Here is a 55,596-nt window from a genome sequence, read left to right as displayed (position 1 = left end):
TGGCGGCGTCCATCGCGCCGTCCGTGCGGCCGGCGCCGATCAGCGAGTGCAGTTCGTCGATGAACAGGATGATGCGGCCCGCCGCCTGCTGCACCTCCGCCAGGACGGCCTTCAGCCGCTCCTCGAAGTCGCCGCGGAACTTGGCACCGGCCAGCAGGGCGGTGAGGTCGAGCGCGAGCACGCGCCGGTCCTTCAGCCCCTCCGGCACGTCGCCGGAGGCCAGCCGCTGGGCCAGCCCTTCCACCACGGCGGTCTTGCCCACGCCGGGCTCGCCGATCAGGACGGGGTTGTTCTTGGTGCGCCGGGCCAGGACCTGGATGGTCCGCCGGATCTCGTCGTCGCGCCCGATCACCGGGTCGAGACGGCCCTGGCGCGCCTCTTCCGTCAGGTCGCGGGCGTATTTGGCGAGCGCCTCGCCCATCTGGGAATCCTCCTGCCGGTCGGCGGGGCGGTTCTTGCTCAGCGTCTCGACGCCTTCGACCAGCACCGCGGGATCGACACCGGCGCGGTGGAACAGCGCGCGGGTGCTGCCGCCCTGGGCAGCCAGCGATTCGAGAAGCCGTTCGGGGGAGACGAACTTGTCGCCGGCGCCCCGGGCCGCTTCGACCGCGTTTTGAAGCACGCTGGCGAGCGCCGGGGACATGAAGATCGGGTGCGGCCCTTCGCCATCCACACGGGTCTGGCGGTCGAGGGTTTCCTCAGCGGCGGTCTTCAAAAGCTCGGGATCGCCGCCGGCATCGCGGATCAGCTTGGCGGGCACGCCGTCGGCGTCCTCGACCAGGGCCTTCACGAGATGTTCGGGGACGAGCTGTTGGTGGCGTCCGGCGAGAGCCGCCAGTTGCGCAGCCTGGATGACGCCGCGCGCACGGTCGGTGAACAGACCGAAGTCCATCAGGCACTCCGTTCGTTATGGTTCCCGCCCTTTGCGAAGGCGCGGGAAGACGGCCTGTGTGGCCCGCACCATGCGCGGCCCCGGTCGCCTCAAGGGAACAGATGGGCAGGGGTATCGCCGCGATCAAGACGGCCGGCAAGACGGTGGGGCAAGGCTGTTCTGCGCCAGAAGTGTCCCACTATATGAACAATGATTTATTTATTTGACACACTCTGTACGCCTTCATAAAGTGGTGGCAACTGATATGCCAGATATCGAACAAGAACGCGGGAGGGGGGATATGGCCGGCATCGGAGCAAATCCGCTCGATGCACAAGCGTCGCCGGAGAAGCCGCAGGCGTCCGGAACCCAGACGCTGATGCGCGGCCTCGCCCTCCTGGAATGCGTGGCGGCGGGCATCGGTGACGTGAAGGGCATCGCCGCCCGGCTGGGCACGCCGCGCAGCACCACCCACCGGATGCTCAACAGCCTGACCCAGGACGGCTATCTGCATCACGTGCCCTACAAGGGCTATCTGCTGGGGCCGAAGCTGATCGCGCTCGGCATGCGCGCGCTGGAGCAGCGCCCGCTGGTCGCCATCGCCCGCCCGCACATCGAGGAGCTGGCCCGCCAGACCGGCGACACCGTCCATCTCGGCGTCGTCGAGGGGGCGGAGGTCTTCTACCTCGACAAAATTCCGAACACGCGCGGGCTGGAGATGCGGTCGCGCATCGGCCTGCGCATGCCGCTGGCCTCCACGGGGCTGGGCAAGGCGCTTCTCCTCGGCCTGCCGCGCGAGCGCTGGCCGGAGCTGTACGACCACGCGCTCCGCCTGACCGCGGCGGCGCCGGAACGGCCCCCGCTGGCGCCCTGGCCGGAGTTCGAATCCCGGCTGGCCGCCTATGTGGATCGCGGCTGGTCCTTCGACCTTGAAGAAAACGAAATCGGCATCCGCTGCGTCGGCGCGCCGATCCGTGACGTCCGCAATCAGGTGGTCGCCGCCATCAGCGTGGCGAGCGCCGTGCCCTACATGCCGGACGAACGGATGGAGGAGCTTGGACCGGTCGTCCGGGCCGTCGCCGACGCGATTTCAAAGGATTTGGGATGGAAACGGGACGAACGGGCGTCGGGGCATCGCTGATCGCCCTCGACTGGGGAACGTCGAGCCTGCGCGGCTTCCTGATGGGCGGCGACGGGCGGGTGCTGGACCAGCGCGCCAACGCGCATGGCATCCAGAACCTGCCGGTGCCCGGCATTGCCGGCTTCGAGCAGGCCTTCGCTGACCTGTGCGGCGGCTGGATGGCCGCCCATCCGGGGTTGCCGATCGTGGCCGGCGGCATGGTCGGCAGCGCCCAGGGCTGGCGCGAGGCTCCCTATGTCCGCTGCCCCGCCGATACGACGACCCTGGCCTCGCAGGCCATCGCCGTGGAGAGCGCGTCGGGAGCCCGCATCCTGATCGCGCCGGGCGTCCTCTACGACCCGCCGAGCGGCCCGCCGGACATCCTGCGCGGCGAGGAGATCCAGATCGCCGGCGTGCTGGCCGATCGTTCCGACTGGGGCCGCGACGCCTGCATGGTGCTGCCCGGCACCCATTCAAAATGGGTGGAGATCGTGGGCGGGCGCATGATCCGCTTCTCCACCTACATGACCGGCGAGACCTTCGCCGTGCTCTGCAAGCACTCGATCCTCGGCCGGCTGATGCCGGCGGACGCCGCCCCGGCGGAGGCCGAGTCCGACGCCGCTTTCGCCGAAGGCGTGCGGGCGGCGCAGGCCAGCGGGCCGGGCGACTTCACGCACCAGATCTTCGCCGCGCGCACGCTCGGCATCACCCGCCGCATGCCGGCGGAGCTTCTGAAGGACTACCTGTCCGGTTTGCTGATCGGGCACGAGCTGGTCTCCGGCCTCGGCCACATGCGCAACGAGCTGCACGACGGCCGTCCGCTGCTGCTGATCGGCGAGGGCGCGCTCTGCCGCCGCTACGTGCGCGGCCTGGAGCTGCTGGGCGTCGAGCCCACCGACCGGCTTGAGAACACCGCCCCGCGTGGGCTTTTCCAGTTTGCCGTTGCCGCCGGCCTGATCGCGCCGGTGGGGGAGTGACGAACATGTCGGATGATTCCCTGAAGGCCCGCTTCGACGCCGCCTTTTCCGCCCTGCCGCTGGTCGCCATCCTGCGCGGCCTGACCCCCGCGGAGGCGGAAGGCGTCGCGCAGACGCTCTACGACAGCGGCTTCCGCATGATCGAGGTGCCGCTGAACTCGCCCGATCCGTTCGACAGTATCGCCGCCGTCCGCCGGCTGCTGCCGCGCGACGCGCTGGTCGGCGCCGGCACGGTCCTGGCGGTGGAGCAGGTGGCCCGGCTCAAGGAAATCGGGGCCGATCTGGTCGTCATGCCGCACGCCGACACCGCGGTGATCCGCGCCGCCAAGGCCGCGGGGTTGGTCAGCCTGCCCGGAATCGCCACTCCGACGGAAGCTTTCGCAGCGCTGTCAGCCGGGGCCGACGCCCTGAAGATCTTCCCGGCGGAGCTGGTCGGCCCGCGCGTCATCAAGGCGATGCGCGCGATCCTGCCCGCCGGCACCCGCCTGCTGCCCGTGGGCGGCATCGCCCCGGACACCATGGCGCCGTTCCTGGAGGCCGGCGTGGCCGGCTTCGGGCTGGGGTCCGCGCTCTATGCGCCGGGCCTGTCCGCCACAGAGGTCGGCGAGCGGGCGAACGCCTTCGTCGCCGCGTGGCGGCGCCTCAACCCGCGCTGACCGATCCTCGGCATCAGCGGACCATCCCGCGGCCGGTCGCAGAACGCGCCGCGAACCTTTTCCTCCCCCTCCTCACCACAAGCAAAGTTCCAGGGAGAACGCTCATGAAGGGCTATCGTTTCGTCACCGGCGCCGTCGTCGGCGCGCTGACCTCCGCCACGATGATGGTGGCCGTCCAGGCCGCCGAGTATCCGACCAAGGCGATCGAGTTGATCGTTCCGTACGCGGCCGGCGGCGGCACCGATCTGGTGGCCCGCGCCTATGCGGACGCCGTGAACCGCCACCTGCCGCAGTCGGTGGGCGTGGTGAACAAGACCGGTGGCGGCGGTGCCGTCGGCCTGTCGGAGATCATGGCCGCCCGTCCGGACGGCTACCGCATCGGCATGGGCACCGTGGAGATCACCACCCTGCCGAACCTCGGCGTCGCCCGTTTCACGGCCGATGATTTCACCCCGATCGCCCGCCTGAACGCGGAACCGAGCGCCATCACGGTCAACGCCAACGCGCCGTGGAAGACCATCGAGGAGTTCCTGGCCCACGCCAAGGAGAATCCGGGCAAGGTGCGCATCGGCAACTCCGGCACCGGCGCCATCTGGCACCTCGCCGCCGAGGCCCTGGCGACCAAGTCGGGCCTGAAGTTCAGCCACATTCCGTACGATGGCGCCAACCCGGCGGTCACCGCGCTTCTCGGCAACCACATCGAGGCGGTCAGCGTCAGCCCGGCCGAGGTGTCCAGCCACATCGCCGCCGGCACGCTGCGCATCCTGGCCGTGATGGACGATCAGCGTTCCAAGGCGTTCCCGGACGCCCCGACGCTGAAGGAAAAGGGCATCGACGTGACGGTCGCCACCTGGCGCGGCATCGTCGTTCCGAAGAAGACCCCGGCGAACGTCGTCGAGACGCTGCGCGCCGCCTCCAAGAAGGCGGTCGAGGAGCAGGGCTTCCGCGATCAGCTCACCAAGATGAACCTCAGCTACGCCTATCTGGACGGCCCGGAGTACAAGGTGGCCATGGAGAAGGACGCTGAGATGTTCAAGGTTCTGATGAAGCAGATCGGCCTCGCCAAGTAAGCCGAAACACGTAAGCCACATCCCCGGCGTGTCCCCGGCGGCCTTCGGGCCGCCGGGCGTCCGAAGGAGATTCATTCATGAGCAACGCTCCCGCTCCGGGCGGCAAGGCAGGCCTGCGCCCGCAGGACCGCCTTGCCACGCTGGTCATCGCCGCCCTGGTCATGGCGGTCGCTGTGGCCGCCATCATCGTCGCGGGTGACTTCCCGCCGACCATGCTGGAAACCGACGTCGGCCCCGCCCGCTTCCCGATCATCTTCGCCGTCGCCCTTCTGGTGCTCTGCGCGATCCTGGTCTTCAACACGCTGCGGGCGCCCGCCGCTCCTCCGGACGATCCGGCGCAGGCCGAACCCAAGGCCAGCTACGGCACCGTGGCCGTCGGCATCGTCGCGACCGCCGCCTGCCTGTACGCCATGGAGTTCGTCGGCTACGCCATCGCGACGCCCATCTACCTGTTCGGCCTGATGTGGCTGATGGGACGGCGCAACCTGATCGCGAACGCCGCCATTGCCGCCGTGCTGACCGCGCTCATCTACGCCGCCTTCGCCGTGGCGCTCAGCGTGCCGCTTCCGGTCGGGAGTCTCTTCGAATGACCCGGCCCGATCCGACCGGCCGCAACACTCCGCTGACGGAGGGGTGAGATGTACGAACTCGATATGCTTCTTCACGGCGCGCAGGCGCTGTTCAACCAGCCGATGGCGCTGCTGCTCGCCCTGTTCGGCGTGACGCTGGGCATCATCATCGGTGCGCTGCCCGGCCTGACGGCGACGATGGGCGTGGCCATCCTGCTGCCCTTCACCTTCGGCATGGACCCCCTGTCGGGCCTGCTGATGATTTCCGGTGTCTTCTTTGGCGGCATCTACGGCGGGTCGGTCACCGCCATCCTGCTGAAGATCCCCGGCACCCCCGCCGCGGCGGCCACCGCCATCGATGGATTCGAGCTGACCAAGAAGGGGCAGGCCGGCATCGCGCTGGGCACCGCCACCTTCTCGTCCTTCCTGGGCGGCACGGCCAGCGTGTTCGTGCTGATCTTCCTGGCTCCGGTGCTGGCCCGCTTCGCGCTGGAGTTCAGCGCGTCGGAGTCCTTCGCGCTGGCCGTCTTCGGCCTGTCGATCATCGCCAGCATCTCGGGCGTGTCGGTCATCAAGGGCCTGATCTCCGGCTTCCTCGGCCTGCTGCTGGCGACGGTCGGACTCGACCCGATGGGCGGTTTCCCGCGCTACACCGGCGGCTACACCGAGCTGTTCAACGTGCCCTTCATCCCGGTGATGATCGGGCTGTTCGCCGCCGCCGAAGCCTTCAAGTCGCTGGAGGACCCGCAGGTCCGCGCCGGCATGGCCGCGGCGCTGGACCGCATCATTCCGCCCTGGTACGTGTTCCGCCGCCAGCTGGGCAACATCGCCCGCTCTTCGGGCCTCGGCATCATCATCGGCATGATCCCCGGCGCCGGCGCCGACATCGCCGCCTTCGTCGCCTACAACGAGGCCAAGCGCTTCAGCAAGACGCCGGAGAACTACGGCAAAGGCGAACTGGGCGCCGTCGCCGCCTGCGAGTCCGGCGCCAACGGCTGCACCGGCGGCGCGCTGCTGACCATGCTGACGCTGGGCATCCCCGGCGACGCGGTGACCGCTGTGATGCTCGGCGCCCTGACGCTCCAGGGGCTCCAGCCCGGCCCGCTGCTGTTCAAGGACCACGCCGACCTGGTCTTCACGCTGTTTGCCGGCATGCTGGTCTGCTACGTGATGATGCTGGTGGTGGGGCTCGGCTCTCTGCGCTTCATGGGTCGCATCCTGCAGATGCCGAAGTCGGTGCTGACGCCGGCCATCCTGGCGCTGTGCATCGTCGGCACCTACGCCATCAACAACAGCATATTCGACATCTGGATCATGCTGGCCGCCGGTGTCGTCGGCTACTTCATGCAGAAGTGGGATTTCCCGGCCTCGCCCGTCGTGCTCGCCCTCATCATGGGTCCGATGGCGGAGGCGAATTTCCGCCGCGCGCTGTCGCTGTCCAACGGCAGCTACGACTTCCTCTACACCCGCCCGATCACCGCGGCCCTTCTGGCGATCGCGATCGTGACGCTGATGCTTCCGCTGCTGCGCCGCCTGTGGGCGGAGCGCTCCGGCAGCGGCCCGTCGACGATCAACCCGGCCGCCGGGAGCAGCCGCATGGGGACCCCGGAATGACCGCCGTGACCCGGATCGGCCTGGAAGCCGTCTTCGATCCCGACCTGCGCAACGGCACCGGCGAGAACCCGGTCTGGGACGCCGAGCGGGGGCTGTGGACCTGGATCGACATCCCGGCGCGGACCATCCACCGGCTCGACCCCTCCAGCGGCGCCCACCGCCGCTGGACCCTGCCGGAGATGATCGGCAGCCTCGTCCTGCGTCCGGACGGCGGCGTGGTCTGCGCCTGCGAGACCGGCGTTTTCGACGTCGACCTGCCGAGCGAGGGCGGGGAAGCGGTGGTCACCGTCCTCGCCAGCCACCGCTTCCCCAAGGAGGGCATGCGCTTCAACGACGGGCGTTGCGACCGGCAGGGGCGGTTCTGGCTGTCCAGCATGGTCATGGACATCAGCAAGGGCGACGCCTCCGGCCTGTGGCACCGCTTCACGCGGGCCGACGGGCTGACCGAGACGGGAACCGGCGGCTACATCATCCCCAACGGCTCCGCCTTCAGCCCGGACGGACGCACCCTCTACGCGTCCGACAGCCACCGCGACGTGCGGATGGTCTGGGCCTGGGACTATGACACGGACGCCGGCACCGCCACCAACCGCCGCCCCTTCGTCGACATGCGGGCGATGGTCGGCCGTCCCGACGGCGCCGCGGTGGATGTGGACGGCTGCTATTGGATCTGCTGCCTGGACGAGGGCTGCATCAAGCGCTTCACCCCGAGCGGCGCGTTGGACCGCCGGATCGAAGTGCCGATGCGCAAGCCGACGATGTGCGCCTTCGGCGGGCCGGACCTGCGGACGATGCTGGTGACCTCGCTCAGCCGCGGGCCGGCGGACCTTGCCGAGGACCCGCATGGCGGGCGCGTCCTGATGTTCGATCCCGGCGCCCAGGGCCTGCCGGAACCCCGCCTGACTGTTTGAACCTTCTCCCCGGAGGGGGGAGGGAACGTCAAGACCAAGACACGAGAGGCAAGGAATGTTTGACGATCTCAAGGGCAAGCGCGTTCTCATCACCGGCTCCACGCAGGGCATCGGCCTTGCGGCGGTGGAGGCGTTCGCCCGCGCCGGTGCCAAGGTCGCCATGAACGGCCGCCGCACCCCGGCGGACCTGGAGGCCACGCTGGCCCGTCTGAACGGGCTGGGCGGCGAGGTCGTCTTCCTGCCCGCCGACGTGTCGGACAGCGCGGAGTGCGGCAAGCTCGTCGAGTCTTTCGTCGAGCGCTTCGGCGGCATCGACGTGCTCGTCAACAACGCGGGCGGTCTGGTCGGCCGCAAGCCGCTGCCGGAGATCGATGACGACTTCTTCGACGCGGTGACCGACCTGAACTCGCGCTCCGCCCTGATGGTGACCAAGCATGCCCTGCCGCACCTGAAGGCCGCCGCGGCGCAGAACGGCACCACCTCGTCGGTGATCCTGGTCGGTTCGGTCGCCGGCTACACCGGCGGCGGGCCGGGCGCCGGCCTGTATGGCGCGGCCAAGGCGTGGCTGCACAACATCCAGAAGAACTGGGTGGCCTTCCACACCAAGGACGGCATCCGCTTCAACATGGTGTCGCCGGGCACCTTCGACACGGCCTTCCACGCCGACAAGGACGAGGACACCAAGGCCCGCATCGGCTCCGGCTTTCCGATGGGCCGCTTCGGCCGTCCCGAGGAATGCGCCCCGACCTTCCTGTTCTTCGCGTCGCACGCCTGCAGCGGCTACATCACCGGTCAGGTTCTCGACGTGAACGGCGGCCAGTACATGCCGTAACGATTGGTGATTCCGTCCGCGTCCGCTTGCTCAGAGCGGGCGCGGCGGGATCGCGGCGGTGAAAGCCGCCGTCTTGAAGGCCGCCGTCTTGAAGGCCGCCGTCTTGGCGGCGATGGCCGGCAGGGTGGGGAAGGGCGCGCCGTCCTCGCACCGCAACTGCCGGGCCACCGCGTGCAGGGTGCCGTGATGACGGCGGCAGAGGATGCCGTCGGCGTCGCGGTCGTAAAGCCGGACGAACTGGACGGGCGACGCCCCGTCTTCCGCATGGACCTCCACCTCCACCAGATGGGTGCAGAAGGAGCAGGCGGTCAGCGGGTCCGTCGAGTCGAAAGCCACACCGGCCTCCAGGCAGCGCCGCGCGAAGGCTTCCAGAAGCACCGACGCGCTGTCCACCGTCTCCAGCCCGCGCAGGGCGCGCACGACGTCACGCATATGGTCGACGTCCGGCAGGATCAGCCCGGCGGCGGAATGGCGGTCGTGGATCACCAGCTTCATCATGATGCGCGCGCCGTCTCGAAGTGGGCGTCCCGGTGGTTGGTCGTGGCGCTCGCGGCGTAGCCGGGCCGGCTCGACCACACCCGCTGGCGGATGCGGATCTGCGTCCGGCAGTCCGCCGAGCAGTAGAGCGGGGCGGGTCCGCGGCCGGAGGCGCGGGTGAACGGGCGCCCGCAGCAGGCGCAATGCAGCTTGGGCGTGGAAAGGGTCTGTATCATACGGGCGTGTGTCGGCGTCGGCATGGCTGGATTCACGAGGCATTTCCAAAGTTGGACGGACTATACGGGTGGTCTGTGACAGTTTGACGGGTGGGGGCGGACTACCACTTTTTCGCGCCCCAGCCGCCGCTCGCGGACACGGAAACGCCCTTGGACGCCGGCCGGTTCCCCGGCGCGATATGGCGTCTGGTAATTTCCGTCGATGCGTAAAATGCAGTTGTCCTTCCGGCAGGAAATGAGTCGCAAAGAGAGTTGTTCTGGCGCTGGGCACCGATAAATTGTCTTTGACGATAAAAAATCGCGTTGTAAGGTCCCTTTGGGCGGGCGAGGGTGTTTCTGCAGGCTGGTGATGCGCTGGTTGTGGCCGGCGCCGCCAACCGGGGAAGTGCCGGATCGTCCTCTTCCGCCGCAAGAGGAAGGGGCGGACATGGGAGCACCGACGAAGGCGACGATTCTCATCGTGGATGACACCGCCGACAACCTGTCGCTGCTGAGCAGCCACCTGAAATCCATTTACGCGGTCAAAACCGTGAACAACGGCGATGCGGCGCTGCGCATCGCCTTTTCCGACCAGCCGCCGGATCTGATCCTGCTCGACGTCATGATGCCGAGCATGGACGGATATGAGGTGTGCCGCCGCCTGAAGGCCGATCCGCGAACCCGCGACGTTCCGGTGATTTTCCTCACCGCCCGCACCTCGGTGGAGGACGAGAAGTTCGGGCTGGACCTGGGTGCCGTCGACTACATCAGCAAACCGATCAGCCCCCCCATCGTCCTGGCGCGGGTGAAGAACCACCTGTCTCTGAAGGCCACCGCCGACTCGCTGCGGGCCACCGTCGAGGAGGTGCGCGCCGCCCACAGCCGGCTGGAGGAGACGCAGCAGCACCTGATCCAGACGGAGAAGATGGCGGCGCTGGGCCTGCTGGTGTCCGGCGTCGCGCACGAGATCAACACGCCGATCGGCGTGGCGCTGACCGCGGTGTCCCATCTCTCCGGTCTGGTCGAATCGCTGGCCTCGCAGTTCCAGAGCGGGGCGATCCGCAAGTCCGACCTTGCCCGCTTCCTGGAGAACGCGCGGGAAGGGACGTTGCTGGTGACCACCAACATCGTGCGCACCGCCAACCTGATCCAGAGCTTCAAGCAGGTCGTGGTGGACCGTGCCGGATCGGAGCGGCGGGTGTTCGATCTCAAGGACTATCTTTCCGACGCGCTGTTCGGGCTGGACCCGCATCTGCGCGAGGCCGGGCATAGCCTCATGGTGTCCTGCCCCGCCGGCCTGACCATCGACAGCCATCCCGGCCCGCTGTCGGAGGTGCTGTCCATTCTGATCCGCAACGCCGTGGCCCACGCCTTCCGGCCGGGGCAGAGCGGGCGCGTGACCCTGTCGGTCATGCCGCGGGACGAGGATTGGGTGGAACTGCGCCTGTCCGACGATGGCAGGGGGATCGATCCGGAGCATCTGCCCAAGCTGTTCGATCCCTTCTTCACCACCCGCCGGGGCATCGAATTTCCGGGGCTGGGGCTCTACATCGCCTTCAACCTCGTTCATCAGGTCCTTCAGGGGACGATCGACGTGGAAAGCCTGTCCGGCGGCGGCGCCAGCTTCGTCATCCGCATGCCGCGGCGCGTGTCCGCCCTGGCCGAAGCGTCCGCCTGAGGCCAACTCGCCAGGGCGCGGCTCGCGCGGATGACCGCGGTCAGGGCACCGGGATAAGCGCGGCCACCCGCCGCAGCACCGCCGGAGGATCGACCGGCTTGGCGATGTAATCCACCGCCCCCAGGGCGAATCCGCGCTCCCGGTCGGCCTCGTCGGCCCGGCCCGTCAGGAAGATCACCGGGATGCTCCGGGTTCCCGGCGCTTCCTTCAGGGCGGCGCAGACCTCGTAGCCATCCATCTCCGGCATCACCACGTCCAACAGGATCAGGTCGGGCGCCGGAACCGCCGCGGCGATTTCCAGCGCCTTGCGCCCGTTGTTGGCCACCTTGACCTTGTAGCTCTCCTTCAGCAAGCCGCTCAGCAGCTTGAGGTTGTCCGGCGTGTCGTCGACGATGAGGATCGTGGGCTTCGGCGCCGCGGGAAGCGATGCGGGCGATGCGATGTCCATGGGAAACTTCCGATATGGGGGAGCCGGCGAGGCCGGCGTCGGTTCAGGCTTGGGCGGTTATGCCGCGGTCGGTCAGGGCCGCGTCCAGGGCGGCGGCGGCCTCGTCGAAGTCGAAATTGCGGATCTGGCCGGCGATGGTCTCGAACCGGTTCGGGAAGGCGGCGCGCAGAAGGTCGGCGTTCGCGGCCAGCGCTTCCTCCGCGTCGGGGTCGCTGTCGAGCAGAAGCTGGCGGAGCCGATCGCACAAAGCGTGGAGTTCGACCGCATCCACCGCGGCGGGCTGGGCGGTGGACGGCGCGGTGTCGCCTGTTGGAGCCAACGCCGCTTCCAGATGGGCAAGAAGGGCGCCCAGCGGCGGCTCCAACGCGGCCAACCGCTCGTCGATCTCCGGGCGTGGCCGGGCGTCGCGGATGACCGTCTCCAGATCGGTGGCGGCATCCTGGACGGGGTGGGCGCCGATGTTGCCGGCGGTTCCCTTCAGCGTGTGGGCGTGACGCTCCGCCGCGGCGAGGTCACCGGCGTCCAGCGCGCCGCGGATGGCGGTCACCACCTCGCGCTGACCGGCGGCGAACTTGCGCAGCAGGTCGAGGTAGAGACGTTTCTTGCCCAGCACCCGCGACAGGCCGGTGACGGTGTCCAACCCGGGAACACCGGCCGGCAGGTCGCCCTCGTCGTCCGCAACGGGCGTGGGGAGGGGAGCGGGGGCGTCGGCGCCGAGCCCCGGGCGGGGCACGATCCAGGTCAGCAGGGTGGTCCACAGCGCATCCGGGTCGATGGGCTTGGCCAGATAATCGTTCATGCCGGCGTCCAGGCAACGCTCGCGGTCGGCCTGCATGGCGTTTGCGGTCATCGCGACGATGGGCAAATCGGCGAAGCCCAGCCGGCGGATTTCCAGGGTCGCGGCGACGCCGTCCATGACCGGCATCTGCATGTCCATCAGCACGAGGTCGTAGTGGGCCGCCTGCACCATGTCCACGGCGATGGCGCCGTTCTCCGCGACCTCCACCGCCAGCCCGGCATCGCCCAGCAGTTCGCAGGCCACCTGCTGGTTCAGGTCGTTGTCCTCGGCCAGCAGGATGCGGGCGCCGCGCAGGCCCGACAGGTCGGCGGTGGACGCGGCGGCCGGCACCGGAAGAGCGTCCGCGGCCTGTTCGTCGGCGCCCAGGACCCGCATGATGCCGTCGAACAGCGCCGACGGGTTGACCGGCTTGAACAGCACCTCTTCGATGGCCGTGTTCTCGGCGCCTTTCAGCACCTCTTCCCGGCCATAGGAGGTGACCATGATGTGGTGGGGGGCTTGGTCCAGCTCCAGCGCGGCGAGACCGGCAGAGGTCTCCAAGCCGTCCATGCCCGGCATCTGCCAATCCAGAAGAACGACACGGAAGGGCCGGCCCTCGCGCGCCGCGAACCGGGCCGCCTGGATGGCGGCGGGGCCGGAGTCCACGGCTTCGGCGGTGAAGGACATGGCCGAGAGCATGTCGGTCAGCACGACGCGGGCGTTCTCGTTGTCGTCAACCACCAGACAGCGCAGGCCGCGCAGGTCGGGCCGCGGCAGCAGCACGCGGCGCGGCTTGTCGCGGCCCAGCCGGGCGGTGAACCAGAAGCAGGAGCCGCGGCCCGGCGCGCTGTCCACCCCGACCGACCCGCCCATCAGTTCCGCCAGCCGCTTGGAGATCGCCAAGCCCAGGCCGGTTCCGCCATACTTGCGGGTGGTCGAGGCGTCGGCCTGCTGGAAGCTCTGGAAAAGCTGATGTTTCTGTTCGTCGCTCAGACCAATTCCGGTGTCGCGCACCTCGAAGCGGACGAGCAACTCGCTCCCGGCCTCCTCCTCCAGCCGGACGATGATAGCGATCTCGCCGCGCTCGGTGAACTTGACCGCGTTGTTGGCATAGTTGACCAGGATCTGCCCGATGCGCAGCGGATCGCCGATCAGGTCGCTGGGGACGGTCTGGGCGACGTCGAAGATCAGCTCCAGCCCCTTGGCCGCGGCCTTTTCCGCGATGAGATCGGCCAGCGTGCCCAGCACCTTGTCGAGGTGGAAGCCGGTGCGCTCGACGCTCAGCTTCCCGGCCTCGATCTTGGAGAAGTCCAGGATGTCGTTGATGATGCCAAGCAGATGCTGGCCGGACTGGCTGATCTTGAGGACGTAGTCGCGCTGGCGCGGCGTCAGGTCGGTCTTCAGAGCCAGATGCGACAGGCCGATCACCGCGTTCATCGGGGTGCGGATCTCGTGGCTCATGTTGGCGAGGAAACTGGCCTTCGCCTGGGACGCCGCCTCCGCCCGGTCGCGGGTCAGGCGCAGCTCCTCGGCCTGGGTGCCCAGCCGGACGACGGCGTTCAGGATGCTGTCCAGCTCCTGCGTGCGGGCGCCGGGAAGCCGGATGTCGCGCTCGCCCTCGCCGATGCGACGCAGGCCGTCGGCGGCGGACAGCAGCGGCCGCACCACATGGCGGCGGATCAGCAGCCCGGCGGCGATGAAGATCGCCAGAACCGCGACGAAGGCGAACTGGATGACCTGCGACACCAGACGGGTGCGCTCCTGGATCTGGCCCAGGCGTCCGGCCGTCAGTTCGGTCACGTCGACGAGCAGCCGGTCACCGACCGTGTTCAACTCCACCAGGGTCTGCGCCCATGTCTCGGCGAGGCGTTCCTCCTCGGCGGACGGGGCGGTGTCGCCGGCGGGGACGTTCTCCGACCGTCGCGCCTTTGCCGAGGAGACCTGCCGGATGACCGAATAGGCGTCCGTCACCTGCCGCTTCAGGGAGGGATCGAACTGGAAGGTCGGGTGGAAGGCCAGCGCCTGAGCGGCCAACAGGGCCTCGCGACGGCGGCGCGGGTCGTCGGCGGAAAGGACGATCGCCCCCGACTGCTTCAGCCGCTCCAAATTTACGACGGCGCGCTGGCGTTCCAGGATCAGCGGCACCATGCGGTCCTGGCTGTCGGCGGCCAGCCGTTCCATCTTGCCCTGTTCCGCGACGATCCCGAGGAAGAGCAGACCGATCAGCGCCAGCAGGACCGCGCCACCGGTGAGAATCGCCGGCTGCAGCCGTACGCGGGGATGCCTGCGGTCGCGGGCGGAGGCCATGGCCAGTTCCGGATCAGTAAATGTCGAAGGGGAAATAATTGCGGTTGATCCGCTGGTAGGTGCCGTCGTTGCGCAAGGCCGTCAGGGCCCGGTCCACCGATGCCTTCAACGCGTGCTGGCCGGGCGGAAAGATGATGTGCACGGTTCCGCCCAGCCCGTCCTCGGACATCGGGGTGCCGATGGTCTCGAAACCCTCGCCGGCGTCGGACAGGAGGAAATGCACCACATTCAGAGTCGGGCCGATGGCCATCTCGCTCTTGCCGTTGCGTATGGCGTTCCACAGGTCGTCGAGCGTGGAAACGGGCACCAGATTGGCCTGCAGCGACGGATCGGCGTCGGCCAGACGGACCAAGAGCGCGTGCTGACGCGAGCCACGGATGGCGGCGATGCGCCGGCTGCGGATCGCCTCCTCCAGGCTCAGTTCCGGCATGCCCCGGTGCCCGACCAGACTGGTGCTGGACCGCCAATAGGGAATCGAGAACAGAAGCCGCTGCTCCCGGTCCGGCGTGCGCAGCACGTTGCCGAAGCCGATGTCGTAGCGGCCCGCGGCGACATCGTCGATGATCTGCTTGAATGGCGCCGCGTCGAAGCTGCACACCGCACCCAACGAGCGGCACAGCTCACGCCCGAAATCGATGTTGAAGCCAACCAGCAGGCCGTCGGCGTCGCGGTCGCTGAAGGGCGGGGAATGGTCGATGACCACGATGCGCAGGAACGGTCGGTCGGTCGGGGGCGGCGCGTCCGCCCGGACCGGCTGCGGCAGCGCAAGGCCGGTCAGCAGGGCCATGACGGCCAACAGGGCGTGTGCGGTGGCGAAGCGCATGTGGAAACCCATCGCGGCCTCAGTACATCCGGAAGGGCAGGAAGCGGGAACTGATGGCGTCGTACCGCCCATCCGCGAGGATCGCGCGCAGGGCCATGTTGACGCGGTCGCGCAGTTCCTCGCGTCCCAACGGCAGGGCGATGGCGGATTCGCCACCCAGCCCGCTTTCGGTCAGCGGGTCGCCCACGACCTCCAGTGCCTCCCCCTCCGCGCTGGTCAGCAGATGGACGGTGACGGCGGTCGGGGCCAGCGCCAAGTCGACCTGGCCGTCGAGAACGGCGCGCAGCGCCTCCGCCTGATCGTCGTAGATCACGACCGTGCCGCCGATGTTCTTCGCGGTCAGATAGTCGTACTGCTTCGACCCGCGGGTGACGGAGATGCGCTTCCCCGACAGATCCGGCGCCACGCCCGGGGCCCATTCGCCGGCCCGCCCGATGTAGCTGGAGCTGGACCGCTTGTGACGGTCGGTGAAAAGGTATTTCTTCATCCGCTCCGGAGTCTTCAGAATGCTGGCGACCGCGAAGTCGGCGGCGTTGCGGTCGAGCAGGTCCAGCACCTCCGGGAACTGCAGGGCGGTGATCTCGCAGCGGATGCCCATGGTGTCGCAGAGCGCGCGGGCGATCTCCACTTCGAAGCCGGTCAGCTTGCCCTGGTCGTCCACCATGGCGTAGGGCGCCATCTTCCAGGTCAGCACCCGATAGACCTCGTCCGCGTGGGCGGAGAGCGCCGCCGGAACACAGAGCAAAATGGCAAGCCACAAGGTCGCGACGGTGCGGAACGGCATCAGACGGTGCATGGGCTGCCTCGGCAAAGCGGAAAGGCGGAACGCGGTGCCCGTTCAGCGTTTCGGCGCCGTGAACAGGCCGCATATCAATTGAATTTTTGCGCTTCTGCCGGACCATTTTCCGGCTTCGACGGCACAATACCATCGAAGACGGACAGGTCAAGCCGATCATTAAACCTAAAAGTTGTTAAACTCCTGGAACACAATACAGCGGTGATGCCGGGTGCATCGTTTTCCTCGGCCGGCTCAACTTCCGGTTATGTCCACCCCGGCGTCGTCGGTGGCGCGGGCGATGCCGGCCATGTTGTCGCTGATGGTCGTGATGGCGTCGGCGGTGACCTGCATCTGGGCCGAGATGTCGCGGACGACGGTGCTCTGCTCCTCCGTGGCGGACGCGATGGCGGCGGAGATGCCGTTCAGCTTGCGGATCGTGCCGCCGATCGAGCTGATGGCGCGGGCGGCGGGATCCGGTGGCCCCCTGCACCTGGGCGATCTGCGAGGTGATCTGCTCCGTCGCCTTGGCCGCCTGGGTCGCCAGTGCCTTCACCTCGGACGCGACCACCGCGATGCCTGCAACTATGGATTCCAAATTAACTGGTCGCAGGGGAGTGATTTAAGTAGTCATACTCTTATCGTTTGCCGCGTTGGTGATATGCGGCAGAGGCATGCATCGACTCACGGGCCTTTTGTGAACAGTTTGACCCTGATCGATTTAATTTCGGGAGCGTCAGGAGGGCGGAAATTACCAGGAAAGCCGTCGATTATCTGTCGGTTGCCTGTGTCAATTTTGAGACGTACCGTCACTTCCCTGGAAAAGTCTCGGCGCCGGATCGCTTCATTGCAATGCCCGACAGCGAATCCGAATGGTTGAAAAGGAAACTGTCTCGATGTAGTTTCCTAGGAAACTCAAGGAGGCATGTTGGCCGAATCGAAGATCAGCCCGCTCGACGCGCATCTCGGCTATTGGCTGCGCTTCGTGTCGAATCATGTGTCCCATGCCTTCGCCGCGAAGCTGGCGGGGCGGGGGGTGACCGTCGCCGAGTGGGTCGTGCTGCGCGATGTTTATGACCGCGACGGCGTGGCGCCCAGCCTGCTGGCCGACCGGCTGGGCATGACGCGGGGAGCGATCTCCAAACTGGCCGACCGCCTCGCCGCCAAGGGTCTGCTCACCCAGTCCGTCGATCCGCAAGACCGGCGTTACCAGACTCTGGCGCTCACCTCGGAAGGCCGGGCGCTGGTGCCGGATCTGTCCGCCTTGGCCGACCGCAACGATCTCGACTTCTTCGGGCACCTGGCCCCCGTCGAGCGGGCGCGGATCGAGGACACATTGAAGGGCATCGTCCGCCGGATGGGGCTGCGCTCCATTCCGATCGATTGACCGCGACGCTGACACGCAGAACGGAGAAACGTTCATGGACGCCCGAATCACAGCCATCCTGCGGGAGTGCAGCCGGGCTTCGGACGAGGAGCGCACCACCTTTCCCGAGGTCGTCGCGGCGCTGGCCGCGGCGGGGGTGGAGCGCTACCACACCGATCTCGTGCGGGCGGAGACGACCTACTATTTCCCGGACGGGATGACGGAGCGGGTGAAAACCCAATCGTCCCTCCAGCCGCCGGCCATGGACTTCCTGGCGGAAGGCGTGGAATCCGCCGTCCGCGCCATCCAGGCCGGAACGATCCGCTACGGTGGCTTCCGCGAGCGGGTGCGGCGGGCCGGCTGCGCCGGTTGGGCGGTCAGCATCGTGGGCCGGCGGGTCGTCTACTATGGCCGCAGCGGCGACAGCCACACCGAGTGGTTTCCCGGCGCCCGCTGACGACGCATTGCCGTTCCCGCCGTCACCAGCCCAGGCGGCGGGACAGCACGGGGCCGAGGTCGCCGCGCCATTCCTTCAATTCGGCCTCCGCGCGCTCGACGGCCCGCTGGTCGCGGTAGCGCTTGAGCGCGCGGTTCGCGTCGCCGCGCGCCTCCATGGCGGCCAGCCGCTTCGCCACTTCCGGCTCCGACGCCACGGCCTGCCGCCAACGTTCCAGCCGCACCTCCGCCACCGCGTCCACGATGGGCTGCAGCGCCGGCATACGGCCCAGTTTCTTCACGCCGGGCGCCAGCCGGGCCGCGGCGGCGGCGGCGGCCTCCTTGGGGATGCGAGGGAAGGCCCGCTGCACCGCCTTGGTCAGCGCGTCCTTGATGTCATCGCCGCGCTGCTTCGCCTCGGCGCCCCGGCTCAGCCGCGCGGCGGCGCGCGCCTGTTTCTTGGCGTGCCAGGACAGAATGCCGTCCGCGATCTCGCGCGCGTCGGCGTCGAGCCAGACGACGCTCCCCGCCCCGTCCGCGAGCAGGGCCTTCGCTTCGTCGGGAAGCTCCGGGTCGACAGCGGAGGCCGTTCCGGCAAGACCCAGCGCCTTCAGCGACCGCAGCGAGCGCGCCCGCCCTTCGTCGCCGGCCAGCAAAACGGATTCCGCCAGCGTTCCGCCATCCAGCAAGCTGTGCAGAAGCTCCAGGTCACCGTGTGTCCAGCGGCGGGCGGCGGTCAGCCGTTCCACCCGCAGGCGCAGCAGGTCGCGCACCGCCGGGCGGGGGGCGGCCGGAACGCAGCTTTCCACACGCCACACGCCGCTCTCGAACCGGGCGACCGCCCATTGCGCGCCATTCTCGACGGGTTGGTCGGTGGGGAAGGCGCCATCCAGGTTCCAATGGTCGCTGGCCCGCAGGCAACCTTCCGGCGGTGCCTGCCACGGCGTTCCCGGCTTGGAATAGAAGCTGGAGGCCACCGGGCTGCGCAGGACGAAGCGCCAGCCCGCGACCTCGGCGGCGAGGCTGTCGGGCATGGCGGCCGGGCGGGGCGAGTCACCCAGCTTCAAGAGGGGTTCGGGGGCATCCTGGCTGGGCTGAGAGGATTCGGGCGACGGGTGTTCAGACGGCATGACGGCTCCTTCCGGCGGCACTCTAGCACAGGGTCGAGCGGCACCCTGCAACTTTGCAGCAATGTGTCCGCTTGTCACTTTGCTAAGGCCGACGGCTAATTTTCTAAAGGCACCATCGCCATCTTCCTATCCAATTATTGCGTTCAACATCACACCCCCCGCAGCCTTATCGATTGAATAGCCTTTGATCGAAGTCAAGGAGCGGCGTCAAAATCTGCATTTGAGTTGATGAATGCTGCCGGTCCTCAGGGAATGTTTCATGCGATTCTTATCGATCAAGGTTGTGCTGCCGGCGATTGTCGGTGGGCTCGCTCTTCTTGGGATTTTCATGGCGGGCGACGCGGCGTTCACAGCCCTTCGCGGCGTCGAGGCGGCTTCGGCCTACCGGAACGTCAATCAAGTGGCCAACGGATTGGTCGTCGCCGCCGGTGAGTACGCCCTCGAACGGGGCGTCACCAACGGCGCGCTGAACGGCTCGGCCTCTCTCCCCGCCGACCGGCGCGCCCGCCTGCAACAGCGCCGGGACGCAGCCGACGCCGCGCTGCGCAGCGCGCTGGAGGATCTGCGCGCCGTGCCTGAAACGGCTCCGCATGGTCCGCGCCTCGGCGAGGTGGAGGCCTCGTTGACCGCCTTCCGGGGCTACCGGCGCGGGGTGGACGAAGCGTTGGCCCGCGACGCCGACGCACGGTCGCCGGACGTGGTGTCGGGCTTCAGCGGCACCATCACCGCTCACATCGAACGGATCGGCGCCTTGCGTCTGCTTCTGGAAGCGGTCGCTCCGCCGCCGAAGACGGCGACGCTGCAACTTGTCCAATTGCGCGGCTACGCGGCGGACATGGCCGAACACGCCGGGCGGGAGCGTGGGCTGTTCAGCGCGCTCGTCGCCAGCCGTCGGCCGGTCGCTTCCGCACAGGCCGAAGCCCTGGCGAAATCCCGCGGACGGCTGGAACAGGCGTGGGACGGCATCCGCGCGCTGCGCACCCGGCCGGACATCACGCCCGATCTGGCGCGGGCCATCGATGGGGTCGAGGCCGCTTACTTCCACGCTTTCGCCGAGACCCGGCAGGCGATGCTGAAGGGTGGCGCGGATGGCCGGTATCCGTTGACCACCGACGAATGGATGAGCCGGGCGACCGTGGGCATCGATTCCATCCTCATGATGGCCGGCACGGCGGGCGCCGCCATCGACACGGCAGTCGCGGAGTCCGCGGAGGAGGCGCGGATCGACCTGCTCGTCAGTCTCTCCGTCTTGACGCTCAGCCTGCTTCTGGGTGTGGGGGGATCGCTGCTGGTGATCCGGCGGATCGTCCGCCCGCTGACGGCGATGACCGGGGTCATGCGGCAACTGGCCGACGGCGACCTGGGGGTGGCCATTCCCGGCACTGGGCGGCGCGACGAGATCGGAGCCATGGCGCAGGCCGTCGAGGTCTTCCAGGAGCATGCGGTCGCGCGCGAGCGGCTGGAGGCGGAGCAACGGCGCGAACAGGAGATGCGCGAGCGGCGAGCGGCCGCGCTGGACCGGCTGACCCGAGGCTTCGAAGCCAAGGTGAGCGGGCTGGTCGGCACACTGTCGTCCGCCGCGACGGAGATGGAGGCGACCGCCGGTTCCATGTCCACGGCGGCTCAGCAGACCGACCAACAGTCCTTTGCCGTGGCCACCGCGTCCGAACAGGCCTCCACGAACGTGCAGACCGTGGCGGCGGCGACCGAACAACTCACCGCGTCCATTCGGGAGATCGGCAACCGCGCCATCCAGTCGCAGGCCATCGCGACACGGGCCGTCGAAGACGCCCGGCGGACGGACGAGACGGTGCGGCTGATGGCCGGCTGCGCGCAGCGCATCGGCGAGGTGGTCGGGCTGATCCAGGCGATCTCCAGCCAGACCAACCTGCTGGCGCTCAACGCCACCATCGAGGCCGCCCGCGCCGGCGATGCCGGCAAGGGATTCGCCGTCGTGGCGCACGAGGTGAAGACGCTGGCGAGCCAGACCGCGCACGCAACCGACGACATCGCGGCCCAGATCGCCCAGGTGCAGGCCGTCACGCGCGACGCCGTCTCGGCGATCCAGGACATCGCCGCCGTGATCGGCGAAGTGAACGAGATCGCCACGGCCATCGCCGCCGCGGTGGAGGAGCAGGGCGCCGCCACCCAGGAAATCACGCGCAACGTCCAGCAGGCGGCCGTCGGCACGCAGGAGGTCGCCTCCAACATTGCCGGCGTGCGTCAGGCGGCCAACGACACCGGGACGGCGGCGACCCATGTGCTGAGCGCGGCTCAGGAGCTGTCGCAGCAGGCGGAGCGGCTGACCGGCGAGGTCGGCGACTTCCTCGCCGGCGTCCGCAGCGCCTGACCGTACCGATTGTCCGGGCCGTGCCCAGCGTTCGGACGGTGCTCAGTGGTGGGCGGACTCGTCTCCGGCGCCGTCCTGACCGAAGCTGTGCAGGATGCGGGCGAAGCTGGTGGCTCCGGCGCTGCGCATGGGAACGAAGGGCTTGCCCATGCGGCGGCATAGCCCCTTTACCCGCAGGCAGGCGTCGTGACTGACGCAATCGACGGGACAGACCACGACGTCGGCGCGCTCCACCAGCCCTTCCAGGCAGCGGGTCGTCTGCTCGAACCCGCCGTCGTGGTGCAGCAGGCAGCCGTTGCGCGTCTCCACCGCCGCCCGCAGATGGGGCAGGCTCTTGGTCCGTCCGCCCACATAGAGGATGGCCCGCCCGCCGAGGTCGGTCGGGGCGTTCGTATCGGCGGCGGCAGCGCGGCGGAGTTGCGTGGCCGGCGCGTCGAGCAGGCGGCGCAGCCGCTCCACCTCGGCCTCGGCGTGGCGGGCGCGCATGCGCTCGCTGGCGACGCGGCGGTGCAGGGCGTCCATGGTGCGCAGCAGCCGCGCTTGGCCCGGCGCCCGTCCCGAAGCGGCCTTCGGGACGTTGGGCGTTTCCGGAGCCGCGGGGGCGGCCCGCTGGGTGGCGAGCTGCGCTTCCAGCTCCCGGATGCGGGCGTCCTTCTCGGCGACGCGTTCGGCGGCGGCACGCTCCTGCTTCGCCAGCCGGGCGGTCAGCTCCTCGCAGCGCCGGGCCAGATCACGGTTCTCACGCAATTGGCGGCGGTTCTCACCGCCCATGATGTGGGAGAGCATGTGCACGTCGGCGAAGGCGCGCACCCGAACCGCGTCGGGCATGGCGCCGTGGCTCAGCACGCCCCAGTAGGCGGCGGCGACGTCGCCCGAGGCCACCGCGGCGGTCCACAGCGCCATCCAGCCCTCTTCGGTCGTCTCGCGGGCGAAGCGCTTCACCGCGGCGGCGAAGGTCTCGTCCAGCCGCTTGTGCATCAGCCGGGCTTCCGGCCCGTCCTCCGCGGCCTTCTCCACGAAATACCGGTGAATGTCGTAGGGGCGGGCGTCCGCCGTGGGGACCAGCTTCAGCCGTCGGCACAGCCACGCCACATCCTCCGACGACAGGCAGGTGCCCACGATCGAGCAATGGTATTCCGTGGGAATCGTCCACAGCTTCCGGCGCTTGGCCTGTCCCAGAACGCAGGAAGGCACGGTCTTCCGACAACGCTCACACATCGTCTCCGCCCCCGAGTGGTTTCGGCTGTTGAGTCTCCGGTTCCGTCCGGAGCCAAGCGGGGCCGTGGAGCGGAACATGCCCCACTAATAATGCGATTCATTCGCATTTGCAAATGAAGAGCGAAGCGGGTTCGCTTCCGGGGAGGCGGCTCAGGCCGGCAGAACGCGCTCGATCGTCAGCCGGCGCGTGGTTCCGTCCGCGTCGCTGTACGGCATGTGAGCCCCTTCTCGCAGGCCGAGCAAGGCCACCCCCAGAGGGGACGCGACGGTGATCTGGTCGTCCTTGGGCGATTGGTCCGGGTAGACCAGTTCCCCCCATTCGGGCGGCATGCCGTCGTCGCGGCGAAACAGGAACCGGCTGCCCATGCGTACGATCGTCCGGGGGAGGTCGCATTCCGGGCGGACGATCGCCCGGTCCAACTCCCGCGACAGGAACGCCGAGACCTCCGGGGCCTGCACGGCCAGCCGGTCCATTGCCCGCAGCAGGCGGCCGTAATCCATGCGTCCGATCCAGATCAGCGGCCGGTCGGTTCCCTCGGTCATCGATGCGTCCTCGACTGCGCGGCGGTGGTGTTTCAAACCCGGAGGAACTCTCGCCCACGGGCATTGTCCGCGGCCATCCGTATGATTACGGAGCGCAAGACGCAGATCGGTCTGTAAAAAATTGTTGTTGTTTTGCAGCAGCTTACAGGGTTTCCGTAATAATACGGATATTTTGATCCGGGTTATTCCCCAGTAGAAAAGCCGTCATATGCCTTAGGGGAAGTGAGCAGAACCTTCCAGGAAGGAGATGCGGCCAACCTTCGGTGCTCCTGACCGAAACCATGGGGAAAGTGATGGACGATCTGCTTTCGGGGGCGCTGAGCCGCCTGGATGAAGCCGCCAAGCACGTCGAGGTGGATTCCGAGGTTCTCGAGAAGCTGAAATACGCCAAGGAGACCTTGAGCGTCCGCCTGTCCGTGCGCATGGACGACGGATCGCGGCGCTCCTTCCCGGCGTGGCGGTGCCGTTACGACGACACGCGCGGCCCGACCAAGGGCGGCATCCGCTTCCACCCGAGTTCCAACGTGGAGGAGGTGACCACGCTGGCCTTCTGGATGACCTTCAAGTGCGCGGTGATGAACCTGCCCTATGGCGGGGGCAAGGGCGCGGTGAAGGTCGATCCGCACAGCCTGTCCAAGTCGGAGCTGGAGCGTCTGTCGCGGGCCTATGTGCAGGCCTTCGCCGGCATGATCGGACCCGACCGCGACATCCCGGCGCCGGACGTCTACACCAACTCCATGATCATGGGGTGGATGGCCGACGAGTACAGCTCCATCGTGCGCCAGCCGAGCCCGGCGGTCATCACCGGCAAGCCGCTGCCGCTCGGCGGTTCGCTCGGGCGCGACGACGCGACCGCGCGCGGCGGCTACTACCTCATCAAGCATCTGGAAGAGGATCTGCGCCTGTCCGGATCGGCCCGCCGGGTGGTGATCCAGGGCTACGGCAACGCCGGCTTCCACATCGCCCGCCTGCTGCACGCGGACGGCTACCGCATCGTCGGCCTGTCCGATTCCCGCGGCGCCATCGTCTGCGCGGACGGGCTGGACCCGCTGGCCGTGCAGACGGCCAAGGAGCGGGGCGGCTCGGTGACCGCCTACACCGAAAACGGCGCCCGCGCGGTGACCGGCGACGAGCTGCTGGGCACCGATTGCGAGATCTTGGTCCCCGCGGCGCTGGAGGATCAGATCCACAAGGGCAACGCCGGGCTCATCAAGGCACGCGTCGTCCTGGAACTCGCCAACGGCCCGGTCACGCCGGACGCCGACCGCATCCTGAACGAGGCCGGCGTCGTCGTCCTGCCCGACATCCTGGCGAACGCCGGCGGCGTGACCGTGTCCTATTTCGAGTGGGTGCAGAACCGTCAGGGCTACTATTGGGGTCTCGACGAGATTCACGAGCGCCTGCGCGCGATCATGGAGACCGAGGGCCGCCGGGTCTGGAACATGGGCACGACCCGAAACATCCCGATGCGCACGGCGGCCTACGCGCACGCGCTGGAACGGCTGTCAAAGGCCATCGCCGCGCACGGTACGCAGCCGTTCTTCGTCGGCTGATCCGTGCGTCGCGGTGATGGGAGCCCGCCGGGCTCCCGCCCGTCGCACAGGCGCCCATCGCATGGGCGCCCATCGCATGGCGAACGCGCCGGTTGGACGGTATGATCCGTGCTTGGTCCACCCGTGCCGTTCCGCTCGTGCAGCCCGAAAGAATGCCTTGAGATGCCTTTCCCACCCGCCAGCCGTGCGACGGGAGCGCCTGCCATTCTGACCGGCCGGGACATGGTCGTGCTGTCCCTTGCCTTCCTGGCGGCCTATCTGCCCATCGACTGGCTGACCTTCATCCACCCCCGCCCGAGCCTCAACATCACGCCGTGGAACCCGCCGGCGGGGCTCTACATGGCCCTTCTGCTGTGGACCGGCGCGCGCGGCCTGCCGATGGTCTACGCCACGCTGATCCTGGCCGATCTGGTGGTGCGGGGGCATCCGGCCTCCATCTCCTCGCTGCTGCTCTCGAACCTCGCCATCGTCGCCGGCTACGGGGCCGCCGCCCATATCCTGCGCCGCCGGGTGGCGATCGGTCTGGCGTTGAACCGGGTGCGCGACGTCGGCTGGCTGGTCGGCGTCACTTTCCTGAGCGCCGCCGTCGTGGCGCCCGTCTTCGTCGGCGTGTTCGTCCTGGACGGGGCGTTGCCTGCGGCCGACCTGCCGACGCTGGCGTTCCAATACTGGTTGGGCGACGCCATCGGCATCGCCGTGGTCACGCCCTTCGTGCTCCTTCTGCACCGGCCGGACCGGACGCCCGCCTGGAGCGTGCCGAAGACGCCCACCGCCGCCCAGACGGCGGCCATCGCCGCGGCCCTGTTGCTGGTCTTCCTGCCCATCGGCGACGGTCAGTTCAACCTGTTCTACGTTCTGTTCCTGCCCCTCGTCTGGGTGGCCGTGTCGCACGGCCTGCCGGGCGCGGTGCTGGCGGCCCTGGCCATCCAGAGCGGCCTGATCGCCGGGCTGCAGGCGATCGGTCTTCCCCTGGGTGCGGTGGTCTATCATCAGACGCTGATGCTGGCGCTGGCCATCACGGCCCTGTTCCTCGGCGCCCTGGTCAGCGAGCGGCGCGAGATCGAGGTCCGGCTGCGCGAACACCAGACCGAGCTGGCCCATCTCTCCCGCCTCACGGTGACGGGGGAGATGGCATCCGCCCTTGCCCACGAGCTGAATCAGCCGCTGCTGGCCGCCATAAGCTATGCCCGCGCCGCCCAGCGCCTTTTGGAAGGGGACGACACGCCGCCGCGCGCCCACGAACTCATCGACAAGGCGGTGATCCAGGCGGAACGCGCGGGCGAGGTCATTCGCGGGTTGCGCACCTTCCTGAGCAAGGGGTCGCTTCAAGTGGCGCCGGAATCGGCCAGCGAGATCCTGCGCGAGACGCTGACGCTGGTGCGGGGGGACGCGGCCTACAACCGGGTCCAGCTGCGGGTGGATATGGCGGAGCCGCTTCCCCTCGTGCTCTGCGACCGCATCCAGATCGAGCAGGTCCTCCTCAACCTCGTGCACAACAGCATCGAGGCCATCGCCGCGGCCGACAGCCCGGTGCGCGAGGTCGTCCTGCGTGTCCGGGCCACGCCGCCGGACGGTTTGACCTTCGAGGTCGAGGACAGCGGCCCCGGCGTGTCGGCGGGCATGGTCGACCATCTGTACTCGCCCTTCGCCACCACGAAGCCGGCGGGCATGGGGCTCGGCTTGCCCATCTGCCGCTCGATCGTCGAAAGCCACGGCGGCAGGCTGTGGCTCGGCCGCACCGGCGCGACCGGTTCCGTTTTCCAAGTCTTTCTGCCCGCAGCCCGTTCCGACACCCGGCCGTCTCATGACCCAGACCAATAATCCCTTCACCGGCGAACCGACCGTCTTCATCATCGACGACGACGAGGCGGTCCGCGACGCGCTCTCCGTTCTGGTCGAGGTGGCCGGCCTGTCCGTGCGCACCTTCGTCAACGCGCTGGAATTCCTGCACCGTTACAGCCCGGAGCAGCCGGGCTGCGTGGTGGCGGACCTCCGCATGCCCTTCATGGACGGGCTGGAGCTTCAGGAGGAACTGTCCCGGCGCGGCTGCGGCCTGCCGGTCATCATCATCACCGCCCATGGCGAGGTGAGTTCCGCCGTCACCGCCTTCCGGGGTGGGGCGGTCGATTTCCTGGAAAAGCCGTTCGACGACGGCGTGTTCCTGCGCCGTGTCCACGAGGCCTTGCAGCGCGATGCCCACCAGCGCCGGGATCGTTCCGCCGCGGAGTCCGCCCTGGCGAAGCTGGCCCTTCTCAGCCCCCGTGAACGGGATGTGGCGGCACTGATGGTGGAGGGCTGCGCCAACAAGGCCATCGCGATCCGCCTCGGGATCGGCGTCCGCACGGTGGAGACCCACCGGGCGAACATCCTCAGCAAACTCGACATCCGGACGGTTCCGGAACTCATGCGCCTGTGGATGCACACCGCGTGATGCGCATCCAGGTCGTCGGCACTTGAGCGGTCGATGCGTACGTCGGTTCAGCGCAGGAAATACTGCACCGGCACCACCAGCTCCATGCGGTCCTGCGCCACCTCCGGCGGCGGGGCCGGGAGCGGGGAGGCGCGTTCGACCAGGGCGATCGTCTCCTCGTCCAGCGCCTCGAAACCGGAGCCCTTGTGCAGCCGCACCGACACCACCCGGCCCTGCCGGTCGATGGTGATCGCCACCTGCGGGACGCCCTGCTGGCGCCGCATCTGGGCGATGCGGGGGTAGCGCTTGTAGCGCTCCAGATGGCCGAGCACGGCGCCGTGCCACGTGGGCAGAGCGTTGCTGTTGCGTGGCACCGGCGCCGCCTGGGCCGGAGCGCCCGACGGCGGGGCGGCGGGAGCGGGGTTGGCCGGGGCTTCGGTCATCGGCTTGGGCTGCGCCTGAGGCTCCGGGCGCGGCTTCGGCGGTTCGGCCTTGGGCTTCGGCTTGGGCTCTTCCTTGGGCTTGGGCTTCGGCTTGGGCGGCGGTTCCGGCAGGGCGACCTCCGCCGGCACGGGCGGCGGCGGCTCCGGGGCGATCTCGGGAATGGGCTCCGGTTCCGGTTCCGGCTCGATCACCGGCTCGGGCGGCAGCTCCGGCTCCGGGAGCATCGATTCCAGGGTCGGCGGCTCGGCGGGCGGCGTTTCCGGCAGCGGCGGCAGGTCGAGCATCACCGCGGGCGGCATCGCCGGCGCCTCCTCCATCGCGACGTGCCAGGACAGCGCACCGACCGCGACAAGGGCGTGGGCGCCCAGCACGACCAGCAGGCTGCCGCCCCAGCGCGCCAGGGCGGGGGCCGTGCGCTCGCCGTCCTCCGGAAGGTCGTTGGGATCGACGGTCGCCACGCTCATTTCGCGGCCGCGCCTTCCAGCCCGACCAGGGCGATCTTCAGATAGCCGGCGGCGCGCAGCGCGTTCATCACCTCGGTCAGCGCGCCGTAATCCACGCTGCGGTCGGCGCGCAGGAAGACGCGCGCGCCCTTGTCGCCGTTCGTCACGCCGTCCAGCGCCGCCGCCAGGGCCTCCCGCGCCACCGGGGTGTCGCCCACCGACAGGCTGTTGTCCGCCTGGATGGTCAGGAACAGGGGCTTGTCGGGCCGCGGCTGCGGCTGGGCGGTGGAGGCGGGCAGGTCCACCGGCACGTCCACCGTCGCCAGCGGCGCGGCCACCATGAAGATGATGAGCAGCACGAGCATCACGTCGATGAAGGGCGTGACGTTGATGTCGTGCGACTCGGTGAGATCGTCGCCGTCGTCGAGACGCGCCGCCATGGCCTTACTCCGCCGCCTTGGACACGGCGCGCGGCAGGGCGCGGCGGTCCATGTCGCGGCTCAGCAGCCGCAGCACGGCCGCCGAGGAGTCGCCGAGCTGGGCGCGGTAGCCGCCGATGGAGCGGGCGAAGCCGTTGTAAATGACCACCGCCGGGATGGCCGCGACGAGGCCGATGGCCGTCGCCAGCAGCGCTTCGGCGATGCCCGGCGCCACCACGGCGAGGTTGGTCGTCTGCGACTTGGCGATGCCGATGAAGCTGACCATGATGCCCCACACCGTGCCGAACAGCCCGACGAAGGGGGCCGTGGAGCCGATGCTGGCGAGGATGCCGGTGCCGCGCATCATGCGCCGCCCCTCCGCCGCCTCGATCCGCTCCAGGCGGGAGGCCGCGCGCTCCTTCAAACCCTCCTGCGAGGGGGCGTCGGCGGACTGGTGCGCCTCGGCGATCACAGCGCGCAGAAAGGCGGTGGCCGGGGTCTTCTCGAAGCCGATGCTCTCCGCCGCCTGGGTCAGCGAGCGCGCCTGCTCCAGAGCCGCCAAGGAAGTCCGCGCCTTGCGCTTGGCCTTCGACAGTTCCAGCGACTTGGCGAGGAAGATGGTCCAAGTCGCCACCGAGGCCAGCGCCAGCCCGATCATCACCGCCTGCACCACAGGGCTCGCGGCCATGAACATGCCCCAGGGGGACAGGTCGTGCGGCAGCGTCGCCGTCGCGGCGGTTAAATGCTCGACTGCTCCCGCCGCAGCGTCCGGCGCCGCCAGCGCGTCGGCGGCGGGCGCCGTCACAGGCGCCGTCATGGGCGCTGCCGTGGAAGCCGGTGCCGCGGGAGCGCCGCCGTTGGTTGCGGGGGTGCCCTGCGCCCAGCCAACTCCGCTCGACAGGAAGGTGCCGGCGGCGGCCATCGCGGCGATGGAACGGGTGTGAAGCGCTGTGAACATTGGCGGTTCGAACTTCTTTGCGGCTGACTTCCTTCCTGTATAGTGCGAACGACTCTCATTTGCACCCATAAAGTGCTATATTGCTGCTATGCGACAAATGGGCATCGTGGCGGTTGTTCACGGCGTGGATTGTGAACCGCCAGGGGAATGTGCGATGCCCAACGTCCGGACCGTATCGGAACATGGCAGCTTCCGGCTTGTCGAGCGGGATGGCCGCTACGCCGTGATCGAAGCGCGCGACGGCCAAGTCTACGGGCTCCACGGGGCGGAAGGTGGCCGTCCCGGCGCGCCGGACCGTCCGGATGCCGCCGAAGCCGTCGTCGCCCCCGATGACTGGAGCGCCGAGGACGACGCCCGCCGCCGCTTCGAGGAACTCACCACTCGCGGCGAGGAACTGGCCCGCAAAATCTGGTGATCCATATCGGGTGACCAGCTCGGCTCAGAACGCCTGGATCGCTTGCGACGAGACCGTCCGCCACCGGGCGTCGGCGTCCTTCAGCATGGTCTGGATGTGGCCGATGTGCACCTGACCGTAGAGGATCAGGATGTTGCGGTCCGGTTCGGCCTTGATCGCCGCCACCACCTTCTCCTCGCGCAGCGTGGTCAGCGCGGGCGGCAGCGCTTCGCGCACCATGGAACCCGACGCGGTGGTGGCCAGCATGATCCGGATGGCGGCCTGGACGCGCCGCTGCACCCAGCCCGGCAGCTTGTCGTACTCGTCCCGAACCTGCGCCAGATCGATGGTCTCCTGGTCGGGGTCGTCGGGATCGTCGGCCGGCAGGGCGGCCAGCAGTTGCGACAGGGTGACGTCGACGTTGCGGGCGTCCGGCCCCGGCGGGCCGATCAGGGCGCGGTTGTCCTGAAGCACCAAGCCGTTGCCGAGCAGGCTCGCCATCATCTCATAGGGATGCTGCTTGCTGTCCGGGTTCCAGTCGGCCCCCAGGCGGCGCAGCACGTCGGCCACCCCGGCGGGGGAGGAGGCGTCGTCGGGACGAACCTCCTCGTAGAAGACCAGCCAGCCTTCCTGACGCCGCTGGGCGATGTGGCGGGCGATTGCGCTGTAGAAGTCCGGCTTGGCGACATGGACCATGCCCTGCATCTCCACCTGCCGCCGCCCGTCGCTCATCACGACTCGCGACAGTTCCAGCGGGATGTGGTCGGCGATCACCGGCAGGGCGGCCACCACCCCAACGGTCAGGGTGACAAGGCCGCCGGCGAGGATGCCGACGGCGATCAGGGCGGTTCGGAGCGCGCGCTTCATGCCCCGACGCTGGCACGAAAAAGCGGTGGGGGCAACCGCTCCGCAGTCAAACGCCAGGACCTACACCCCGACCTCCACCGCGGCGTTGACGATGTAGATCATCTCGTTGCGGTCGTTCTTGTCGGCCAGGAAGATGCCGCTGGGCGCCAGCATGCCGCCGGACACCACGTTGAAGGACACCTGCCCATAAGGGAAGACGGCCCGGACGGCCTCCAGGTCCAGCCGGTCCGCGTCCGCCGGGACGGCGAGATGAACGCGGACCTGCATCCGGCTGGTGTCGCCATCGACCAGCGCGCGCATGCCGGGCATGGAATTGCGCTCGATGGCGTTGCGCACGGCGCGCACGGCGGCCTTGGTCACGTCCTGCCCGTGCAGATCGGCGCCCATGCCGAGTTCGACGAACATCACCTGCTTCATGGTCGTGGGACCCTCCTTGCCCTTAATTCATCAATTCTGAACAGAATGCGGGAAAGTCCCCGCCCCACCGCTCCCGGGCCGCCATTTTTTCGAACTGCGGAAAGCGGTCAGCCGATCCGGAAGGCGAGGTAGCCGTCGGTCCCGGCTTGGCCGGGCACGGCAAGCAGGCCGCCCAGCGTTTGTCCGCTGAAGGTCAGGTTCAGATCGGTGCCGCCGTTGCCGTCGAGGTCGATCCGCGCGGTGGCTCCCTGATAGCCGGCCGTCCCCGTCAGATCCTCCCAGGTCAGTTGGGAGACGGCGTCCGTCCAGCCCCAGGCGATGGCCCATTCCGCCGGTTGCAGGTCGGTGACGGTGGACCATGTGACACCGGCGCCCCGCCCATCGATGTAGAAGGTGTCCGTGCCGGATCCGCCGGTCAGGAAGTTGGAGCCGACACCGCCGTCCAGCACATCGCCTCCGCTTCCGCCCTGCGCGGCGTCGTTTCCGCCAAGGAGATTCATGAAATCGCCTTGTTCGCTGCCGATGACCGCTTCGCCCGACGCCGTCCCCAAAAATTGGTTCCGCAGGCCGGCGACCGGACCGGAGTAGGGCGCCATCCGCACCTCGTAGCTCCGGGTTCCATCCCGAACGAGGGCGCGCTGGTCCGGCTCGGCGCGGGACAGGGCGGCGGCGGCCTCCTGCCGGGTGACGATGCGGTCGGTGAAGGCCAACCGCTCGATGCCGGTCAACCGGTCGGTGCCACCGGCTCCGGTGACGATCAGGTCCGCGCCGCTTCCCGACGGATCGCCGGTCACGAAGGCGTTGGCGGAGGGAAAGTCGTAGAGGACGGTGTCGTTGCCGGTTCCGCCGTCGAGAAGATCGTCGCCGTCGCCGCCGGTCAGCGTGTCGTCTCCGGTGTCGCCCTCCAGCCTGTCGGCGAAGGACGAACCGGTCAGCCGGTCGCCCGCCAATCCCCCGATGACGCTCTCGATGCGGGTGCCGTGTCCGACGAAGAACTGGTTCTGGGCGAGAATCGACGAGTCTTGTGCCGAGAACCATCCCCAGCCGCCCGTCAGGTCCATGGTGACGGGAACGTTTGCCCCCGCCGCGGACAGGGTATCGTTGCCACCGCCATCCCAGAGGTAGCGCCCCGGCGCCCCCGGCGTCAGGAGATACAGGTCGTCGCCCGCGCGCACGGTGGGGTTGGGGCCGTAGAGGCGCTGGATCGCGGCGATGTCATAAACGCCCAGCCCGCCGGGCCAGACGCCGTAATAAGACATGATCGTGTTGGTCCGGTTGTCCTCGGACGGAGGAAGGAAGGGCGGGGTGCCGCTGCCGGTGCCGTTGTAGTCGCCGGGATGCTTCAGGCCCAGCGCATGCCCGATCTCGTGCACATAGGTCCGGTAACCGGCCGATTCGGGGTCGAGGTAAATGTAGGAGCCCGCCGAATTCGGATAGTAGGCCATGCCGGAGGCGCGGAAGACGTCCAGTTGGCTCATGTGGAACTGGAGATTCGCCGTCATCGGCGCGGCCGATTCCACGAAGGCGAGGTTGGCGACCGCGCTCCATTCCCCCATCGCCTGCAACGCCATGGCCCGCTGGCTGTCGTCGAGAGGCCGGAAGCCGGGCACGTAGCGAAGGCCGGCGTCCACCACCCAACCGTAGGTGAGGGTGTAGGGCGCCGTCGCGGTGCCGTCCGGCGGTTCGCCCCAACGGCGCCCGCTGTCGAAGGCGCGGAGGAACAGCGGGTCACCGGAGCCGCCCGTCGTCCGGCGGGCTGTCTCCATTGCCGGGCCCGGAACGGCTTCATCAGAGCTTGATCGATCATCGCCGATTCCGTCCCCGTTCTCGCCAGAACCGGGAATCCGAAATTCGCTCATGTCCGCGCACTCCGTCTGGATGGTCCGGTGTTTTGCTAAATTCGATGCGATTTCCGATGAGTTTTGGCGAAAATATTCGACGTTCGTCTTTCTGTCGGCCAGTATTTATGGCGAAGATCCCAGTGGGCTTCAATGAAGCAGACGGCACTCTCAACATTGGGAGTGAGAATTTTTTCAGCGGATTTTCAGCGTCTTGCGGGGATCCCGCGAGTTTCCTTCCGAAAGTTCGCGGGTGTGCGATGACGTGGGCTTCTGAGCCGAGGATGACTGTCAGAATTTTCAGCAGACACCCGAGAACAATAACCTGAAGGTAAAGGCCCGAATTCTCCGCCGCTATTCAAGAACAGGTCAAAATATAATCGTTAAAGTTTATTAAGACACAATCCTGTCACAGCATAGGCGATGATTCGCGGATTGACAGGATGGGGAGATTCCGCAACCGTTGCCGCAGAACAACAACGGGGGAGAAAAAGAGTGCGGTATGGCTGTGTTGCGCTCGCCATCTGTGCTGTTTCTGTTGGGGCATGCTCGACCGGTGCACAGATCGCCTCCGTCCCGCCAGTGCCGCAGGACACAGTGCCACAGGAGATCGAGTTCGAAGCAGCGTCAGCGCCGGACGTTCCGGACATCGAACCGGTTTATGTTCACAAGGGGAAGGCGTCCTACTACGCCGATTTCTTCCATGGCCGGACCACGGCGTCGGGGGAGCGATTCAGCCAAAACCGGCTGACCGCCGCGTCCCGCCGGCTTCCGCTGGGCAGCCGGGTGACGGTGACCAACGCCGACAACGGGCGCAGCGTCGAGGTCGTGATCAACGACCGCGGCCCCTACGTGAAGGGGCGGGTGATCGACCTCTCCCGAAAGGCCGCCGGCGAACTGGGCATGATCGAGGACGGCGTGGTGAACGTCCGTGTCGAGGCCCGGCCTTCCGACCAGCCGAACCGGTCCCTGCGGCACCGGTTGGAGCGCATGGTCGCCGCCCTTTACCCCGACCGCAAACCGGCGGCCGAACCGCCCGTGACGGTCGCCGAACGGCCCGAACCGGATTTGACCGGCACGGACCTGGGCGCCGCCGAGTAGCGGAACCGCGTCCCGTCTGACGCTTCCCACCCAAACGCACAACGCGCAGGCTTCCGCCCCATCGGCGAGGCGCCGCGAAGGCCGCCGATGCGCCCCCGCGGGCGACGGAGCCGTGCGCACAGAGGAGGTTTCAACCCATGCTCAAACTCGTGATCCGCGACACGCATCACGCCGCCGGCCTGTTCCTGGAGCAGGTGGACAACGTCCGCCAACTCATCGCCGAGCTGAAGGCGCTGAAGCGCCTTCCGTCCGCCTCGCTCTATGTGGAAGGATTGGCCGAGCGTTGCCTGCGGCGCGGCTGGACGGTGATCCCCGCCGACCCGCTGGTCCGCGGCTGCACGTCGCGCACCCACATCGTCGAGCTGCATCTCGACCCCAACCAGCCGGGCGCGCCCTTCGTCGGCATCTACGAACCGGGAGAGGACGGCACCCCCTGCCGGCGCCTGCACGATTCCCTGGAGGGGCTGGCCGGCCGCCTGCGCCTGCCACCCGCCAACACCCGCGCCGTCCCGACGACGGCGGAGCAGGCCCGCGCGCTGGCCGCATAGAGCCATGGCGGCGGCCCGGAAACTCCTGCCCAACTCCCGGCCGCATCCATTGATTGGAATCATACCGTGGCGGGGCGGGCGGGGGTAGCCTGCGGACCGGCAATCCCGCCGCCCGCTGCCCGTGCCCGCCCCCATGACCGTCGAGCATCTCAGCCTCGTCTTCCTGCTGCTCCAGCAGATGTGCGTGTATCTGGTCATCGCGTACATGCTGAGCCGGACGCCGCTGTTCCTGCCGGTGATGCACCTCACCGTGCGCTGGCCGCACAAGCTGGCCTGCTATGTCATCTTCTCCATGTTCTGCGTCATGGGGACCTATTTCGGGTTGCAGATCGACGACTCCATCGCCAACACCCGCGCCATCGGGGCCGTGCTGAGCGGCATCCTGGGCGGGCCGTCGGTGGGGCTGGCGGTCGGCTTCACCGGCGGTCTGCACCGCTACTCGCTGGGCGGCATGTCGGCGGTGGCCTGCGCCATCTCCACGGTGACGGAGGGGCTGATCGGCGGTCTGGTGCACCGCCACTTCGTCAATCAGGGCCGCATCGAGCCGCTGTTCGACCCGCTGCGCGTCGGCGCCGTCACCCTCGTGGCCGAGGTCGCTCAGATGCTGATCATCCTGCTGGTGGCCAAGCCCTTCCCGGCGGCGGTCCATCTGGTGGAGGTGGTGGCTCTGCCGATGATCGTCGCCAACACGCTGGGGGCGGGGCTGTTCATGCGCATCCTGATGGACCGCCGCGCCCTGATCGACAAGCAGTCGAGCGCCTTCTCCGCCAAGGCGTTGAAGATCGCCGCGCGGGCCGACGGCGTGCTGCGCCAGGGCTTCAACGAAGAGAACAGCATGAGGGTCGCCCGCATCATCTACGAGGAGACGGGCGTCGGCGCGGTCGCCATCACCGACCGCGAGAAGCTGCTGGCCTTCATCGGCGTCGGCGACGACCACCATCTGCCGGGCACGCCGATCACCTCGCCGCAGACCTATCAGGCGATCGCCAACAACCAGGTGCTCTACGCCGACGGCAATCTGGTGTCCTACAAATGCTCGATCCATCCGAACTGCCGGCTGGGCGCCTCGCTGGTGATCCCGCTGGTCGGGGAGGACGACCGGGTGATCGGCACCGTGAAGCTGTACGAGCCGAAGACCAGGCTGTTCTCCACCATCAACCGCACGCTGGGGGAGGGCATCGCCCGGCTGCTGTCCAGCCAGATCCTCGCCGGGCGCTACGAACAGCAGAAGGCGCTGCTCGCCCAGTCGGAGATCAAGCTGCTGCACGCGCAGGTGAACCCGCATTTCCTGTTCAACGCGCTGAACACCATCTCCGCGGTCATCCGCAACGACCCGGAGCGGGCGCGCCAGCTCGTGCAGAGCCTGTCGGTCTTCTTCCGCAAGAACCTGAAGCGCCCCAGCCAGGAGGCCACGGTGGCCGACGAGGTGGAGCATGTCAGCGCCTATCTCCAGATCGAGCTGGCGCGCTTCACCGGACGTTTGTCGGTGGAGATCGACGTGCCCGACGCGCTGCGCCACGCCCGGCTGCCGGCCTTCCTGCTCCAGCCGCTGGTCGAGAACGCCATCAAGCACGGCACGTCGCAGCTCCTCGGCCCCGGCCATGTCCGCATCGCGGCGCGGCGGGAGGGCGGCGACCTGCTGCTGGCGGTGGAGGACAACGCCGGCCTCTACGAGGAGAAACCGGGCGGTGACGGGCTCGGCATGTCCATCGTGGACCGCCGCGTCCGCAACCGCTTCGGCAACGGCTACGGGGTGGATGTCGCCTGCGAGGCCGACGTCCTCACCCGCATCACCCTGCGCCTTCCCCTGGACATCCCAGCCGTTGCGGAGACCGCGCCATGATGACCGTCCTGATCGTGGACGACGAGCCGCTGGCCCGCGAGGAATTGCGGCGTCTCCTGGAGGAGTTCCCCGACCTCCAGGTCGCCGGGGAATGCGCCAACGCCATTGAGGCCATCGGCGCCATCAACCGCCAGCCGCCCGACTTGGTCTTCCTGGACATCCAGATGCCGCGGGTCAGCGGGCTGGAGATGCTGAGCATGCTCGATCCGGAGCGGATGCCTCGCATCGTCTTCCTGACCGCCCATGACGAATACGCCGTCCAGGCCTTCGAGGAGCACGCCTTCGACTATCTGCTGAAGCCGGCGGACCCGGCCCGGCTGGCCAAGACGCTGCAACGGCTGCGCCGCGAGCGGGCTCCGCAGGACCTCGCCGTGCTGAAAGACGCCGCTCCGCTGCGGCTGATCCCCTGCACCGGCCACAACCGCATCTCCCTGCTGAAGCTGGACGAGGTGGAATGCGTGGCCTCCAAGGCGAGCGGCGTCTTCGTCGTCGGCGCCGATGGGGAAGAGCGTTTCACCGAGCTGACCCTGCTGACCTTGCAGGAGCGCACCCCGCTGGTGCGCTGCCACCGGCAATATCTGGTCAACCCCGACCGCATCCGGGAGATCCGCCTGATCGACAACGGGCTGGCGGAAATCCAGACGCTGGGCGGCCAGAGCATCCCGGTCAGCCGCCGCTTCCTCGGCCCGCTGAAGGACCGGCTGGGCATCGGGTGATGCTTCCTCTCCCCCTCTCGCGCCCGCTGGGGGGCCCTGACGGCGTCAGGCGGCCCTTGGCCGCCGGGAGCCCCGGGAGAGGGAAGGGCCCCGCGCAAAGCGCGGGAAGGGTGAGGGTCCGGCAAGGATCAGCGCTTCGATCCTCGGTTCTACCCTCACCCGGCGCCTTCGGCGCCACCCTCCCCCGGGGCGGGAGAGGGAAAGACAGCCCCCACCGCTCATCCCCGCATTCCGACCGCTCGCCACGCCAGGACGCCGCTCCGGGGAGAGCACCACACGAAGGGTGAAACCCGGCCTACCGTGACGGCAGTTCCTTCCAAGGAGAGCTGTCATGGATCACGCCCTGACATTTGTGATCGCGACACTCTGCATCCTCGCCCTCTGCTACCGCTTCTACGGCGTGTTCTTTGTGCGCAAGGTGCTCCGTGCCGATGATTCCGAGGTGACGCCGTCCCACATCCTGGCCGACGGGCGAAACTACGTTCCCACCAAGAAGTGGGTGAACGCCGGCCAGCATTTCGCGGCGATCGCCGCCGCCGGCCCGCTGGTCGGCCCCGTGCTGGCCGCGCAGTTCGGCTATCTGCCGAGCTTCCTGTGGCTGCTGATCGGCTGCGTCATCGGCGGCGCGGTGCACGACACGGTCGTGCTGTTCGCCTCGATGAAGCACAAGGGGCAGTCCCTGTCGGAGGTCGCGAAGGCCGAACTCGGCCCCGTCGCCGGCTGGTGCACCGGTCTGGCGATGCTGTTCATCATCACCATCACCATGGCCGGTCTGTCGATGGTCGTCGTCCATGCGCTGGAGCGCAACGCTTGGGGCGCCTTCGCAGTCTTCATGACGATCCCGATCGCCGTCGCGCTCGGCCTCTACGAGAAGATCACCGGCTCGTCCAAGGGCGCCACCCAGGTCGGCATCGCCGCCATCGCCGCCTCGGTCTTCGCCGGCCCCTACATCCAGGGCACGGTCCTGGGCGGCTGGCTGACGCTGCACGCCGAGACGGTCGCGCTGATCCTGCCGATCTACGCCTTCTTCGCCACGGCGCTGCCGGTGTGGATGCTTCTGACCCCGCGCGGCTACCTGTCGAGCTTCATGAAGATCGGCGTGTTCGGCGCGCTCGTCGTCGGCGTTGTCTTCATCAACCCGGAAATCCGCTTCCCAGCGCTCACCGACTTCATCCATGGCGGCGGCCCGGTGCTGGCCGGCCCGGTGTGGCCGTTCATCTCGATCACCATCGCCTGCGGTGCCATCTCCGGCTTCCACGCCTTCATTGGCTCGGGCACCACGCCGAAGCTGATCGACAAATGGAGCGACATCCGCACCGTGGCCTTCGGCGGCATGCTGGCGGAATGCGTGGTCGGCGTCATGGCGCTGATCGCCGCCACCTCGCTGCACCCGGCCGACTATTTCGCCATCAACTCCTCGCCCGCCGCCTTCCAGGCCCTGAACATGCAGGTCGTCGATCTGCCGCGGCTCAGCCAGGAAATCGGCCTCGACCTCTACGGCCGCACCGGCGGCGCGGTGACCCTGGCCGTCGGCATGACGGAAATCTTCACCCGGATCCCGTGGTTCGGCACGCTGGCCTCCTACTTCTTCCAGTTCGTCGTGATGTTCGAGGCGGTGTTCATCCTGACCGCGGTGGACAGCGGCACCCGCGTGGCCCGCTATCTGATCCAGGACCTGGGCGGCGACCTCTATGCCCCGCTGAAGCGTCTCGACTGGGTGCCCGGTTCGATCGCCGCGAGCGTGCTGGCCTGCGTGGCCTGGGGCTACCTGCTGACGTCGGGCGACATCAACTCGGTGTGGGCGCTGTTCGGGGTGTCGAACCAGCTCATGGCCTCGGTCGGCCTGATCATCGGCGCCACGATCATCCTGCGCCTGGGCCAGAAGCGGGTCTACATGCTGACCTGCCTCGTCCCGCTGGCCTACCTGTTCGTGACGGTGAACTACGCCGGCTACTGGATGATCACCAACGTCTACCTGAACCCGCTGGCCAAGGGCTACAACGTCTTCAACGCCGGCATCTCGATCATCATGCTGTCGCTCGGCTTCGTGATCCTGATCGCCGCGCTGAAGAAGTGGAAGGAACTCCTGCGCATCCGCAAGGACACCCTGCCTGAGACGCTGATCGCCACCCCGGCGGAATAACCGGACACCGGGCGACCCGCCTGGAGACGATCGGACGCTCAACCGGAAGAGGTATCGCTGCTCCCCCAGCGGTGCCTCTTCTGCTTTTCTGTGGAATGGTTGAGACGCCACTGAATCCGCGAATTACAAGGGTTGATTCACCATCCGGCGGGTGCCATCCAAGGGCCGGCGCCGTGGCCTCCGGGCTGCGGCGCCGGTTTTTCGTGAAAGGAACAGGTGGTCGGACACATGCCGCAGGTTGCACGGTCGGTACTTTCGCTCCTGCTCGGGGTCGCATTCCTGATGCTGGGCAACGGCGCGCTCAGCACGCTCATCGGCCTGCGGCTGGCCGGCACGGAGTCCGGTGCGGTCGCGGTGGGCCTGATCACCGCGGCCTTCTACACCGGGCTGACCGGCGGCTCGCTGTTCGCCCACCGTGTCATCACGCGGGTCGGCCACATCCGCGCCTTCGCCGCCTTCGCCTCGGTTCTGTCGGCGGCGGCGCTGTCGCACGCCTTGTTCGCCGCGGTGCCGTTGTGGACCGTGCTGCGGCTGGCCGAGGGCTTCTGCATGGCCGGCCTCTACATCTGCATCGAAAGCTGGCTGAACGGCACCGCCAACAACGAGACGCGCGGGCAGATCCTGTCGTTCTACATGGTCACGCTCTACGCCGCCTCGGCGGTGGGCCAGCAGCTGTTGCAGTTGGACGACGAGGCAGGCGTGCGCATTTTCATGCTGATCGCCATTCTGCTGACGCTCGCCCTGGTGCCGGTGGCCTTGACGCGGACCACGCCGCCGACACTGCCGAACGTCGAATCCTACGGCCTGCGGCGGCTGTACGAGGCGTCACCGCTGGGCGTCGTCGGCGTCTTCATCAGCGGGACGGTGACGGGCTCCATCTATGGCCTCGCCCCGGTGTTCGGCGCGGCCTCCGGCTTCGGGGTGTCGGGGACGGCGCTGTTCATGAGCACCCTGATCCTGGGCGGGGTGGCGCTGCAATGGCCGCTGGGGCGGCTGTCGGACCGCTTCGACCGGCGCGCTGTCATCATCGGCCTGTCGGCGGCGCTGGCGCTGGTCAGCGTCGGCATGATCCTGGCGGACGGCAGCGGGCGGCAGGAGACGCTGCTGCTGGTGGCGCCGCTGTTCGGCGGACTGGCCTTCACGCTCTACCCGGTCTGCGCCGCCCACACCAACGACCACGCCGGGCCGGACAACGTGGTGTCGGTCAGCGGCGGCCTGATCCTCGCCAACTCGGTGGGGGCGATCATCGGGCCGCCGCTGGCCTCGGCCACCATGGGATTCGCCGGGCCGGAGGCGCTGTTCGGCTTCATCGCCGCAGGGGCGGGCTCGGCGACGCTCTACGGTCTGTGGCGCACGCGGATGCGCCCGCCGCCGCCCGCCGAGGCGCAGGCGAGCTTCCGCCCGCTGCCCCAGACCACGCCGACCGTCACCCCGCTCGACCCGCTGGGACCGCCCCGGCCGGAATTGGCGGCGGGGGATTGAGGCGGCCTTACTCCTCGATTTTCGCCGGCGCGGTGGGCTGCCAGGGGAATGCGCCCATCGGGCCCATGCCGACGCGGTCGCGCGGGATCGCCACGTCGCTCTGCATGTAGAGCGCGATCAGTTCGGCCAGCGAGCGCAGCGAGTCCGCGTGGATGCGCTCGTACCCATGGGAGCTGTCGATGCCGAAGCAGACCAGCGCCGTGCGGATGTCGTTGCCGGCCTCGATGGCGGCGGCGCTGTCGCAGCGGTAATAGCGGAAGACGTCGCGCTGGTGCTCGATGTCGTGCTGCTGGCACAGCGACAGCAGCTTGTGCGTCAGGTGATAGTCGAAGGGGCCGGTGCTGTCGGCCATGGCGACGGTCACGCCGAACTCGCGGCTGTTCTGGCCCATGGCGGTGGTGCCGTTGTCGATGGTCACCATCTCCGCCACGTCCTTGTGCAGCACCGACGAGGCGCCGGAGCCGACCTCCTCCGAGATGGTCAGCAGGAGGTGGCAGTCCACCGGCAGCGGCAGCTTGGCGTCCAGCACCGCCTTGGCGGCGGCGAAGATCACCGCCACCCCAGCCTTGTCGTCGAGATGGCGGGAGTTGATGAAGCCGCTGGCGTCGAACTCCGCCTGCGGGTCGATCGCCACGAAGTCGCCGACGTTGAATCCGTGGGCCTGCAACGCCTCCAGCGTCTCGCAGCGGGCGTCCACCCGGATCTCCAGGTTGGTCCAGGCCACCGGCTGGGTATCGATCTCCTCGTTGAAGGTGTGCCCGGACGCCTTCAGCGGCAGGATGGTGCCGCGGTAGCTGCCCTTGTCGGTGAAGACGGTGCAGCGGGCCCCCTCGGCGAAGCGCGCCGACCAGGTGCCGATGGGCACGACCTCCAGCCGGCCGTTCGGCTTCAGCATTTTGACCTGGGCGCCCAGCGTGTCGAGATGGGCGACCACGGCGCGGTCGGGGCTGTACTGGCGCCCCGCCAGATCGGCGCGGATCGCGCCGCGCCGGGTCAGTTCGAAGGGGATGCCCAGACGGTGCAACTCATCGCCGCAGAAATGCACGATCTGGTCGGTGTATCCGGTCGGGCTCGGGATCTCCAGCAGGCGGCGGAGAAGGCCCGTCAGATAGTCCATGTCGATGACCGGCCGGACGATTCCGGTCCGCGTCAAGGCTGCCTGCTCCATACCACCTCCTGCACGGTCACGCCCGCGGATCGACCGCGGAATAGGGGAAGAGAAGATCGAGGAAGCGTTCGGCGGTTGGCTGCGGTTCGTGGTTGGCAAGGCCGGGCCGCTCGTTCGCCTCGATGATCGCGTAGTCGGACCCCAGCAGGTCGGGGATCAGAAGATCCAGTCCGACCACCGGAATGTCGAGCGCGCGCGCCGCCTCCACCGCCGCCTCCACCACGCGGTGGTGCAGGCGGTCGGTGATGTCGTGCAGCGTGCCGCCCGTGTGCAGGTTGGCCGTCTTGCGAACGGCCAGCGTCTGCCCCTCCGGAAGGACCGAGTCCATGGAGAAACCGGCGTCCCGCACGCAACGTTCCGTTTCCTCGTCCATCGGAATGCGGCTTTCCCCGCCGGTGGCGGCGGCGCGGCGGCGGCTCTGCGCCTCGATCAATTGTGAGATTGTGCGGTCGCCGGTGCCGACGATCTCCGCCGGGCGGCGCACCGCGGCGGCGACGACGCGGTAGTCGATAACCAGGATGCGCACGTCCTGACCCTGCACGAACTGCTCCAGCAGGACCGTGTCGCAGATCTTCTTCGCCTTGCCGATGGCCCAGGCCAGCGTCTCCGCGTCGCGCACGTCCACGGTGATGCCCTGGCCCTGCTCGCCGCGGGCGGGCTTCACCACGACGCTGCCGTGGCGCTCCAGGAAGGCGGCGTTGTCATCCATGCCGCTCGCCGTCATCTGGTCCGGCACCGACAGGCCGACCCGCAGCAGCGTGCGCCGGGTCACCGCCTTGTCGTCGCAGCGGAACAGCGCCACCGCCGAGGTCAGTTCGCTGAGGCTCTCGCGGCACAGGATGCTGCGCCCGCCGAAGCTGAGGCGGAACAGGTTGGACTCCGCGTCCACCACCTCCACCCCGATGCCGCGGCGCCGGGCCTCGTTGATGATGATCATGGCGTAGGGGTTGAGGCTGGCCTCCACCGCCGGGCCGGCGAACAGCTTCTCGTTGATCGGGTTCTTGGTCTTCAGCGCGAAAACCGGCACCCGCCGGAAGCCCAGCTTCTCGTAGAGCGCGATGGCGTTCGCGTTGTCGTGCAGGACCGACAGGTCCATGAAGCTGCGCCCACGCTCCTTGAAATGCTCGGCAAGCGCGCGGACCAGCGCCTCGCCGATGCCGGGATAGGCCGCCTGCGGATCGACCGCCAGGCACCACAGGGAGGAGCCGTTCTGCGGGTCCTTGAAGGCGCGGACATGGTCCACCCCGGTGACCGAGCCGATGACCGCCCCGCTGACCGGATCGGTGGCGATGAGGTGGGTCAGCACGCGGCTGTCGCGCTCCGACCAGCAGAATTCCGGGTCCATGGTCACCATGCCGCGGGCGCCGTAGATGCGGTTCACGGCATCGACGTCCTGGCGGTCGCGCAGTTTTTCGATAGCGAAGCCGCGCGTCTCGCCGCCCGGCCGGAAACCGGCCAGCCGCAGGCGGTAGGTGTGGGAGGGGTCGAGGAACAGCTCGGTCGGCGCCTGGGACAGCGCCACATGCGGGTCTTCCAGATACAGCGCGATGTCGCGCCGCCCCGGCCCCTCCTGGCGCATCGCCGCGATCAGTTCACCCACGTCGGGAAAGGTGTTGGCGAACAGCAGGCGTCCCCAACCGCAATTCACCACCGCGCGCGGCGTCGGACCAAGTCCGGCCCCCGTCCGGCGGTTCGGGCGCGGTGTGTCCTCGTCCATCAGGGCGGAGACCAGGGCGCGTTCGATCCGGAAAGGCGTCTGGTTGCGATTCTGCATCGTCATCATGCGGTGTTCAGATCCCGTGGGTTTGCAGCCAGAACTCCAGCAGGGCGGCCTGCCAGAGCTTCGAGCCGCGAAGCGGCGTGATGTGGGATTCCGGATCGCTGAACAGGCGGTCCAGATAGGCCGGCTGGAACAACGCACGCTCCCGCGCGGCTGGCTGGTTGAGCACGTCGCGCACCAGCTCCAGGTAGGGGCCGCGCAGATACTTCAGCGCCGGAACCGGAAAATAGCCCTTGGGCCGGTCGATGACCTCGGAGGGGACGACGCGCCGCGCCGCCTCCTTCAGCACGTATTTGCCACCGTCGCGCACCTTCAGTTCCGGCGGGACGCGGGCGGCCAGTTCGACCAGATCGTGGTCGAGGAAGGGCACGCGCCCCTCCAGCCCCCAGGCCATGGTCATGTTGTCGACCCGCTTCACCGGGTCGTCGACCAGCATGACCGTGGTGTCGAGGCGCAGCGCCTTGTCCACCGGGCGGTCGGCGCCGGGGCGGGCGAAATGGGCGGCGACGAAGGCACTCGCCGCGTCCTCGTCGGCCAAATATTGCGGGTTCAGCGCCTCGGCCATCTCCGCGCGGTTGCGGTCGAAGAAGACCTTGGCGTAGGTGGACAGCGGGTCCGCCGCCTCCATCATCGGCGGATACCAGTGGTATCCGGCGAAGATCTCGTCGGCGCCCTGGCCGCTCTGCACCACCTTCACATGCTTGGCAACCTCCTGCGACAGGAGGAAGAAGCCGATGGCGTCGTGGCTGACCATCGGCTCCGACATCGCCCGCACACAGTCCTGAAGGGCCGGCAGGGCGCGGCTGCTGTCGATGAACAGCTTGTGGTGGTCGGTCTGGAAGCGCTGGGCGATCAGGTCGGAATACTGGAACTCGTCGCCCTTCTCCTGGCCCACCGTCTCGAAGCCGATGGAGAAGGTCTGCAGGCCGGTCTGCCCGGCTTCCGCCAGCAGGGCGACGATGACGGAGCTGTCCAGCCCGCCCGACAACAGCACGCCGACCGGCACGTCGGCGACCAGACGCCGATCCACCGCCTTGCGCAGCGTGGACAGCACGGCGTCCTGCCAGTCGCCTTCCGACATGCGTTCGTCGCCGGGCTGCGGGCCGAAGACCGGCTCCCAATAGGTTTCCTCGGTGCGGCGCCCATCCGGCTCCAGCGTCAGCAGGGTGGCCGGCGGCAGCTTGCGCACGCCCTTCAGGATGGTCCCCGGCGCCGGCACGACGGCGTGGAAGCTCATATACTGGTAGAGCCCCACCGGGTCGATCGCGGTGTCGATGTCACCGCCGGCCAACAGGGCGGGGAGGGTGGAGGCGAAACGCAGCCGGCCCACCGTTTCGGCCAGGTAGAGCGGCTTGATGCCCAGCCGGTCGCGGCCCAGCGTGACGCGCCCGCTGTCGCGCTCCCAAATGGCGAAGGCGAACATGCCGTAGAGCCGGTCGACGAAGCGGCGGCCCCAGGCGTGATAGGCTTTCAGCAGGACTTCGGTGTCGCCGTGCGAGAAGAAGCGGTAGCCCTTGGCCTCCAGCTCCGCCCGCAGTTCCGGGTAATTGTAGATGCAGCCGTTGAAGACGATGCCAAGGCCCAACTCGGGATCGGTCATCGGCTGCTGCGCCGCTTCGGACAGGTCGATGATGCTCAGCCGCCGGTGGCCGAAGGCCATCCGGCCGTGGGCGAAGACGCCTTGCCCATCGGGACCGCGCAACGCCAGGGCTTCGGTCATCGAGCCGACCGCGGACGCGGAGGCCGGGCGAGAATCGAAGCGGATTTCCCCGCTGATGCCGCACATTGTAAGAAAAATCTCCGTACTCGAATTGACTGGACGCCGGCAAAAAGCACTGGGAAACGGCGGCCGACCGGCGCCACCCCTCAACAGGCGTGCAGCTTGATCGTCGCAAGGATGGGGCCTGCCTTGCAGGGTTTATCGGGGGTAGGAGGCACCGAAAGACCGGACGGGAAGTCCGCGCATCGGACGCAATGGAATTAACGCGCTTGGTGCACTTCGCCGCTCCGCCCGGAAGAACGCGGGGCGCGGGCGTGCGATGCAAAATGGAGATGGAAAGGCTTTTGGAGGCACCTCCTCTGCCCCTTTCTGGGGTTGAGGAACGACGCTCAGCGCGAACTCAGAGGACGAATTTCAGGGGAAGGCGGCGGAGGAGGTCCAACAGCCGTTCGGTGCCGACCTCGAACGACGCCGCGTTCTCCGCACCGTCTTCACGGTGGGGAACGGTTTCGACATGGCTGGCGTAGGAAAGTCCGCAAACGCCGCTGAGATGGTAGAAGCACGGGTTGAGGTAGTTGCTGCTCCGGATCTCCACCATCCATGTGCCCGGCGTACAGAAGCCGCCATTGACCAAGCCCGCCCCGTGCGCGCCGATCACCACCTCGGCCTCCTTGAACAGGCGGACCTGTTCGGCGAAGGATCGCTCCCCAAGCACCACCGTCTCGAAGCCGAACCGTTCCAACGCCGCCGCAAACACCGCCTCGTTGGTGATGCGCGGGCAATCGCTGTCGCGCCGGCTGATGAAAATCCGGCGGCGCGCGTGCGGGTCATGCCCAACGCGTCCCCGCAGGGTTGCGAACAGGTCGGTCACCGTCTCATCGGGGAAGAGCCCAACCCCACCAAGGTTCGATGGCACGATCAAACGGCGGCACCGGACGAGATCGGATGCCGGTTCGGCTCCGTCGGCGGGTGTTGCAAACGCCGCGTCACCCACCAGGAGCCGCAGGGAGTCCGCTTGCCAGGACCGCAAGGGCGGGGTGAGCAGCGGTGGTGGCGGACCGAGGTGGCGGGTACAGGCATGCACGCCGGCCAGAATGTCCATGACCCAGTGAAAGTAATTCCGGTTCATCGCGGTGGACGCCAGAAGCGCCGGTCCTTCGATGATCGGGGCGTCCAGGCCGCCGCGCTCCAGCCGTTCCAGATCCTCCCGGATGCGCCGGCTGTCGGACAGGTAATGGGAGTCCTGCCATACGCCATGGCCCGGCACATAGACGGCGCCGGTGGAGCGGCGGACATAGACATCGCTCAGAAAAGACACGGCCGGTGGGTGCGTGACGATCTCCGCGTGCGGGAAGCCGGACAGGGCCGCGCCATCGACATCCCGGCATGGACGCCAAACGCGGCGGATCGGCCCCTCCGGGAAGACGATGATGGGATTGGGCGATGCCCGGGATTCGGCCTCCCCGATGTCCGCGGGGACCGCCGCCACGTCCTGGGCGCGGCAGACGGAATAGCCTGACTGGGGATGGGATGCCGCGGCCCCGAATGTCCGCACCGTGAGCGGCAGGCTGCACTGAACGGTGGCGTTGTCCTGGACATAGGTGAAGGTCAGCTGGACGCGATGCGCCCGGCCATCGCGCAGGTAGGCTGGAACCCGGTACGAGAAGTTCAGGCAGCAATGCCCATCGTGACGCTCGCCGACGAATGGAACAAACTCATCGGCGCGGATCGATGCCCGGTGCTCGCCGTCGATCAGCACCTGGCACCAGACAGGAGCGTAGGGGCCGGCGCTGCTGACCACCCAGCCGGAAAAACCGTCATCATCATAATCGACCTGCACCTCGGCAGTCGGTATGGAGGCGGCAGGTGCGGTTGCGGTTGTGTTCAGCACGTCGGTGTCGCCCGGACTGGCTCATGCGCTCTTCGTCCGCCGCGCGTTGCCGGGCGGACGCCGAAACATACCACCACGCGATTCAGGATCGCAGCATCCATCGGCAACCCACGGCCGATGAAGGACAAGCACGAGAAAGCCGGCCACAATTAGACGTCTAATCGCACCGTGGACGGCTCCTCGCCAACGCGGCGCCGAGTTCACGAGCGGCATGGCGCAGAGCGCCCGGTTCATGGCCGGTGAATCCCAGCATCAGCGCCTGCAAGGGTGGGGCGGCGATGTGCATCGGGCTGACGGGGCGGACGGCGATTCCCCGTCGGGCCGCCACCGCCTCCACGTCGCGGTCCGACAGGCCGGGGCGCAGCCGGGCGATCAGCTTCATACCCTGCTCCGGCACCTCGGCCTCCATCCAGGGGGACAGGTGGGCGCGGATGGCGTCGGCGAGGGCGTCCCGCGCGGTCGTATAGCGGCGGCGCATGCGGCGCAGGTGTGGGCCGAAATGCCCTTCCTCCAGGAAGTCGGTCACCACGCCCGTATAGAGCGTCGCCGGATGCCAGTCGGTCAGGCGGCGCATGGTCAGCACCGGGTCCAGAAGTTCGGGCGGCAGCACCGCGTAGCCCAGCCGCAGGCCGGGAAACAAGACCTTGCTGAAGGTGCCGACATAGATGACTCGCCCACCGCCGTCGATCCCCTGCAGGGAAGCGAGCGGACGGCCTGTATAGCGGAACTCGCTGTCGTAATCGTCCTCCAGCACCCAGGCGCCGGCCCGCCGCGCCCAGGCGAGCAGTTCCATCCGCCGCGCCATCGACAGCACCACGCCCAGCGGATAGTGGGAAGACGGGGTGACATAGGCCAGCCGGGCGTCCGGCGACGCGGCGACGCCCGCCGCCGCCACCAGACCCTGCCCATCGACGGGCACCGGCACGACGCGGGCCTGCGCGGCCTCCAGCGCGGCGCGCACCGCGGGGTAGCAGGGGTCCTCCAGCCACACCGGATCGCCGGGGCGCAGCAGCACCCGCAGCACGAGATCGATGGCCTGCTGGGCGCCCGCGGTGATCACCACCTGCTCCGGTTCGCACCGCACCGCCCGCGCGGTTTGCAGATAGCGGGCGATGGCCTGTCGCAGCGCCGCCGGTCCGCCGGGCTCGCCATAGCCGAGCATCTCCGGGTCGGGCCGCTGCAGGTGCCGCATGGTCAGGCCGCGCCAGATCCGCAGGCTGCGCTCGTCGAGCGCGCAACGCCCCGTGCTGAAGGGGAGGGTGCCGAAGGGATTGGCCGGTGGTGGCGGGGAGGAGGGGCGGCGGAGCGGTTCCGGCGGCGGAATCTCCAGGCCGTCCGGCAGGTCGCGGGACACGAAGCTGCCCGCCCCGACGCGCCCTTCGATGAAGCCTTCGGCCAGAAGCTGCTCATAGGCGGCGACTACCGTGTTGCGGGCGACGCCGAGCCGTTCGGACAGGGCGCGCGTCGGCGGCAGCTTCCCACCGGGCGGCAGGGCGCCGGACAGGATGGCCCGGCGCAGTTCCCGGTAGACCTGTCGCAGCAGCGGCTCCCCGCCCGTCCGGTCGATGGGGAGGAGCATCAGGTCGGACAAATCGGCGGGCATCGGATTGGTCCAGTCGACAAGATCGGAATTGGCTCTCACGCCGGACCAATGGCTAGGCTCTAATGGCGCCGTTGTCCACCGCCGCCAAGAGAAGCCCACGATGTCCGAGACCGTCCCGTCCGAGAGCTATCCCGTCACCGACCGCAACCGGGTGAAGCGCCTGCACGAGCGGGGGTGCTACGACCGGGAGTCCGTCCACGCCATCCTCGACGCCGCGATGATCGCGCACATCGCCTATGTCGTCGATGGCCAGCCCTACTGCACTCCCACGGCCTTTTGGCGGGAGGGCGAGCATCTCTATTGGCACGGCTCCTCGGCCAGCCGGATGCTGCGGTCGCAGCGCGACGGCCTGCCGGTCTGCCTGACCGTGACGCATCTCGACAGCCTCGTGCTCGCCCGCTGCGGGTTCAACCATTCGGCCGATTACCGGTCCGCCATGTGCTTCGGCACAGCGCGCATCGTCGAGGAGCCGGAGGCGAAGGCCCGCGCACTCGACGCCATGGTCGACCGCTTCTATCCGGGGCGCAGCGCCGAACTGCGCGCCAGCACGGCGCAGGAGATCAAGGCGACCATGGTCGTCGGCATGGAGATCGAGGAGGCGAGCGGAAAGGTGCGGAGCAAGGGCCTGTCCGACGAGGGGGAGGACGCGCATCTGCCCGTCTACACCGCCCGCTACCCCGTGGTTCAGGTGATCGGCGCTGCCGAACCTTGTCCGCGGCTTCCCGCCGACATGCCGGTCCCGCCGGGGCTGGCGGGCTTCACCGCCGGCCGCCGGCTGGACGAGCTGATGTTGGAAAACCACCGCATCAGGTTCGGCGGGGAGTGACGCGCTCCGTCACCGCGTCCGGCGCCACTCGCCGTCGATGGTGTAGGGCGCCGAACGGCGGCGATGGGTCCGGCCGCCAAAGGTCCGTTCACCGTGTGGGGGATGGCCGTCCAGGTGCTCGGCGAGGATCGCCATGTTCTTGCGGTTGGCTTTCCAGAACACATCGGCGAGGTTGCCGGCGACCGGAACGGCGCTGATCAGGCTGTCCATCGCCACGTTGCCGACCATGCGCAGCAGCTTGCCGCGCGGCAGGCCCAGCCTCCAGGCCTCGCGGATGAGATAGCCGGACACCGCCGTGGTGGCCAGGTTGCCGATGCCCGGCACCAGGCCCAGCATCGCGTCGGCGCCGAAGGTGATGTTGGTGCCCGGCACGCGGACGGCGCTGTCCATCACCCGCGCCAGCCATTCCAACCTCTGGCGCGCGGCGCTGTGCGCCGTCTCGCCGTAGGCGGAACCGTAACGAAACGAAGAAAAAGGGGTAGCGGTCATACGGACCCTCCAGAAGGGGACGGCTGCGCCGTCCACTCAAGTGAAGGGCTCCGACATCGCGGTCCGTACCGTGTGGACCGCCAGAGGGGCCCGGAGCCAGTCCCGCACAGATGGCCCGGTCCTCCCGCCCGCGCAAGACCCACCCGGTGCATTTTCGTATGAGTACGGTGGAATCATCCCCGGCTCTCGGGGGCTCCGTCACAAAAGCATCAGGAACGCCGGCAGGCCGCCCAGAACCGCCCCCTGGGACCCGCCCCACAAGACGTCGCCCTGCTCCACCGACCGGCGCAGCGCCGGGTTGGTGCCGCGCAACTGGCACAGGGCGAAGATGGCGGCGTTCACGGCTCCGGCCAGGGCGAACCACAGGATCCAGGACGGCATGCCGCCGAGCCACACGGCGGGGGAGAGCATCAGGGCGGTGCGCCCGGTCCAGGACAGGCCGCGGAACACCAGCGCGTCCCATGACCAGGAGCCACGCGGACCGACCGGGCCGAAGGGCAAGAGATGCTGCCCGATGAGCGTCGCCCCGGCGGTGGCCGCACCGACGACCAGCGCCCGGTCGGCCGGCATGGCCAGCGACCACAGGGCGGTGCTGAGCAGCGTCGCCGGAACCCCCCACAGAAGCAGACGGGACAGGGCCCCCGTCTGGCGGCTGAGCGCGCTGAGAAAGAAACTGCCGAGCAGGGAACAGGTGACGGTGAGAAGAACGGCGGCGAACAGCAGATAGTCGATGACGAACTGTTCGGTCAGCATCACCATGGCCGCGCTCCCCCACCGGTTCTTTGTTCGTATTCCCCTCAATTACGGTGGGGCGTGACCGGGCCGGCGTCAATGAAAATCACCCCGATTTTTGAGAGCCACCTTCCCCCGCCATTCCCGTCCGTCTCAGCAGGTCGAGAAACCGTTCCAGCACCAGATTGGGCTGTGCGCCTTTCTTGGTGACCGCCTGGAATTCCTGGGCGTAGTGGAAGCGGTCCGGCAGCAGGGCGCGCATCGCCCCGCGCTCGACCCATTGCCGCGCGTAATGGGTGGGCAGGAAGCCGACGTAGCAGCCGGTCAGGATGAGGAAGGCCACGCCCTCGCGGTCGGTGGCGGTGGCGGTGGCGGTCAGCGCCTGCTGCACCCCCGCCGCCTCCGGCACCTGCTGCGCCTCGGTCGGCGCCACGGCATCGGCGGCTTCAACCGCCGCGTCGGGCACGGTCTCCGCATCGAACAGCGGATGGCCGCGCCCGCAATAAAGGCGCGACTCCTCCTGATACAGCGGCAAGCGGTCCAGGCCGGGCAGGGCGCGCCGCGCCGGCACCACGCCGACCTGAAGGCGCCCGTCCAGCACGCCACGCTCGATCTCGTTGGGCGGGATCATGCGGATGTTCACCCGCACCTCCGGCCCCTGCTGCTTCAGGCCGCGCAAGGCGTCGGTCACCCGCATCTTCGGCATCGTCACGAGGTTGTCGGTGATGCCGATGTTCAACTCCCCGCGCAGGCGCCCGTGCGCGGCGTTGATCTCGCTGCGGAAACTTTCCAGACCGGCGAACAGGCGCAGCGCCGCCTCGTAGGCCATGCGCCCCTCGTCAGTCAGCAGGAAGCCGGCCCGCCCGCGCCGGCACAGGCGCAGCCCCAGCCGCCGCTCCAGATCCGCCATGTGCAGGCTGATGGCGGCGCGGCCGATGTTCAGCTCCACCTCCGCCGCGGAAAAGCCGCCGCATTCCACCACCGTCTTGAAGACGCGCAGCAGGCGCAGGTCGGCGTCGTTGAGGCCGCTCAAGGGGCGGACGGGCTTGGTCATGGATAGGTAAGCGAATGCTTGCGTAAGGTTTGAATGGTTTGGATTTAACGCAACCAAGGCTCCGCGCACACTGTTTTTCCGACGTGACTTTCGATGCCACCCCAGCCAGCAGGAGTGCCGCCCGATGCCGCCCTTGGACGAGAGCCAGAAGACCGGAACCGCCCAGACCGCGGGGCTGACGCGCGAGGAGCTGGACGCCCACTGGATGCCCTTCACGGCGAACCGCGAGTTCAAGGCAAACCCGCGCCTGATCGCCCGCGCCGAGGGCGCTTGGTACTGGGACGCCGAGGGTCGGAAGATCTACGACAGCCTGTCCGGCCTGTGGTGCTGCGGCGCCGGACACAGCCGCCGCGAGATCAGCGAGGCGGTGGCCCGCCAGATCGCCGAGCTGGACTACAGCCCGGCCTTCCAGTTCGGCCACCCCGCCGCTTTCAAGCTGGCGCACAAGCTGGCCTCGATGACGCCCGCCGGGCTGGACCATGTGTTCTTCGTCAACTCGGGGTCGGAGGCCACCGACACGGCGCTGAAGATGGCGCGCGCCTATTGGCGGCTGAAGGGCCAGCCGACCAAGACCAAGCTGATCGGCCGGTCGAAGGGCTATCACGGCGTCAATTTCGGCGGCATCAGCCTGGGCGGCATCGGCGGCAACCGCAAGCTGTTCGGCTCGGGCGTCGAAGCCGACCATCTGCCGCACACGCTGCTGCCGCAGAACGCCTTCACCAAGGGCCTGCCCGAGCAGGGCGCGGACTTGGCCGACGCGCTGGAGGAACTGGTCGCCCTGCACGACGCCTCCAACATCGCCGCGGTGATCGTGGAGCCGCTGGCCGGCTCGGCGGGCGTCCTGCCGCCGCCCAAGGGCTATCTGAAGCGGCTGCGCGAGCTGTGCGACAAGCACAACATCCTGCTGATCTTCGACGAGGTCATCACCGGCTTCGGCCGCATGGGGGCCGCCTTCGGCGCCGACGCCTTCGGCGTGGTCCCCGACATCATGAACGTCGCCAAGGGCCTGACCAACGGCGCGGTGCCGATGGGCGCCGTCGTCGCCAGCCATGAGATCTACCAGACCTTCATGGACAACGGCGGCGCCGACTACATGGTCGAGTTCCCGCACGGCTACACCTACTCCGCCCACCCCGTCGCCTGCGCCGCCGGCCTCGCCGCCCTGGAGCTGTTCGAGCGGGACAAGCTGGCCGAGAAGGCGGCGGCGCTCGCCCCGCATTTCGAGACGGTGCTGCACGGGCTGAAAGGGCTGAAGCACGTCACCGACATCCGCAATTACGGTCTCGCCGGCGCGGTGCAGATCGCCGCTCTGCCGGGCGAGCCGGCCCGCCGGCCCTACGAGATCGCCATGCATTGCTGGAAGGCGGGCTTCTACGTCCGTTTCGGTGGCGACACGCTGCAGTTCGGCCCGCATTTCATCAGCGAGCGCGAGGACCTCGACCGGCTGATGAACGCCGTTTCCGACGCCATCCAGGCGACCGCCTGAGCCATCGACTGAGGACAATGGAGAACGCCATGACCCTCGTTCCGCACCTCATCGGCGGCACGGCCGACGCCCCCGCCGAGACCCGCAGCGCCGACATCGTGAACCCGGCGACGGGTGAAACCGTGGGCCGCGTCCCGCTCGCCAGCCGCGCCACCGTGGAATCGGCCATCGCCGCCGCCGAGGCCGCCTTCCCGGCGTGGCGGGCGACGCCGCCGGCCAAGCGGGCACGGGTAATGTTCCGCTTCCGCCAATTGCTGGAGGACAACGCCGACCGCATCTGCGCGGCGATCACGCGGGAACACGGCAAGACTCTGGAGGACGCCCGCGGCGAACTGACCCGCGGCATCGAGAACGTCGAATACGCCTGCGGCATCGCCGATCTGCTGAAGGGCGAGCATTCCAAGAACGTCGGGCCGGGCATCGACAGCTGGTCGGAGTTCCAGCCGCTGGGCGTCGTGGCGGGCATCACGCCCTTCAACTTCCCGGCCATGGTCCCGCTGTGGATGTTCCCGGTCGCCGTGGCCTGCGGCAACAGCTTCATCCTGAAGCCGTCGGAGCGTGATCCGAGCGCTTCCCTGCTCGTCGCGCAGCTGGCCCAGGAGGCGGGCCTGCCGCCGGGCGTGCTGAACGTCGTCCACGGCGACAAGGAGGCGGTCGACACGCTGCTGACCGACCCGCGCGTCCAGGCGGTCAGCTTCGTCGGCTCCACGCCGGTTGCCGAATACGTCTACGCCACCGGCACCGCCCATGGGAAACGGGTGCAGGCGTTGGGCGGGGCCAAGAACCACGCCATCGTCATGCCCGACGCCGACCTCGACAACGCGGTCAGTGCGATCATGGGGGCGGCCTACGGCTCCTGCGGGGAGCGCTGCATGGCGATCTCCGTGGTCGTCGCGGTGGGCGACGCGACCGCCGACCGTGTGGTGGCGATGCTGGCGGAGCAGGTGCGCGGCCTGACGGTGGGGGCAGGGACCGGCACCGGCTGCGACATGGGTCCACTGGTCACCCGCGCCCATTTCGAGAAGGTGAAGGGGTACGTGGACCAAGGCGTCGCCGAAGGGGCGGAACTGGTCGTCGACGGCCGCGGGCTGGTGGTGCCGGGGCACGAGGGCGGCTTCTTCCTCGGCGGCTGCCTGTTCGACCGGGTGACGCCGGACATGAGCGTCTACCGGGAAGAGATCTTCGGCCCGGTCCTCTGCGTCGTGCGCGTGAAGACGATGCAGGAGGGCATGGACCTGATCGACGCCCACGAGTACGGCAACGGCACCTGCCTGTTCACCCGCGACGGCGAGGCCGCGCGCTACTTCACCGACGCGATCAAGGTCGGCATGGTCGGCGTCAACGTGCCGCTTCCGGTGCCGGTGTCCTACCACAGCTTCGGCGGCTGGAAGCGGTCGCTGTTCGGCGATCTGGCGGCCTACGGGCCGGACGGCGTGCGCTTCTACACCCGGCGCAAGACGATCACCCAGCGCTGGCCGGCGGGCGGCGTGCGCGAAGGCGCGCAGTTCTCCTTCCCGTCGATGAAGTGAGGGAAGCGTAATTCCCTCTCCCCTCCGCTCACGCGCAAACGAAGTTTGCGCTGACGCGACAGGCGGACCTGTGGTCCGCCGAAAGCGGGGAGAGGGTTGGGGTGAGGGGGGTGCGCTTGTGCCGGACGTACCGGAAACGCACAACCCCCTCACCGGCCCTTCGGGCCACCCTCTCCCCAGGGGGAGAGGGCTAAATTGCGGTCCGCTGTCCGCTGCTACATCAGCGGCAGGCCGTCCTTGAACGCGGCCTTCACGTCAGTGCCCCGCACCTCGGCCAACCGCAGCCAGTCGAGGAAATCGCCGTGCCGCTCGACATGGGCGGCCAGCCCCAGCGTGTGTTCGCGAGCCAAGCGCTCCGCCAGTTCGCCGTCGCGCCGCTCCAGCGCCCGGATGATGTCACGGTGCTCGTGCATCGACTGTTCGGCCCGGTTGTCCTGCCGGATCGACAGCTTGCGGATGGCCCGCATGTGGATGAACAGGTTGTCGGTCAGCGTCTCCAGGATGCGCGCCCGGCTGAGGCGGATGATCGCCTTGTGGAACTCGATGTTGGCGTCGGAGTATTCCTGGATGTTGTCGGAG

50 protein-coding genes (2 of these 50 running past the window's edge) are annotated in these 55,596 nt (G+C 68.4%); 25 read left to right on the top strand and 25 right to left on the bottom strand.

The genetic code is table 11. From position 1 onward, the window contains the following. Positions 1–892: the 5' end (the start) of an ATP-dependent chaperone ClpB gene (gene clpB, locus H0B54_RS19110; protein WP_188261650.1), read on the bottom strand. It extends 1,781 nt beyond the left edge of the window; 892 of the gene's 2,673 nt are visible here — the first part of the coding sequence; its start codon is at positions 890–892; the stop codon falls past the left edge of the window. Between the two features lie 280 nt (positions 893–1,172). Between clpB and H0B54_RS19105 the strand changes: the two genes are divergently transcribed. The 8 genes from H0B54_RS19105 to H0B54_RS19070 all read left to right on the top strand — a co-directional run bounded on the left by H0B54_RS19105 (position 1,173) and on the right by H0B54_RS19070 (position 8,620). Then, the gene (locus H0B54_RS19105) at positions 1,173–2,012 is read left to right on the top strand and encodes an IclR family transcriptional regulator (protein WP_094304475.1); all 840 of its coding nucleotides are present in this window, start codon (positions 1,173–1,175) and stop codon (positions 2,010–2,012) included. Further along, positions 1,976–2,968 (top strand): 2-dehydro-3-deoxygalactonokinase, encoded by a 993-nt coding sequence (locus H0B54_RS19100; RefSeq protein ID WP_188261649.1) that lies wholly within the window; start codon positions 1,976–1,978, stop codon positions 2,966–2,968. Before H0B54_RS19105 ends, H0B54_RS19100 begins: the two co-directional genes overlap by 37 nt. A gap of 5 nt (positions 2,969–2,973) precedes the next feature. Continuing rightward, positions 2,974–3,624, top strand: a complete 651-nt coding sequence (locus tag H0B54_RS19095) for a 2-dehydro-3-deoxy-6-phosphogalactonate aldolase (RefSeq protein WP_188261648.1) — start codon at positions 2,974–2,976, stop codon at positions 3,622–3,624. A gap of 104 nt (positions 3,625–3,728) precedes the next feature. Beyond that, positions 3,729–4,694 carry a Bug family tripartite tricarboxylate transporter substrate binding protein gene (locus H0B54_RS19090; RefSeq protein WP_188261647.1) on the top strand — a complete coding sequence of 322 codons (966 nt, stop codon included), beginning with the start codon at positions 3,729–3,731 and terminating at the stop codon, positions 4,692–4,694. Between the two features lie 77 nt (positions 4,695–4,771). Beyond that, positions 4,772–5,284, top strand: a complete 513-nt coding sequence (locus H0B54_RS19085) for a tripartite tricarboxylate transporter TctB family protein (protein ID WP_188261646.1) — start codon at positions 4,772–4,774, stop codon at positions 5,282–5,284. A 48-nt stretch (positions 5,285–5,332) separates the two neighbouring features. Then, complete coding sequence (locus tag H0B54_RS19080) at positions 5,333–6,877, top strand: tripartite tricarboxylate transporter permease (RefSeq protein ID WP_188261645.1); 1,545 nt, start codon at positions 5,333–5,335, stop codon at positions 6,875–6,877. Continuing rightward, positions 6,874–7,788, top strand: coding sequence for an SMP-30/gluconolactonase/LRE family protein (locus tag H0B54_RS19075; protein WP_188261644.1), 915 nt, complete (start codon positions 6,874–6,876; stop codon positions 7,786–7,788). The genes H0B54_RS19080 and H0B54_RS19075 overlap by 4 nt, the downstream gene beginning before the upstream one ends. A 55-nt stretch (positions 7,789–7,843) precedes the next feature. Beyond that, entirely contained in the window at positions 7,844–8,620 is a 777-nt protein-coding gene (locus tag H0B54_RS19070; protein WP_188261643.1) for an SDR family NAD(P)-dependent oxidoreductase, read from the top strand. Between the two features lie 30 nt (positions 8,621–8,650). On the opposite strand, the gene H0B54_RS19065 is transcribed toward H0B54_RS19070, so the two are convergent. Both H0B54_RS19065 and H0B54_RS19060 read right to left on the bottom strand, forming a co-directional pair. Then, entirely contained in the window at positions 8,651–9,118 is a 468-nt protein-coding gene (locus tag H0B54_RS19065; RefSeq protein ID WP_188261642.1) for a hypothetical protein, read from the bottom strand. Further along, positions 9,115–9,333, bottom strand: coding sequence for a hypothetical protein (locus tag H0B54_RS19060; protein ID WP_188261641.1), 219 nt, complete (start codon positions 9,331–9,333; stop codon positions 9,115–9,117). The genes H0B54_RS19065 and H0B54_RS19060 overlap by 4 nt, the downstream gene beginning before the upstream one ends. Positions 9,334–9,760: 427 nt before the next feature. On the opposite strand from H0B54_RS19060, the gene H0B54_RS19055 reads away from it, so the two are divergent. Next, positions 9,761–10,990: a sensor histidine kinase gene (locus H0B54_RS19055; RefSeq protein WP_188261640.1), complete on the top strand. Its 1,230-nt coding sequence runs from the start codon at positions 9,761–9,763 to the stop codon at positions 10,988–10,990. Positions 10,991–11,030: 40 nt separating this feature from the next. Here the strand turns inward: H0B54_RS19055 and H0B54_RS19050 are convergent, their stop codons facing one another. Genes H0B54_RS19050 through H0B54_RS19035 form a run of 4 tightly spaced genes read right to left on the bottom strand, consistent with a single transcriptional unit; the run spans position 11,031 to position 16,142 of the window. Continuing rightward, positions 11,031–11,438, bottom strand: coding sequence for a response regulator (locus H0B54_RS19050; protein ID WP_188261639.1), 408 nt, complete (start codon positions 11,436–11,438; stop codon positions 11,031–11,033). Between the two features lie 43 nt (positions 11,439–11,481). Beyond that, positions 11,482–14,523, bottom strand: coding sequence for a hybrid sensor histidine kinase/response regulator (locus tag H0B54_RS19045; protein ID WP_188261638.1), 3,042 nt, complete (start codon positions 14,521–14,523; stop codon positions 11,482–11,484). Positions 14,524–14,536: 13 nt separating this feature from the next. Next, positions 14,537–15,358, bottom strand: a complete 822-nt coding sequence (locus tag H0B54_RS19040; protein ID WP_246472617.1) for a substrate-binding periplasmic protein — start codon at positions 15,356–15,358, stop codon at positions 14,537–14,539. 7 nt (positions 15,359–15,365) lie between these two features. After that, complete coding sequence (locus tag H0B54_RS19035; RefSeq protein WP_094304496.1) at positions 15,366–16,142, bottom strand: substrate-binding periplasmic protein; 777 nt, start codon at positions 16,140–16,142, stop codon at positions 15,366–15,368. Between the two features lie 904 nt (positions 16,143–17,046). Between H0B54_RS19035 and H0B54_RS19030 the strand changes: the two genes are divergently transcribed. Together H0B54_RS19030 and H0B54_RS19025 are read left to right on the top strand one after the other, a co-directional pair. Next, positions 17,047–17,508, top strand: a complete 462-nt coding sequence (locus H0B54_RS19030; RefSeq protein WP_188261637.1) for a MarR family winged helix-turn-helix transcriptional regulator — start codon at positions 17,047–17,049, stop codon at positions 17,506–17,508. A 34-nt stretch (positions 17,509–17,542) separates the two neighbouring features. After that, positions 17,543–17,944: a DUF1398 family protein gene (locus H0B54_RS19025; RefSeq protein WP_188261636.1), complete on the top strand. Its 402-nt coding sequence runs from the start codon at positions 17,543–17,545 to the stop codon at positions 17,942–17,944. A gap of 22 nt (positions 17,945–17,966) precedes the next feature. Here the strand turns inward: H0B54_RS19025 and H0B54_RS19020 are convergent, their stop codons facing one another. Next, positions 17,967–19,052 carry a hypothetical protein gene (locus H0B54_RS19020; protein ID WP_246472616.1) on the bottom strand — a complete coding sequence of 362 codons (1,086 nt, stop codon included), beginning with the start codon at positions 19,050–19,052 and terminating at the stop codon, positions 17,967–17,969. Positions 19,053–19,311: 259 nt separating this feature from the next. On the opposite strand from H0B54_RS19020, the gene H0B54_RS19015 reads away from it, so the two are divergent. Next, the gene (locus H0B54_RS19015; protein ID WP_211109446.1) at positions 19,312–21,402 is read left to right on the top strand and encodes a methyl-accepting chemotaxis protein; all 2,091 of its coding nucleotides are present in this window, start codon (positions 19,312–19,314) and stop codon (positions 21,400–21,402) included. Between the two features lie 42 nt (positions 21,403–21,444). Here the strand turns inward: H0B54_RS19015 and H0B54_RS30425 are convergent, their stop codons facing one another. Beyond that, a complete protein-coding gene (locus H0B54_RS30425; RefSeq protein WP_343068978.1) occupies positions 21,445–22,596 on the bottom strand; it encodes a DUF2325 domain-containing protein in 1,152 nt (383 codons plus the stop codon). 174 nt (positions 22,597–22,770) lie between these two features. After that, positions 22,771–23,163 carry a GreA/GreB family elongation factor gene (locus H0B54_RS19005; RefSeq protein WP_188261634.1) on the bottom strand — a complete coding sequence of 131 codons (393 nt, stop codon included), beginning with the start codon at positions 23,161–23,163 and terminating at the stop codon, positions 22,771–22,773. A 293-nt stretch (positions 23,164–23,456) separates the two neighbouring features. Here H0B54_RS19005 and H0B54_RS19000 point away from each other — a divergent pair, with 293 nt between their 5' ends. From H0B54_RS19000 to H0B54_RS18990, 3 genes are all read left to right on the top strand, one after another. After that, positions 23,457–24,716, top strand: coding sequence for a Glu/Leu/Phe/Val family dehydrogenase (locus tag H0B54_RS19000; RefSeq protein ID WP_188261633.1), 1,260 nt, complete (start codon positions 23,457–23,459; stop codon positions 24,714–24,716). Between the two features lie 162 nt (positions 24,717–24,878). Next, the gene (locus H0B54_RS18995; RefSeq protein WP_246472615.1) at positions 24,879–26,537 is read left to right on the top strand and encodes an ATP-binding protein; all 1,659 of its coding nucleotides are present in this window, start codon (positions 24,879–24,881) and stop codon (positions 26,535–26,537) included. Continuing rightward, positions 26,521–27,147: a response regulator transcription factor gene (locus H0B54_RS18990; protein WP_188261632.1), complete on the top strand. Its 627-nt coding sequence runs from the start codon at positions 26,521–26,523 to the stop codon at positions 27,145–27,147. Before H0B54_RS18995 ends, H0B54_RS18990 begins: the two co-directional genes overlap by 17 nt. A 47-nt stretch (positions 27,148–27,194) precedes the next feature. On the opposite strand, the gene H0B54_RS18985 is transcribed toward H0B54_RS18990, so the two are convergent. Genes H0B54_RS18985 through exbB form a run of 3 tightly spaced genes read right to left on the bottom strand, consistent with a single transcriptional unit; the run spans position 27,195 to position 29,390 of the window. Beyond that, positions 27,195–28,034 (bottom strand): energy transducer TonB, encoded by an 840-nt coding sequence (locus tag H0B54_RS18985; RefSeq protein WP_188261631.1) that lies wholly within the window; start codon positions 28,032–28,034, stop codon positions 27,195–27,197. Beyond that, positions 28,031–28,453, bottom strand: a complete 423-nt coding sequence (exbD, locus tag H0B54_RS18980) for a TonB system transport protein ExbD (protein ID WP_094304509.1) — start codon at positions 28,451–28,453, stop codon at positions 28,031–28,033. The genes H0B54_RS18985 and exbD overlap by 4 nt, the downstream gene beginning before the upstream one ends. A gap of 4 nt (positions 28,454–28,457) precedes the next feature. Next, positions 28,458–29,390, bottom strand: a complete 933-nt coding sequence (gene exbB / locus H0B54_RS18975; protein WP_188261630.1) for a tonB-system energizer ExbB — start codon at positions 29,388–29,390, stop codon at positions 28,458–28,460. Between the two features lie 154 nt (positions 29,391–29,544). Here exbB and H0B54_RS18970 point away from each other — a divergent pair, with 154 nt between their 5' ends. Continuing rightward, the gene (locus tag H0B54_RS18970) at positions 29,545–29,805 is read left to right on the top strand and encodes a hypothetical protein (protein ID WP_188261629.1); all 261 of its coding nucleotides are present in this window, start codon (positions 29,545–29,547) and stop codon (positions 29,803–29,805) included. A gap of 24 nt (positions 29,806–29,829) precedes the next feature. Here the strand turns inward: H0B54_RS18970 and H0B54_RS18965 are convergent, their stop codons facing one another. The 3 genes from H0B54_RS18965 to H0B54_RS30280 form a co-directional block, all read right to left on the bottom strand. Continuing rightward, on the bottom strand, positions 29,830–30,651 hold the full coding sequence (locus H0B54_RS18965; RefSeq protein WP_188261628.1) for a hypothetical protein: 822 nt from the start codon (positions 30,649–30,651) through the stop codon (positions 29,830–29,832). Positions 30,652–30,711: 60 nt separating this feature from the next. Beyond that, a complete protein-coding gene (locus H0B54_RS18960; protein WP_014241764.1) occupies positions 30,712–31,068 on the bottom strand; it encodes a Lin0512 family protein in 357 nt (118 codons plus the stop codon). A 107-nt stretch (positions 31,069–31,175) separates the two neighbouring features. Next, positions 31,176–32,834, bottom strand: a complete 1,659-nt coding sequence (locus H0B54_RS30280) for a reprolysin-like metallopeptidase (protein ID WP_281390075.1) — start codon at positions 32,832–32,834, stop codon at positions 31,176–31,178. Positions 32,835–33,503: 669 nt separating this feature from the next. Here H0B54_RS30280 and H0B54_RS18950 point away from each other — a divergent pair. The 6 genes from H0B54_RS18950 (at position 33,504) to H0B54_RS18925 (ending at position 40,739) form a co-directional block, all read left to right on the top strand. Beyond that, the gene (locus H0B54_RS18950; RefSeq protein ID WP_188261626.1) at positions 33,504–34,007 is read left to right on the top strand and encodes a septal ring lytic transglycosylase RlpA family protein; all 504 of its coding nucleotides are present in this window, start codon (positions 33,504–33,506) and stop codon (positions 34,005–34,007) included. Between the two features lie 137 nt (positions 34,008–34,144). After that, positions 34,145–34,555: a hypothetical protein gene (locus H0B54_RS18945; protein ID WP_188261625.1), complete on the top strand. Its 411-nt coding sequence runs from the start codon at positions 34,145–34,147 to the stop codon at positions 34,553–34,555. Between the two features lie 133 nt (positions 34,556–34,688). Next, entirely contained in the window at positions 34,689–36,398 is a 1,710-nt protein-coding gene (locus tag H0B54_RS18940) for a sensor histidine kinase (protein WP_188261624.1), read from the top strand. Next, a complete protein-coding gene (gene btsR / locus H0B54_RS18935; RefSeq protein WP_188261623.1) occupies positions 36,395–37,114 on the top strand; it encodes a two-component system response regulator BtsR in 720 nt (239 codons plus the stop codon). The genes H0B54_RS18940 and btsR overlap by 4 nt, the downstream gene beginning before the upstream one ends. A 331-nt stretch (positions 37,115–37,445) precedes the next feature. Then, on the top strand, positions 37,446–39,257 hold the full coding sequence (locus H0B54_RS18930; protein ID WP_188261622.1) for a carbon starvation CstA family protein: 1,812 nt from the start codon (positions 37,446–37,448) through the stop codon (positions 39,255–39,257). Positions 39,258–39,485: 228 nt separating this feature from the next. Then, entirely contained in the window at positions 39,486–40,739 is a 1,254-nt protein-coding gene (locus tag H0B54_RS18925; RefSeq protein WP_188261621.1) for an MFS transporter, read from the top strand. 7 nt (positions 40,740–40,746) lie between these two features. Here the strand turns inward: H0B54_RS18925 and H0B54_RS18920 are convergent, their stop codons facing one another. The 5 genes from H0B54_RS18920 to pdxR form a co-directional block, all read right to left on the bottom strand. After that, positions 40,747–41,892 (bottom strand): osmoprotectant NAGGN system M42 family peptidase, encoded by a 1,146-nt coding sequence (locus H0B54_RS18920; protein ID WP_425490054.1) that lies wholly within the window; start codon positions 41,890–41,892, stop codon positions 40,747–40,749. 31 nt (positions 41,893–41,923) lie between these two features. Next, positions 41,924–43,690, bottom strand: coding sequence for an N-acetylglutaminylglutamine synthetase (ngg, locus tag H0B54_RS18915; protein WP_188261619.1), 1,767 nt, complete (start codon positions 43,688–43,690; stop codon positions 41,924–41,926). A gap of 7 nt (positions 43,691–43,697) precedes the next feature. Continuing rightward, positions 43,698–45,473 (bottom strand): N-acetylglutaminylglutamine amidotransferase, encoded by a 1,776-nt coding sequence (locus H0B54_RS18910; protein WP_188261618.1) that lies wholly within the window; start codon positions 45,471–45,473, stop codon positions 43,698–43,700. 334 nt (positions 45,474–45,807) lie between these two features. Continuing rightward, positions 45,808–47,298, bottom strand: a complete 1,491-nt coding sequence (locus tag H0B54_RS18905; protein WP_188261617.1) for a glycosyltransferase 61 family protein — start codon at positions 47,296–47,298, stop codon at positions 45,808–45,810. 157 nt (positions 47,299–47,455) lie between these two features. After that, a complete protein-coding gene (gene pdxR / locus H0B54_RS18900) occupies positions 47,456–48,901 on the bottom strand; it encodes a MocR-like pyridoxine biosynthesis transcription factor PdxR (RefSeq protein WP_188261616.1) in 1,446 nt (481 codons plus the stop codon). 100 nt (positions 48,902–49,001) lie between these two features. On the opposite strand from pdxR, the gene H0B54_RS18895 reads away from it, so the two are divergent. Next, positions 49,002–49,727, top strand: coding sequence for a pyridoxamine 5'-phosphate oxidase family protein (locus H0B54_RS18895; RefSeq protein ID WP_188261615.1), 726 nt, complete (start codon positions 49,002–49,004; stop codon positions 49,725–49,727). Between the two features lie 9 nt (positions 49,728–49,736). Here the strand turns inward: H0B54_RS18895 and H0B54_RS18890 are convergent, their stop codons facing one another. From H0B54_RS18890 to H0B54_RS18880, 3 genes are all read right to left on the bottom strand, one after another. Continuing rightward, positions 49,737–50,216, bottom strand: coding sequence for a DUF4112 domain-containing protein (locus H0B54_RS18890; RefSeq protein ID WP_188261614.1), 480 nt, complete (start codon positions 50,214–50,216; stop codon positions 49,737–49,739). A 198-nt stretch (positions 50,217–50,414) separates the two neighbouring features. Continuing rightward, positions 50,415–50,975 carry a hypothetical protein gene (locus H0B54_RS18885; protein WP_188261613.1) on the bottom strand — a complete coding sequence of 187 codons (561 nt, stop codon included), beginning with the start codon at positions 50,973–50,975 and terminating at the stop codon, positions 50,415–50,417. Positions 50,976–51,054: 79 nt separating this feature from the next. Continuing rightward, complete coding sequence (locus H0B54_RS18880) at positions 51,055–52,002, bottom strand: LysR family transcriptional regulator (protein ID WP_094304530.1); 948 nt, start codon at positions 52,000–52,002, stop codon at positions 51,055–51,057. A gap of 124 nt (positions 52,003–52,126) precedes the next feature. On the opposite strand from H0B54_RS18880, the gene aptA reads away from it, so the two are divergent. Further along, entirely contained in the window at positions 52,127–53,488 is a 1,362-nt protein-coding gene (gene aptA, locus H0B54_RS18875; protein ID WP_188261612.1) for an omega-aminotransferase AptA, read from the top strand. A 29-nt stretch (positions 53,489–53,517) separates the two neighbouring features. Next, positions 53,518–55,017 carry a CoA-acylating methylmalonate-semialdehyde dehydrogenase gene (locus H0B54_RS18870; protein WP_188261611.1) on the top strand — a complete coding sequence of 500 codons (1,500 nt, stop codon included), beginning with the start codon at positions 53,518–53,520 and terminating at the stop codon, positions 55,015–55,017. Positions 55,018–55,232: 215 nt separating this feature from the next. Here the strand turns inward: H0B54_RS18870 and H0B54_RS18865 are convergent, their stop codons facing one another. Next, positions 55,233–55,596 carry the end of a GntR family transcriptional regulator gene (locus tag H0B54_RS18865; RefSeq protein WP_188261610.1) on the bottom strand. 395 nt of this gene lie beyond the right edge of the window, so only the last 364 of its 759 coding nucleotides appear in the window; its start codon lies beyond the right edge, outside the window — the gene reads right to left on this strand; the stop codon is at positions 55,233–55,235.

Origin of the sequence: Azospirillum tabaci (assembly GCF_014596085.1) — a bacterium.
Classification (GTDB): Bacteria; Pseudomonadota; Alphaproteobacteria; order Azospirillales; family Azospirillaceae; genus Azospirillum; species Azospirillum tabaci.
The sequence above is the reverse complement of the archived record's forward strand: the minus strand, read 5'-3'. Positions and strand labels throughout refer to the sequence as shown.

What these genes read in the sequence shown, in the direction of transcription:
- H0B54_RS19105 (WP_094304475.1), top strand. Translation starts at nt 1,173, where the DNA reads ATGGCCGGCATCGGAGCAAATCCGCTCGATGCACAAGCGTCGCCGGAG.
- H0B54_RS19100 (WP_188261649.1), top strand. Translation starts at nt 1,976, where the DNA reads ATGGAAACGGGACGAACGGGCGTCGGGGCATCGCTGATCGCCCTCGAC.
- H0B54_RS19095 (WP_188261648.1), top strand. Translation starts at nt 2,974, where the DNA reads ATGTCGGATGATTCCCTGAAGGCCCGCTTCGACGCCGCCTTTTCCGCC.
- H0B54_RS19090 (WP_188261647.1), top strand. Translation starts at nt 3,729, where the DNA reads ATGAAGGGCTATCGTTTCGTCACCGGCGCCGTCGTCGGCGCGCTGACC.
- H0B54_RS19085 (WP_188261646.1), top strand. Translation starts at nt 4,772, where the DNA reads ATGAGCAACGCTCCCGCTCCGGGCGGCAAGGCAGGCCTGCGCCCGCAG.
- H0B54_RS19080 (WP_188261645.1), top strand. Translation starts at nt 5,333, where the DNA reads ATGTACGAACTCGATATGCTTCTTCACGGCGCGCAGGCGCTGTTCAAC.
- H0B54_RS19075 (WP_188261644.1), top strand. Translation starts at nt 6,874, where the DNA reads ATGACCGCCGTGACCCGGATCGGCCTGGAAGCCGTCTTCGATCCCGAC.
- H0B54_RS19070 (WP_188261643.1), top strand. Translation starts at nt 7,844, where the DNA reads ATGTTTGACGATCTCAAGGGCAAGCGCGTTCTCATCACCGGCTCCACG.
- H0B54_RS19065 (WP_188261642.1), bottom strand. Translation starts at nt 9,118, where the DNA reads ATGATGAAGCTGGTGATCCACGACCGCCATTCCGCCGCCGGGCTGATC.
- H0B54_RS19060 (WP_188261641.1), bottom strand. Translation starts at nt 9,333, where the DNA reads ATGATACAGACCCTTTCCACGCCCAAGCTGCATTGCGCCTGCTGCGGG.
- H0B54_RS19055 (WP_188261640.1), top strand. Translation starts at nt 9,761, where the DNA reads ATGGGAGCACCGACGAAGGCGACGATTCTCATCGTGGATGACACCGCC.
- H0B54_RS19050 (WP_188261639.1), bottom strand. Translation starts at nt 11,438, where the DNA reads ATGGACATCGCATCGCCCGCATCGCTTCCCGCGGCGCCGAAGCCCACG.
- H0B54_RS19045 (WP_188261638.1), bottom strand. Translation starts at nt 14,523, where the DNA reads ATGGCCTCCGCCCGCGACCGCAGGCATCCCCGCGTACGGCTGCAGCCG.
- H0B54_RS19040 (WP_246472617.1), bottom strand. Translation starts at nt 15,358, where the DNA reads ATGGGTTTCCACATGCGCTTCGCCACCGCACACGCCCTGTTGGCCGTC.
- H0B54_RS19035 (WP_094304496.1), bottom strand. Translation starts at nt 16,142, where the DNA reads ATGCACCGTCTGATGCCGTTCCGCACCGTCGCGACCTTGTGGCTTGCC.
- H0B54_RS19030 (WP_188261637.1), top strand. Translation starts at nt 17,047, where the DNA reads ATGTTGGCCGAATCGAAGATCAGCCCGCTCGACGCGCATCTCGGCTAT.
- H0B54_RS19025 (WP_188261636.1), top strand. Translation starts at nt 17,543, where the DNA reads ATGGACGCCCGAATCACAGCCATCCTGCGGGAGTGCAGCCGGGCTTCG.
- H0B54_RS19020 (WP_246472616.1), bottom strand. Translation starts at nt 19,052, where the DNA reads ATGCCGTCTGAACACCCGTCGCCCGAATCCTCTCAGCCCAGCCAGGAT.
- H0B54_RS19015 (WP_211109446.1), top strand. Translation starts at nt 19,312, where the DNA reads ATGCGATTCTTATCGATCAAGGTTGTGCTGCCGGCGATTGTCGGTGGG.
- H0B54_RS19005 (WP_188261634.1), bottom strand. Translation starts at nt 23,163, where the DNA reads ATGACCGAGGGAACCGACCGGCCGCTGATCTGGATCGGACGCATGGAT.
- H0B54_RS19000 (WP_188261633.1), top strand. Translation starts at nt 23,457, where the DNA reads ATGGACGATCTGCTTTCGGGGGCGCTGAGCCGCCTGGATGAAGCCGCC.
- H0B54_RS18995 (WP_246472615.1), top strand. Translation starts at nt 24,879, where the DNA reads ATGCCTTTCCCACCCGCCAGCCGTGCGACGGGAGCGCCTGCCATTCTG.
- H0B54_RS18990 (WP_188261632.1), top strand. Translation starts at nt 26,521, where the DNA reads ATGACCCAGACCAATAATCCCTTCACCGGCGAACCGACCGTCTTCATC.
- H0B54_RS18985 (WP_188261631.1), bottom strand. Translation starts at nt 28,034, where the DNA reads ATGAGCGTGGCGACCGTCGATCCCAACGACCTTCCGGAGGACGGCGAG.
- exbD (WP_094304509.1), bottom strand. Translation starts at nt 28,453, where the DNA reads ATGGCGGCGCGTCTCGACGACGGCGACGATCTCACCGAGTCGCACGAC.
- exbB (WP_188261630.1), bottom strand. Translation starts at nt 29,390, where the DNA reads ATGTTCACAGCGCTTCACACCCGTTCCATCGCCGCGATGGCCGCCGCC.
- H0B54_RS18970 (WP_188261629.1), top strand. Translation starts at nt 29,545, where the DNA reads ATGCCCAACGTCCGGACCGTATCGGAACATGGCAGCTTCCGGCTTGTC.
- H0B54_RS18965 (WP_188261628.1), bottom strand. Translation starts at nt 30,651, where the DNA reads ATGAAGCGCGCGCTCCGAACCGCCCTGATCGCCGTCGGCATCCTCGCC.
- H0B54_RS18960 (WP_014241764.1), bottom strand. Translation starts at nt 31,068, where the DNA reads ATGAAGCAGGTGATGTTCGTCGAACTCGGCATGGGCGCCGATCTGCAC.
- H0B54_RS30280 (WP_281390075.1), bottom strand. Translation starts at nt 32,834, where the DNA reads ATGGAGACAGCCCGCCGGACGACGGGCGGCTCCGGTGACCCGCTGTTC.
- H0B54_RS18945 (WP_188261625.1), top strand. Translation starts at nt 34,145, where the DNA reads ATGCTCAAACTCGTGATCCGCGACACGCATCACGCCGCCGGCCTGTTC.
- H0B54_RS18940 (WP_188261624.1), top strand. Translation starts at nt 34,689, where the DNA reads ATGACCGTCGAGCATCTCAGCCTCGTCTTCCTGCTGCTCCAGCAGATG.
- btsR (WP_188261623.1), top strand. Translation starts at nt 36,395, where the DNA reads ATGATGACCGTCCTGATCGTGGACGACGAGCCGCTGGCCCGCGAGGAA.
- H0B54_RS18930 (WP_188261622.1), top strand. Translation starts at nt 37,446, where the DNA reads ATGGATCACGCCCTGACATTTGTGATCGCGACACTCTGCATCCTCGCC.
- H0B54_RS18925 (WP_188261621.1), top strand. Translation starts at nt 39,486, where the DNA reads ATGCCGCAGGTTGCACGGTCGGTACTTTCGCTCCTGCTCGGGGTCGCA.
- ngg (WP_188261619.1), bottom strand. Translation starts at nt 43,690, where the DNA reads ATGATGACGATGCAGAATCGCAACCAGACGCCTTTCCGGATCGAACGC.
- H0B54_RS18910 (WP_188261618.1), bottom strand. Translation starts at nt 45,473, where the DNA reads ATGTGCGGCATCAGCGGGGAAATCCGCTTCGATTCTCGCCCGGCCTCC.
- pdxR (WP_188261616.1), bottom strand. Translation starts at nt 48,901, where the DNA reads ATGCCCGCCGATTTGTCCGACCTGATGCTCCTCCCCATCGACCGGACG.
- H0B54_RS18895 (WP_188261615.1), top strand. Translation starts at nt 49,002, where the DNA reads ATGTCCGAGACCGTCCCGTCCGAGAGCTATCCCGTCACCGACCGCAAC.
- H0B54_RS18890 (WP_188261614.1), bottom strand. Translation starts at nt 50,216, where the DNA reads ATGACCGCTACCCCTTTTTCTTCGTTTCGTTACGGTTCCGCCTACGGC.
- H0B54_RS18885 (WP_188261613.1), bottom strand. Translation starts at nt 50,975, where the DNA reads ATGGTGATGCTGACCGAACAGTTCGTCATCGACTATCTGCTGTTCGCC.
- H0B54_RS18880 (WP_094304530.1), bottom strand. Translation starts at nt 52,002, where the DNA reads ATGACCAAGCCCGTCCGCCCCTTGAGCGGCCTCAACGACGCCGACCTG.
- aptA (WP_188261612.1), top strand. Translation starts at nt 52,127, where the DNA reads ATGCCGCCCTTGGACGAGAGCCAGAAGACCGGAACCGCCCAGACCGCG.
- H0B54_RS18870 (WP_188261611.1), top strand. Translation starts at nt 53,518, where the DNA reads ATGACCCTCGTTCCGCACCTCATCGGCGGCACGGCCGACGCCCCCGCC.